Origin of the sequence: Sediminibacterium sp., from assembly GCF_030695065.1 — a bacterium.
GTDB lineage: Bacteria > Bacteroidota > Bacteroidia > Chitinophagales > Chitinophagaceae > Sediminibacterium.
Map to the genome: position 1 here is coordinate 346,027 of NZ_JAUYTR010000016.1, position 57,671 is coordinate 403,697.

Annotated in this window: 48 protein-coding genes and 1 tRNA gene (2 of these 49 only partly in view); 22 read left to right on the forward strand and 27 right to left on the reverse strand. The window is 37.2% G+C overall.

Annotation, left to right across the window (positions count from 1 at the left end):
* The 5 genes in view from Q8S25_RS08420 to Q8S25_RS08440 are tightly spaced (at most 38 nt apart) and all read left to right on the forward strand, a layout consistent with a single transcriptional unit that may run on beyond the window.
* A protein-coding gene (locus Q8S25_RS08420) for a hypothetical protein (RefSeq protein ID WP_305536712.1) crosses the window boundary here: on the forward strand, positions 1–403 show its 3' portion. It extends 77 nt beyond the left edge of the window; 403 of the gene's 480 nt are visible here — the last part of the coding sequence; the start codon falls outside the window, past its left edge; the stop codon is at positions 401–403.
* 38 nt (positions 404–441) lie between these two features.
* The gene (locus Q8S25_RS08425) at positions 442–2,559 is read left to right on the forward strand and encodes an endonuclease MutS2 (protein ID WP_305536714.1); all 2,118 of its coding nucleotides are present in this window, start codon (positions 442–444) and stop codon (positions 2,557–2,559) included.
* A 34-nt stretch (positions 2,560–2,593) separates the two neighbouring features.
* Positions 2,594–4,522 carry a gliding motility-associated C-terminal domain-containing protein gene (locus Q8S25_RS08430; protein ID WP_305536716.1) on the forward strand — a complete coding sequence of 643 codons (1,929 nt, stop codon included), beginning with the start codon at positions 2,594–2,596 and terminating at the stop codon, positions 4,520–4,522.
* A gap of 3 nt (positions 4,523–4,525) precedes the next feature.
* Positions 4,526–4,978, forward strand: a complete 453-nt coding sequence (locus tag Q8S25_RS08435; RefSeq protein WP_305536718.1) for a YhcH/YjgK/YiaL family protein — start codon at positions 4,526–4,528, stop codon at positions 4,976–4,978.
* A 24-nt stretch (positions 4,979–5,002) separates the two neighbouring features.
* Positions 5,003–6,523: a sulfatase gene (locus Q8S25_RS08440; RefSeq protein WP_305536720.1), complete on the forward strand. Its 1,521-nt coding sequence runs from the start codon at positions 5,003–5,005 to the stop codon at positions 6,521–6,523.
* A gap of 204 nt (positions 6,524–6,727) precedes the next feature.
* Here Q8S25_RS08440 and Q8S25_RS08445 read toward each other — a convergent pair.
* Positions 6,728–6,815, reverse strand: a tRNA-Ser gene (locus Q8S25_RS08445).
* 82 nt (positions 6,816–6,897) lie between these two features.
* On the opposite strand from Q8S25_RS08445, the gene Q8S25_RS08450 reads away from it, so the two are divergent.
* Together Q8S25_RS08450 and Q8S25_RS08455 are read left to right on the forward strand one after the other, a co-directional pair.
* On the forward strand, positions 6,898–8,724 hold the full coding sequence (locus tag Q8S25_RS08450) for an ABC transporter ATP-binding protein (RefSeq protein ID WP_305536723.1): 1,827 nt from the start codon (positions 6,898–6,900) through the stop codon (positions 8,722–8,724).
* A 125-nt stretch (positions 8,725–8,849) separates the two neighbouring features.
* The gene (locus tag Q8S25_RS08455) at positions 8,850–9,332 is read left to right on the forward strand and encodes a DUF3276 family protein (RefSeq protein ID WP_305536725.1); all 483 of its coding nucleotides are present in this window, start codon (positions 8,850–8,852) and stop codon (positions 9,330–9,332) included.
* 69 nt (positions 9,333–9,401) lie between these two features.
* On the opposite strand, the gene Q8S25_RS08460 is transcribed toward Q8S25_RS08455, so the two are convergent.
* Both Q8S25_RS08460 and Q8S25_RS08465 read right to left on the reverse strand, forming a co-directional pair.
* Positions 9,402–11,837: a sodium-translocating pyrophosphatase gene (locus tag Q8S25_RS08460; RefSeq protein WP_305536727.1), complete on the reverse strand. Its 2,436-nt coding sequence runs from the start codon at positions 11,835–11,837 to the stop codon at positions 9,402–9,404.
* A 96-nt stretch (positions 11,838–11,933) separates the two neighbouring features.
* Positions 11,934–13,136, reverse strand: a complete 1,203-nt coding sequence (locus Q8S25_RS08465; RefSeq protein WP_305536729.1) for a serine hydrolase — start codon at positions 13,134–13,136, stop codon at positions 11,934–11,936.
* Positions 13,137–13,258: 122 nt separating this feature from the next.
* Here Q8S25_RS08465 and serA point away from each other — a divergent pair, with 122 nt between their 5' ends.
* Entirely contained in the window at positions 13,259–14,497 is a 1,239-nt protein-coding gene (serA, locus tag Q8S25_RS08470) for a phosphoglycerate dehydrogenase (RefSeq protein ID WP_305536731.1), read from the forward strand.
* A gap of 30 nt (positions 14,498–14,527) precedes the next feature.
* On the opposite strand, the gene Q8S25_RS08475 is transcribed toward serA, so the two are convergent.
* From Q8S25_RS08475 to gyrA, 6 genes are all read right to left on the reverse strand, one after another.
* Entirely contained in the window at positions 14,528–15,244 is a 717-nt protein-coding gene (locus Q8S25_RS08475) for a copper homeostasis protein CutC (protein WP_305536732.1), read from the reverse strand.
* Positions 15,245–15,247: 3 nt separating this feature from the next.
* The gene (locus Q8S25_RS08480) at positions 15,248–16,261 is read right to left on the reverse strand and encodes an isoaspartyl peptidase/L-asparaginase family protein (protein WP_305536733.1); all 1,014 of its coding nucleotides are present in this window, start codon (positions 16,259–16,261) and stop codon (positions 15,248–15,250) included.
* 207 nt (positions 16,262–16,468) lie between these two features.
* Positions 16,469–16,996: a hypothetical protein gene (locus Q8S25_RS08485; RefSeq protein WP_305536735.1), complete on the reverse strand. Its 528-nt coding sequence runs from the start codon at positions 16,994–16,996 to the stop codon at positions 16,469–16,471.
* A 390-nt stretch (positions 16,997–17,386) separates the two neighbouring features.
* The gene (locus Q8S25_RS08490; protein WP_305536737.1) at positions 17,387–18,541 is read right to left on the reverse strand and encodes a PQQ-dependent sugar dehydrogenase; all 1,155 of its coding nucleotides are present in this window, start codon (positions 18,539–18,541) and stop codon (positions 17,387–17,389) included.
* Positions 18,542–18,544: 3 nt separating this feature from the next.
* The gene (locus tag Q8S25_RS08495) at positions 18,545–19,912 is read right to left on the reverse strand and encodes a hypothetical protein (protein ID WP_305536739.1); all 1,368 of its coding nucleotides are present in this window, start codon (positions 19,910–19,912) and stop codon (positions 18,545–18,547) included.
* A gap of 22 nt (positions 19,913–19,934) precedes the next feature.
* Positions 19,935–22,622 carry a DNA gyrase subunit A gene (gene gyrA / locus Q8S25_RS08500; protein WP_305536741.1) on the reverse strand — a complete coding sequence of 896 codons (2,688 nt, stop codon included), beginning with the start codon at positions 22,620–22,622 and terminating at the stop codon, positions 19,935–19,937.
* A gap of 211 nt (positions 22,623–22,833) precedes the next feature.
* Here gyrA and Q8S25_RS08505 point away from each other — a divergent pair, with 211 nt between their 5' ends.
* Both Q8S25_RS08505 and Q8S25_RS08510 read left to right on the forward strand, forming a co-directional pair.
* Positions 22,834–24,129 carry a saccharopine dehydrogenase C-terminal domain-containing protein gene (locus Q8S25_RS08505; protein ID WP_305536743.1) on the forward strand — a complete coding sequence of 432 codons (1,296 nt, stop codon included), beginning with the start codon at positions 22,834–22,836 and terminating at the stop codon, positions 24,127–24,129.
* Positions 24,126–24,536, forward strand: a complete 411-nt coding sequence (locus tag Q8S25_RS08510) for an EVE domain-containing protein (protein WP_305536745.1) — start codon at positions 24,126–24,128, stop codon at positions 24,534–24,536. The genes Q8S25_RS08505 and Q8S25_RS08510 overlap by 4 nt, the downstream gene beginning before the upstream one ends.
* A 6-nt stretch (positions 24,537–24,542) precedes the next feature.
* Here Q8S25_RS08510 and Q8S25_RS08515 read toward each other — a convergent pair whose 3' ends face one another.
* Positions 24,543–25,802, reverse strand: coding sequence for a nucleoside recognition domain-containing protein (locus Q8S25_RS08515; RefSeq protein WP_305536747.1), 1,260 nt, complete (start codon positions 25,800–25,802; stop codon positions 24,543–24,545).
* Between the two features lie 59 nt (positions 25,803–25,861).
* On the opposite strand from Q8S25_RS08515, the gene ychF reads away from it, so the two are divergent.
* The 3 genes from ychF to Q8S25_RS08530 are packed head-to-tail and all read left to right on the forward strand — an operon-like array spanning position 25,862 to position 28,925.
* Positions 25,862–26,965, forward strand: a complete 1,104-nt coding sequence (gene ychF, locus Q8S25_RS08520) for a redox-regulated ATPase YchF (RefSeq protein ID WP_305536749.1) — start codon at positions 25,862–25,864, stop codon at positions 26,963–26,965.
* Between the two features lie 2 nt (positions 26,966–26,967).
* Positions 26,968–28,101 (forward strand): FAD-binding oxidoreductase, encoded by a 1,134-nt coding sequence (locus tag Q8S25_RS08525; protein WP_305536751.1) that lies wholly within the window; start codon positions 26,968–26,970, stop codon positions 28,099–28,101.
* Positions 28,102–28,121: 20 nt separating this feature from the next.
* Entirely contained in the window at positions 28,122–28,925 is an 804-nt protein-coding gene (locus Q8S25_RS08530) for a glutaminyl-peptide cyclotransferase (protein WP_305536753.1), read from the forward strand.
* Here the strand turns inward: Q8S25_RS08530 and Q8S25_RS08535 are convergent.
* The 4 genes from Q8S25_RS08535 to Q8S25_RS08550 are packed head-to-tail and all read right to left on the reverse strand — an operon-like array spanning position 28,922 to position 35,279.
* Positions 28,922–29,821, reverse strand: coding sequence for a class I SAM-dependent methyltransferase (locus Q8S25_RS08535; protein ID WP_305536755.1), 900 nt, complete (start codon positions 29,819–29,821; stop codon positions 28,922–28,924). The two genes, Q8S25_RS08530 and Q8S25_RS08535, sit on opposite strands and share 4 nt — an antisense overlap.
* Before the next feature lie 15 nt (positions 29,822–29,836).
* Positions 29,837–30,424 carry a hypothetical protein gene (locus Q8S25_RS08540; protein WP_305536757.1) on the reverse strand — a complete coding sequence of 196 codons (588 nt, stop codon included), beginning with the start codon at positions 30,422–30,424 and terminating at the stop codon, positions 29,837–29,839.
* Between the two features lie 11 nt (positions 30,425–30,435).
* The gene (locus Q8S25_RS08545) at positions 30,436–32,229 is read right to left on the reverse strand and encodes a hypothetical protein (RefSeq protein WP_305536759.1); all 1,794 of its coding nucleotides are present in this window, start codon (positions 32,227–32,229) and stop codon (positions 30,436–30,438) included.
* A 17-nt stretch (positions 32,230–32,246) separates the two neighbouring features.
* The gene (locus Q8S25_RS08550) at positions 32,247–35,279 is read right to left on the reverse strand and encodes a tetratricopeptide repeat protein (protein WP_305536761.1); all 3,033 of its coding nucleotides are present in this window, start codon (positions 35,277–35,279) and stop codon (positions 32,247–32,249) included.
* Positions 35,280–35,432: 153 nt separating this feature from the next.
* Here Q8S25_RS08550 and Q8S25_RS08555 point away from each other — a divergent pair, with 153 nt between their 5' ends.
* The 4 genes from Q8S25_RS08555 to Q8S25_RS08570 all read left to right on the forward strand — a co-directional run bounded on the left by Q8S25_RS08555 (position 35,433) and on the right by Q8S25_RS08570 (position 39,694).
* The gene (locus tag Q8S25_RS08555; RefSeq protein WP_305536763.1) at positions 35,433–35,849 is read left to right on the forward strand and encodes a thioesterase family protein; all 417 of its coding nucleotides are present in this window, start codon (positions 35,433–35,435) and stop codon (positions 35,847–35,849) included.
* Between the two features lie 10 nt (positions 35,850–35,859).
* Entirely contained in the window at positions 35,860–37,116 is a 1,257-nt protein-coding gene (locus tag Q8S25_RS08560) for a competence/damage-inducible protein A (RefSeq protein ID WP_305536765.1), read from the forward strand.
* A 95-nt stretch (positions 37,117–37,211) separates the two neighbouring features.
* Positions 37,212–38,972 (forward strand): dihydrolipoamide acetyltransferase family protein, encoded by a 1,761-nt coding sequence (locus Q8S25_RS08565; RefSeq protein WP_305536767.1) that lies wholly within the window; start codon positions 37,212–37,214, stop codon positions 38,970–38,972.
* Positions 38,954–39,694, forward strand: a complete 741-nt coding sequence (locus tag Q8S25_RS08570) for a DUF2490 domain-containing protein (protein ID WP_305536769.1) — start codon at positions 38,954–38,956, stop codon at positions 39,692–39,694. The genes Q8S25_RS08565 and Q8S25_RS08570 overlap by 19 nt, the downstream gene beginning before the upstream one ends.
* On the opposite strand, the gene Q8S25_RS08575 is transcribed toward Q8S25_RS08570, so the two are convergent.
* Both Q8S25_RS08575 and Q8S25_RS08580 read right to left on the reverse strand, forming a co-directional pair.
* Positions 39,695–40,237: an RsmD family RNA methyltransferase gene (locus tag Q8S25_RS08575; protein WP_305536771.1), complete on the reverse strand. Its 543-nt coding sequence runs from the start codon at positions 40,235–40,237 to the stop codon at positions 39,695–39,697. It lies immediately after the preceding gene.
* Positions 40,234–41,076, reverse strand: coding sequence for a DUF3822 family protein (locus Q8S25_RS08580; RefSeq protein ID WP_305536773.1), 843 nt, complete (start codon positions 41,074–41,076; stop codon positions 40,234–40,236). The genes Q8S25_RS08575 and Q8S25_RS08580 overlap by 4 nt, the downstream gene beginning before the upstream one ends.
* 92 nt (positions 41,077–41,168) lie before the next feature.
* On the opposite strand from Q8S25_RS08580, the gene Q8S25_RS08585 reads away from it, so the two are divergent.
* Positions 41,169–42,524 (forward strand): MATE family efflux transporter, encoded by a 1,356-nt coding sequence (locus Q8S25_RS08585; protein ID WP_305536775.1) that lies wholly within the window; start codon positions 41,169–41,171, stop codon positions 42,522–42,524.
* Here the strand turns inward: Q8S25_RS08585 and Q8S25_RS08590 are convergent.
* The 6 genes from Q8S25_RS08590 to Q8S25_RS08615 all read right to left on the reverse strand — a co-directional run bounded on the left by Q8S25_RS08590 (position 42,521) and on the right by Q8S25_RS08615 (position 46,713).
* Positions 42,521–42,778: an acyl-CoA-binding protein gene (locus tag Q8S25_RS08590; protein WP_305536777.1), complete on the reverse strand. Its 258-nt coding sequence runs from the start codon at positions 42,776–42,778 to the stop codon at positions 42,521–42,523. The genes Q8S25_RS08585 and Q8S25_RS08590 overlap by 4 nt on opposite strands.
* A gap of 9 nt (positions 42,779–42,787) precedes the next feature.
* The gene (locus Q8S25_RS08595) at positions 42,788–43,549 is read right to left on the reverse strand and encodes a lipopolysaccharide assembly protein LapB (protein WP_305536779.1); all 762 of its coding nucleotides are present in this window, start codon (positions 43,547–43,549) and stop codon (positions 42,788–42,790) included.
* A complete protein-coding gene (gene folB / locus Q8S25_RS08600) occupies positions 43,539–43,913 on the reverse strand; it encodes a dihydroneopterin aldolase (RefSeq protein ID WP_305536781.1) in 375 nt (124 codons plus the stop codon). The genes Q8S25_RS08595 and folB overlap by 11 nt, the downstream gene beginning before the upstream one ends.
* 3 nt (positions 43,914–43,916) lie before the next feature.
* Positions 43,917–44,861, reverse strand: a complete 945-nt coding sequence (gene trxB / locus Q8S25_RS08605) for a thioredoxin-disulfide reductase (RefSeq protein WP_305536783.1) — start codon at positions 44,859–44,861, stop codon at positions 43,917–43,919.
* A 9-nt stretch (positions 44,862–44,870) separates the two neighbouring features.
* Complete coding sequence (locus Q8S25_RS08610; RefSeq protein WP_305536785.1) at positions 44,871–45,746, reverse strand: DUF4249 domain-containing protein; 876 nt, start codon at positions 45,744–45,746, stop codon at positions 44,871–44,873.
* A 109-nt stretch (positions 45,747–45,855) separates the two neighbouring features.
* A complete protein-coding gene (locus Q8S25_RS08615; RefSeq protein WP_026751778.1) occupies positions 45,856–46,713 on the reverse strand; it encodes an RNA polymerase sigma factor RpoD/SigA in 858 nt (285 codons plus the stop codon).
* A gap of 188 nt (positions 46,714–46,901) precedes the next feature.
* Between Q8S25_RS08615 and Q8S25_RS08620 the strand changes: the two genes are divergently transcribed.
* From Q8S25_RS08620 to Q8S25_RS08630, 3 genes are read left to right on the forward strand one after another with little or no spacing between them, the layout of a single operon-like run.
* Complete coding sequence (locus Q8S25_RS08620; RefSeq protein WP_305536788.1) at positions 46,902–47,918, forward strand: low specificity L-threonine aldolase; 1,017 nt, start codon at positions 46,902–46,904, stop codon at positions 47,916–47,918.
* A 43-nt stretch (positions 47,919–47,961) separates the two neighbouring features.
* Positions 47,962–49,629, forward strand: coding sequence for a glucose-6-phosphate isomerase (gene pgi, locus Q8S25_RS08625; RefSeq protein ID WP_305536790.1), 1,668 nt, complete (start codon positions 47,962–47,964; stop codon positions 49,627–49,629).
* A gap of 1 nt (position 49,630) precedes the next feature.
* Positions 49,631–50,119: a GNAT family N-acetyltransferase gene (locus Q8S25_RS08630; RefSeq protein ID WP_305536792.1), complete on the forward strand. Its 489-nt coding sequence runs from the start codon at positions 49,631–49,633 to the stop codon at positions 50,117–50,119.
* Between the two features lies 1 nt (position 50,120).
* On the opposite strand, the gene Q8S25_RS08635 is transcribed toward Q8S25_RS08630, so the two are convergent.
* The 3 genes from Q8S25_RS08635 to Q8S25_RS08645 all read right to left on the reverse strand — a co-directional run bounded on the left by Q8S25_RS08635 (position 50,121) and on the right by Q8S25_RS08645 (position 56,265).
* Positions 50,121–51,146 carry a type IX secretion system membrane protein PorP/SprF gene (locus Q8S25_RS08635; protein ID WP_305536794.1) on the reverse strand — a complete coding sequence of 342 codons (1,026 nt, stop codon included), beginning with the start codon at positions 51,144–51,146 and terminating at the stop codon, positions 50,121–50,123.
* A 1-nt stretch (position 51,147) separates the two neighbouring features.
* On the reverse strand, positions 51,148–55,560 hold the full coding sequence (locus tag Q8S25_RS08640) for a PKD domain-containing protein (RefSeq protein WP_305536796.1): 4,413 nt from the start codon (positions 55,558–55,560) through the stop codon (positions 51,148–51,150).
* 78 nt (positions 55,561–55,638) lie between these two features.
* The gene (locus Q8S25_RS08645; protein WP_305536798.1) at positions 55,639–56,265 is read right to left on the reverse strand and encodes a WbqC family protein; all 627 of its coding nucleotides are present in this window, start codon (positions 56,263–56,265) and stop codon (positions 55,639–55,641) included.
* Positions 56,266–56,528: 263 nt separating this feature from the next.
* Here Q8S25_RS08645 and Q8S25_RS08650 point away from each other — a divergent pair, with 263 nt between their 5' ends.
* Positions 56,529–56,978 (forward strand): LEA type 2 family protein, encoded by a 450-nt coding sequence (locus tag Q8S25_RS08650; protein WP_305536800.1) that lies wholly within the window; start codon positions 56,529–56,531, stop codon positions 56,976–56,978.
* 3 nt (positions 56,979–56,981) lie between these two features.
* Here Q8S25_RS08650 and Q8S25_RS08655 read toward each other — a convergent pair whose 3' ends face one another.
* Together Q8S25_RS08655 and pyrE are read right to left on the reverse strand one after the other, a co-directional pair.
* Positions 56,982–57,383, reverse strand: a complete 402-nt coding sequence (locus tag Q8S25_RS08655; RefSeq protein WP_305536802.1) for a copper chaperone — start codon at positions 57,381–57,383, stop codon at positions 56,982–56,984.
* 12 nt (positions 57,384–57,395) lie between these two features.
* Positions 57,396–57,671: the final stretch of an orotate phosphoribosyltransferase gene (pyrE, locus tag Q8S25_RS08660; protein WP_305536804.1), read on the reverse strand. Its footprint extends 354 nt past the window's final position; only the last 276 of its 630 coding nucleotides appear in the window; its start codon lies beyond the right edge, outside the window — the gene reads right to left on this strand; it ends in the stop codon at positions 57,396–57,398.

The following is a 57,671-nucleotide window of genomic DNA, read 5'->3' on the forward strand; positions in this document are numbered from 1 at the left end:
ACTCAGCATTGACCCATATTTTGGGGTTTCGGTACCGTTTATTTTAAGCACAAATATTTTGATCTTCCATATTCCTATCTTCTTGATTCCTTATTTAATGCATCGTTTCATGCGAGATCAAGACAAAGGGCACGTATTAGTAAACTTTTTACACGTAGCACTCTCTATCTTTTTATTGGTAGCACTTATGTTTACATATCAGGTAATACAACCTGGATCTCCAGATACAGGCACACCTATTTTTGATATGCCCGAAAATAAATTATGGATGGAAGCAACAATGGCTACCTATGTAATATTGGGGGCACAAGTATTATTACAAATTGCATTTATCTTTTATTCACTTACAGTGCTATTTCCTTCTAAACAAAAGCAACCCCTACCGAGTTATTCATTTAATTAGCTGGTTCAATGTAACTTTGCCAGCAGAAACTGGCTTTTATGATGCGTTTGTACCCCGAATCGGCTTTAACACAATTGGAATTTGACAAGGTAAAAGAATTGTTAAGCGCTTTGTGCAATACAGACTTTTCTAAAAACAAATCCAATCAACTTCGCATTCATACCCGAAAAGATTTTATTGATAGAGAATTAAGACAAGCATTTGAATACAAATTAATTCTGCAACAACAGCAATATTTTCCTGCAGATTTTACAGCTAATATATCCAAAGACATTAAACTCTTGTCTATCCCCGGTGCTTTACTAGTAGGGGAGCAGTGGATGATGATAAAAAAACTAACGGAAAGCATGGGCACTGTTTTTCGTTGGTTCGATAATGAACGCCGCATGGCATTTCCAGCACTAACGCAGGTTTTAAGCGACAGTTATTACGAGAAGTTGATTGTAGAAATGATTAATGAAGTTTTAGATGATGCTGGTGTTGTGTTAGATAATGCTTCCCCTGAATTGCAGAAAATTCGAATGAACTTGTATAAAAAAAGAAATGAGCTACGCAGGGTATTCGAAAAAATGGTACAGAAAATGGCCAAAGCAGGCTATACTGCAGATATTGATGAAAGCTTTAGTAACGGGAGAAGAGTAGTAGCGGTTTTTTCGGAATATAAAAGACAGGTTAAGGGTATTTTACATGGAGAAAGTGACAGCCGTAAAACAGCATTTATTGAACCTGAGGAAACCATTGAGCTCAATAACGATGTATTTGCCTTAGAGAATGAAGAAATTAAAGAAGTGCAAAAAATACTACGTGCGCTTACTGCAAAACTTTCCGTTTATGCTCCATTACTTCAACAATACATTCAAATTATTGGAGAATATGATTTTATAAGGGCCAAAGCCAAACTGGCCATTAATATGAATGCCAATTTGCCCAATGTATTAGATAAGGCAGTGGTGCAATTAATTGACGCTTATCATCCATTGTTGTATTTATACAATAAAGACTCTGGCAAAAAAACCATCCCCGTTTCTATACACTTAGACGACAAGAATAGAATACTGGTTATAAGTGGCCCTAACGCTGGGGGAAAAACAGTGACCATGAAAACCATTGGCCTTAATCAAATGATGTTGCAAAGCGGTTTATTGGTTCCTGTACATCCTGATTCGCAAATGGGTATTTTTAAACAATTATATATTCATATTGGCGATACCCAAAGTTTGCAATTTGAGTTGAGTACCTATTCTAGTCATTTGATGCATATGAAGCATTTTATGGAGAATGCGAATGGGAAAACATTATTTTTTATAGATGAATTAGGATCTGGATCAGACCCTAATTTGGGAGGAGCTTTCGCTGAAGTAATTATGGAAGAATTGGGGCGTAAGCACTCATTCGGGGTAGTTACTACGCATTATTTGAATTTAAAAGTAATGGCCAATCATACCCAAGGTATTTTAAATGGTGCCATGCAGTTTGATGAAGTGAACCTTCAGCCGATGTATAAACTAATCATAGGTAAGCCTGGTAGTTCTTACACATTTGCCATTGCAGAAAGAATTGGCTTACCTAAAAATTTAATTAATCGAGCCAGAAAATTAGTAGAGGAAGACCATTTTAAATTAGACCGCTTACTCAATAGAACCGAACAAGACTTACAGCATTTAGAGAAAGAGAAGAAAGACTTAAATCGTTTGATGAAAGAGAATGAACGCTTGAAAAAAGAAATGGAGCAAGTGATGAATAAAGAGCGCCATACTCAACAAGTTGAATTACTCAAAAATCAAAATAAGATTACCGAAGAACGATTGCATTACTTAAAAGATATGGAGCGTAAGTTGAAACAAATTGTATTAGATTGGAAAAAATCGGAGAACAAAAATGAAGTCATCAAAAACCTTCAAAACCTCTTATTTAAACAAAAAGAAACGATTGTAGTTAACAAACTGGCTAAAAAAGTAGACAAAAAATACAAGGAATTAAATACGCTTGTAGAGATAGGCACTTTGGTAAAATTAAAAAAGAATTACCAAGTTGGAGAAGTAAAAGAAATCCGAGGAAAGCGGGCCATTGTTCAAATTGGTGCATTGCCCATTAATGTTGAGCTGGTAGATTTAATTCCAGTAGAGAAAATACCTGAACCAGCACCCAATAGTTAAAATGAATCTGTATTTTACAGACTGAATTTTTGCTGTGAAATATTGTTTTTTTATTTTTTCCTTATTCATCAATCTTAGTGCGAATGCACAACTCTGTACAGGTAGTTTAGGAGAGCCTGTAGTCAATATCAGTTTCGGCAATAAAAATTCGGCTGCTGGGCCTTTAAGACCAGGTGTAACCAATTTAGGTTATGCAGCCACAGGGTGCCCAAACGACGGCAACTATACCATCTCCAATGCTGCTTTAGGTTGTTTTTCAAGTACTTGGCACGATATTAATAGAGATCATACTGGAGATGAAGATGGTCGATTTATGTTGATTAATGCCACCAATGCACCCAGTGTGTTTTTTGTTGATACCATTACGGGGCTTTGTGGCAATACCAGTTATGAGTTTGGCGCATGGGTTGCCAATGTGTTGAAACCATCGAGTTGTAATGGAAGTGGAACCAAACCCAACTTAACATTTACTATTGAAACCCTCTCGGGAACAGTGTTAGAATCGTACAACACAGGCAATATAAATGAAGACGCTATATTAACATTTAAACAATATGGATTCTTATTTAAGCCAGATATTAATACCACCACCATTGTTTTAAGAATTGCCAATAATGCTGGAACAGGTTGTGGAAACGACCTTGCATTGGATGACATTACTTTCAGGCCATGTGGACCTGTAATGAGCGCCAGTATTGATGGGGTAGCTGGTTTTACTAAAAATGTTTGCTTTAACAATCAAACCAATTTGAATTTAAATATGTCTGTTGGATCAGGTTATTTAAACCCAGTTTATCAATGGCAGTTGAGTACTAATTTGGGGAATACTTGGAACGATATTTTAGGTGCAACTAGTACTAATTATATAAGGAACGGAACTTCTGTGGGCACTTTTCAATATCGATTAGTTGCCGGAGAATCTGCGTTTGCAAGTGTTGCATCATGTAAAACTGCTTCACTCCCTGTTACCATTAAAATAAATAATGAAGCGCCCAAGTTGGGCAACCAAACCATCAACCAATGTATTGGAGGAAGTATCAATTTTAATGGTGCTTCTGGATCAGGATCAAGCTTAACCTATCAATGGACTGGGCCAAACGGTTTTAGTGCGGCTATTCGTGATCCAACCTTACCCAATATTCGTTTGGGAGACACAGGTAGATATATTGTTCAAGTTTCTACCAACGAAGGATGTTCTGCAAATGATACAATTACCATAACAGCTTATAATGCAATCAATGGCTCTTATACTGGCAATAACCTAATTTGTTTAGGAGATAGTACATTACTATCAGCTGTTGGTGGTAGCCAATTTGAATGGTATAATAATACCCGTGCAATTGTTGGATCAAATAGTTTCTACTTAGCTAAACCAACTGATACCACCTCTTATCAATTATTGTTTAGAGATGCAATGGGATGTTCAGATTCAATTAATATACCCGTGAAGGTGATTAAACCACCTGTGGTTGATGCTGGCCCAAATAGAAGCATTATGCAAGGAAATAGTACCGCTTTGTTGGGAAGTATTTCTGGACAAAACAATGGATTTGTTTGGTCGCCCCTAACCAATATATTGCAGCAAAATACATTAACTCCTTTGGTAAGTCCATTTAATACCACTACTTATACTTTAACCGCATATGGCCTTAACGGTTGTACAATAACATCAGATACGGCTCTAGTACGTGTATTCGTCAGCATTGCTCCTCCTAATTCATTTTCTCCTAATGGAGATGGTATTCATGATATTTGGTTGGTACCAGGATTAGAAACCTATCCCTTTTCAGAATTGAGTATTTTTAACAGAGCAGGACAAATCATGTTCCAAGCAAAACCATATGCAGAGGGTTGGGATGGAAAATACAAAGGCAAAGATGTTCCATCAGGCGTATATTATTATATCATCAATCGCGGCAACGGAGAAGCATTGTTGTCGGGCAGTATTTATTTAATTAAATAAACTATGATTCTAGATTCAATTGATTGTTTACAAAACTATTCTAAGCTGCATCCACGATTTGCAAAAGCTATGGAATACATTACTGCAGCTAAATACAGCGAGTTAACCCCTGGTGAAATTAAATTGGATGGAGAAGATATTCGTGCCATTGTAATTCACGATCAATTAGTGAATGAAAAAGATTCTACCGATTATTTTGAATGTCATAATACTTACATAGATATTCAAATAGTGTATGAAGGAGTGGAGCGGGTAGGATGGAAGTCTCGAACCAATTGTATGTTTCCGCGTGGTGAATACAATGCCGAAAAAGACGTACTTTTTTATGAAGACAAACCTGAATTATTTTTTGAATTAAAGCCAGCTCATTTCACTATCTATTTTCCCAATGATGTGCATGCACCAATGATTGGAGAAGGGGTAATTAAGAAAATGGTGGTGAAAGTAAAGTTGTAGCTTTAGAATCAATAATACTTAAGCATGAAGCACTCCATTTTGCTAGCACTATTGACCATTTTTATGGTATCAATAAATGCCCAACGTCCTAATATTGTTTTGATTGTTTCCGATGACCATTCTTATCAAACCATCAGCGCTTATGGCAGCAAGTACATGGAAACACCAAATATTGATCGAATTGCTAAAGAAGGAATTCGATTTGATAAAGCTTATGTTACCAACAGTATTTGCGGCCCTAGTAGAGCAGTTATTTTAACTGGTAAATACAGCCACAAAAACGGATTTAAAGACAACGCTAATTCTAGTTTTGATGGATCACAAAATACTTTCATTAAAGAATTAACCAAAACGGGTTATCAAACCGCATGGATAGGTAAATGGCATTTACAAACCAATCCTCAGGGGTTTTCTTATTGGCAAGTGCTGCCGGGTCAGGGTAGTTATTACAATCCCGATTTTTTGATGATGAATGGGGAAAGAAAAAGGGTAGAAGGGTATGTGTCTGATGTAGTAGAAGATGCGGCTGAAAAATGGTTGAGCGAGAGAGATACCAGCCAACCTTTTTGTTTAGTAATTGGTCATAAAAATACCCATCGTACTTGGATGCCCGATACCAAAGATTTGCGTTTGTTTAATCAATCTTCATTCCCTCTACCTGCTAACTTTTACGACAGGTATGAAACCCGTGCAGCTGCTGCAGTACAAGACATGACAATTGATAAAACCATGCGAATGGGGTATGATTTGAAAATGTTTGATAGTAAAGAAGAAGAAGACAAAGAATTTTCAATTAAAAGAATGACTTCGGCTCAAAGACAAGCGTACATGTCTTTCTATGATTCTATTTATGCTGATTTTAAATCAAAAAAATTAAGTGGTAAAGCCTTGGTTGAATGGAAATACCAGCGCTATATGCAAGACTATTTGGCAACAGCGGCTTCTTTGGATAGAAATATTGGCCGCACTTTAGATTATTTAGACAAACATCAATTGACTAAAAATACCATTGTAATTTATGTGAGCGATCAAGGCTTTTATATGGGAGAACATGGTTGGTTCGATAAAAGATTTATGTATGAAGAATCTTTTAGAACCCCTATGGTAATGCGTTATCCTGGTGTAGTAAAATCTGGAACTGTAAATAACCAAATGGTTATGAATCTAGACCTTGGCCCTACATTACTAGACGCTGCAGGTATTAAAGCACCTAGCGACATGCAGGGTAAATCATTTTTGCCTCTAGTAAAAGATGCTGCCAAAAAGGGAAGAAATGCCATGTATTATCACTATTATGAAAATGGGGAACATTCGGTATCGCCTCATTTTGGTATAAGTACTGGTCGGTATAAATTAATTCGGTTTTATACCCGTGTAAATGGTTGGGAACTGTTTGATTTGGAGAAAGACCCGAGTGAAATGCTTAACATTTATGGTAAAAAAGGCAATGAGAAAATTACTTCTGAATTAAAAAAACAATTGGCCCAGTTGATTGAGCAGTATGAAGATGTAGAAGCCAGGAAAATAATGGAAGCTGGGGATTAGCTTCGCTCCACTTTCAGTGGGATTAGCTTCGCTCCCCATTTCATGGGATTAGCTTCGCTGATCCTAAATGGGGGAGGCACAAAACAAACAGATGTCCGTTCGCTTTCAGCTCACTTTCATTTTTATTTAGTCCGCTTCGCAAAGCAAGCTTTGCTCGCTCCCTAAAACAAAAATGCCAGCCAATGGCTGGACATCTGTTTGTTTTGGCGGAGAGCTAGGGATTCGAACCCCAGGACCTGTTACAGTCAACAGTTTTCAAGACTGCCGCAATCGACCACTCTGCCAGCTCTCCGCGGCAAAAGTAAGGGCTGTATTTTTTTTATCCAAAACTTATTTTAATACAAGGTTATATTTGCAAAATAATTTTGATTGGATTGAAAGAACTGGCCTCGTTAAATCAATATTTCTGGAAGTACCGAAAGCGTTTCTTTATTGGAATGTTCTTTGTAATTGCCTCCAACTATTTTGCAGTTTTAGCCCCGCAAATCACAGGATATGTGATTAGTCTTGTGCAACAAAGATTGCCCGGAGCTAAGCCAGGAACACCTTATAATGCTCATGACGGTATTGTTAACAGCTTTATCCGATTAATTAATGGAAATGAATTCAGCTTTGGATGGCTAATAGCCATTTGTAGTTTGAGCATACTTTTTATAGCCATCGTAAGAGGAATTCTAATGTTTTTTATGCGGCAGACCATTATTGTAATGAGCCGTCATATAGAATTTGACCAAAAAAATCAAGTTTTCAATCAATATCAACGCCTGAACACCAGTTTTTACAAACAAAATAGTACAGGTGATTTAATGAATCGTATTTCTGAAGACGTGAGTAGGGTAAGAATGTATACTGGCCCTGCAGTAATGTATTTGATTAACCTAGTTACTTTAATTGGGTTTTGTATTGTGAACATGCTCAGCAAAGACGTGAACCTGACCTTGCTCGTATTGGCTCCGCTCCCCCTATTGGCCATTACTATATACAAAGTCAATAGCATTATCAATAAAAAAAGTGAATCCATACAAGAACATTTGTCCAATCTTACTACCAATGCACAAGAGTCTTATTCGGGCATTCGAGTAATCAAATCATTTGTTCAAGAAAAAGCCATGTTGGGTTTCTTTAATCATAATAGTGAGCAGTATAAATCGAATGCAATAAGCTTGGCAAAAGTGGAAGCATTGTATTTTCCGAGTATGGCGTTGATGATTGGAATCAGTACCTTAATAACCATATTTGTAGGGGGAATGCAGGCAATGGAAGACCCCACTAAAGTTGGTACCATTGTAGAGTTCGTCATTTATATTAATATGCTTACGTTTCCCGTAAGCGCCATCGGTTGGACGGCAAGTATGATTCAACGTGCTGCAGCTTCTCAAAAAAGGTTGAATGAATTCTTACAAATAGAACCAGCAATACAAGACCATCCAACCGTATTGCAAGATGAACCCGTTTCTGGTACCATTGAATTTAAAAATGTCAGTTTCACTTATCCGCATACTGGCATCAAAGCCATACAGGGATTGAATTTAACTATTCCTAGAGGAGAAAAAGTGTTGATTCTAGGTAAAACTGGAAGTGGTAAATCTACTTTAGCACAATTGTTATTGCGTTTTTATGAACCCAATCAAGGCACCATTGCCATTGGATCAAAACCCCTTTCGACATATAGCTTAAAACAGCTAAGAACCAATATTAGTTATGTACAACAAGATGTGTTTTTATTTAGCGATACGGTAGCTAATAATATCCGTTTTGGCGTAAGTGAACACACTTCCATAGAACGTGTGCATGAAGCTGCTAAAAGTGCTAGTATTCATGAAGAAATCATGGGTTTTGAAAATGGATATGAAACTTTAATAGGAGAGCGGGGGGTTACTTTAAGTGGAGGGCAAAAACAAAGAATTTCTATAGCACGTGCGTTGATTAAAGCTCCTGAAATTGTTTTATTTGATGATTGCTTAAGTGCAGTAGATGCCAAAACAGAAAAACATATAATTGGCCATTTATACGAATATTTAAAAGCTAAAACAGCGCTAATTGTGACCCATAGAATATTTGCGGGTTTTAAATTTGATCAGATTATTGTTTTAGAAGATGGAATAATTATAGAACAAGGAACCCATGAGGAACTCATGGATCTAAATGGCTATTACGCCGAATTGTATAAACTACAACTTCAAACCAATAGGGATACCTAATTTTAGCGTTACAACGTTAAAAAAGATCATATCAATTTGTTTATTTATTTAATGGAAATTTTTGGTAATTCGGAAACATCTCCTATTTTTAACCATTAACAAACTGTTAACCAAATCAATAAACTGTGGCGTACGAGAACAATGACAAAAAAATGGAGAGTGTGTACAGCACCCGCATCCGTGCAGGAAAGAGAAGAACTTACTTTTTTGATGTAAGAGCAACACGTGGCAATGATTACTTTTTAACCATTACTGAGAGCCGTAAACGCTTCGATAACAATGGTTACGACCGTCACAAGATTTTTCTGTACAAAGAAGATTTTAACAAATTCATTAAAGCATTAGGAGAAGCGGTAGATTTTGTGAAAACAGATTTAATGCCCGACTTTGATTTTGATGCATTTAATCATGAGTATCCAGAAGGTGAAGGAGATGGTGAAAACTATGCACCTGAAAATAATAATGAAGCAAGTTTAGTTACTGAAGCTGTAGCATCTCCAGAAGTAGCTGTTGCTGAGCCTACTTATTCAGCTGCAGCGCCCACTTCAACCGTAAATGAAGCACCTGCTGTAAACGATACTGCTACTGAAGAAGTAGATAAATGGTAGTTTTTTCGATTGTTTGCTATAAAAAAACCCCCGAAATTTCGGGGGTTTTTGCTTTCGATACCTTTGCGATTATTTTTTAATTTCAGTCGCTTTTATTTCTATGCCTTTATCGCTCATACTCACGTAGAACTTTTCGTATTTCTTGTAAACATCATCGGTAACAGCAGTGCCATTAATTAATAGTTTACCCGCTTCAATTTTAATAGAAACATTTTCAGCAGACTCAATAACGCCATCTGTTTTCAAAGCTTCAATTAAACCAGTTAAACCATCTTCATTAGGCTGAACACTCATGCTCATTGCTGCAGTATCTTGACCTGTAACCCTGATTTCGATTTTCTTTTCTATTTTGTTTTCAGCTGCCCCAGTTGGATGCAAATGAGCCAAAGTAGGCGCAATTACCAATGAAACAATAGACATCAATTTTATTAAGATATTCATAGAAGGTCCAGAAGTATCTTTAAATGGATCACCCACTGTATCTCCAGTTACAGAAGCCTTATGTGGTTCTGATTTCTTGTAATACATTTCACCATTAATTTCAACGCCTTTCTCAAATGATTTCTTGGCATTATCCCAAGCACCACCAGCATTATTCTGGAAGATTCCCATTAGTACACCACTTACAGTTGCACCAGCTAAGAATCCACCCAATGCTTCTGGTCCTAATAAGAAACCAATTAAAATAGGAGAGATTATTGTGATGGCACCGGGCAACATCATCTTCTTTAAAGAAGCTTCAGTTGAAATTGCCACACACTTATCATACTCAGGCTTACCAGTACCTTCCATGATGCCAGGTATGGTTCTAAACTGACGACGTACTTCTTCTACCATGGCCATAGCCGCTTCACCTACCGCTCTAATAGCGAGTGAAGAGAAGATAAACGGTATCATTCCACCAATAAATAAAGCTGCTAATACATCCGCCTTATAAATATCAATATGCTGGTTGTTAGGCATTGCAACACCCACAAAAGCAGCAAATAAAGCCAATGCGGTTAAAGCTGCAGAAGCAATTGCAAATCCTTTACCACTTGCAGCTGTAGTATTACCTACCGCATCTAAAATATCGGTCTTCTCACGAACTTCACCAGGTAATTCACTCATTTCAGCAATACCACCTGCGTTATCTGCAATTGGTCCAAATGCGTCAATGGCTAATTGCATACCAGTTGTTGCCATCATACCCGCAGCTGCTATAGCCACACCGTATAATCCTGCACAAAGGAATGAACCATAAATACCACCTGCCAATACAAGAATTGGTAAGAAAGTACTTTCCATACCTATAGCTAAACCACCAATGATATTGGTAGCATGACCTGTAGCAGACTGGCGAATAATGCTCATTACCGGACGCTTACCCATTGCGGTGTAGTATTCCGTAATAATGCTCATTAAAGTACCAACCACTAAACCAACTACTATAGCACCGTAAACACCATTTCTAGTGAATTCAGCTCCTCTTAAAGTCATTGATTCAGGTAATACATTTCCTACTAAGAAATAACATACAATAGCAGTTAAAACCATCGAACCATAGTTACCCATGTTCAAGGCTTTTTGTACAACTGCGGTATTTAATCCAGCGTTTTCACCTATGCGAACAAATAAAGTTCCAATAATAGATAAGATGATTCCAATACCCGCAATCAACATTGGTAATAAAATAGGAGATAACCCACCAAATGCGTCAACTAATCTTGATCCATCTGCTGCAGTTACTTCATTACCCAATACCATTGTAGCTAATACGGTTGCAACATAAGAACCAAATAAATCGGCTCCCATACCTGCAACGTCACCTACGTTGTCACCCACGTTATCCGCAATGGTAGCGGGGTTACGAGGATCATCTTCAGGAATTCCTGCTTCTACTTTACCTACTAAATCGGCACCTACGTCTGCAGCTTTGGTATAAATACCACCACCAACACGTGCAAACAAAGCAATACTTTCAGCACCTAAAGAAAAGCCAGTTAATACTTCAATTGTGCGAAGCATACCTTCCACATCTCCATCTGGAGAGAAGTACTGCTTTAACACTAAAAACAAACCACCTAATCCTAAAACGGCTAGTCCTGAAACACCTAAACCCATTACAGCACCACCAGTAAAAGAAACATTTAAGGCTTTGCTTAAACTAGTTCTTGCAGCTTCTGCAGTTCGAACGTTGGCTTTAGTAGCCACTTTCATTCCAATGTAACCTGCAGTTGCGCTAAATACGGCTCCAATAAAGAAGGAGATGGCTATGCTCCAATGGCTGTCTTCATTAGACTGAGCCATAAATCCTAAAAGGATTGCAACAATTACCACAAAATAAGCCAGGATTTTCCACTCAGCTTTCAAAAAAGCCATTGCACCTTCCGCAATATAAGTGCTGATTTCTTTCATTCTAGCATTACCTGCGTCCTGCTTGGATACCCAGTTAAACTTGATTAATGTGTACAGAAGTCCGATGACTCCCATTGCCGGTACGGCATAAAACAATAGATTGTTCATAAGCAATTGTGTGTCAAATGTTAAATTGTTTAAGGTTGGCAAAAATAAGGGTTCTAGCCCTTTGGTGCTTCAATAAACGTTGTATAGGGATAATTATTATTCTGCATCCATCTCTGGCAGCTCAATATCTGTGAAAACGGTGCTCAGCTTACCCGCCTGCCAAATATTGCTGTTAAATTTATTTCCGAGAATAATGATGGTTGCGGTATCACTTAAAAGCCTTCTAAATACGGCATTGTTACCATGCCACCAGCCATTGTGGTAAACTACTGTAGGATTGGGCGGGTCTACATATAAATGCCAGCCTAAACCATAATTCTTTTTACCCCTGGTTTCATTGCTTAAAGGCTCATATGCCAATTGTTGAGACTGCATACTTACAAATTTGCCTTGATACAAAGCTTTGTCCCATTGAAGTAAATCTCTAACGGTGCTGTATACATTTTTATCCCCATAAATACAATCCAGTTTTTCTAATGGATATGCTTTTTTACTAGGGGTATAAGAGGGTATATAATTGGCTGTGTCCTTCAAACTAAACACATAAGTGTCTTTCATCCCAAGGGGAGTAAAAACGCTGTCTTTCATGTATTGCGGATAAGTTTGACCCGTAATTTTTTCGATCACCAAGGCCAATAATGCAAAATTGGTATTGTTATAACTGTATCTTCTATTGGGCTGAGACTCAATTGCAGGGCGGGTTCCAGCCAAAAATTTCAAAACGTCATAATTGCTACTTAAGCCTGTTACGCTTATAGGGTCTTTCACATACACTGTTTGTTTAACCCATTTACCCCTTTTGTTTTTTCTTCTGGTTACATAAGACCTAGTACCCGCCATTAATTGGTCGTATTTAGGTAAACCAGAACGATGAGACATTAATAATTCTAACGTTATCCCTTTGTAAGGAAAAGCGGGTAAGTATTGCTCTACAGGGTCTGTTATTGAAAGGCGGCCTTGCTCCATCAACCTTAAAATAGTCATGGCAGTAAAGGTTTTACTAATAGAAGCTACATGAAAAGTAGAAGAGGGGGTAATGGGATCTTTTGTAGAAAAATTAATCATTCCTTGATAGTCTTCAAAAACAACTTCCCCGTTTTTGGCTATTAAAATAGCCCCATTAAAGCCAGTTTTCAACAACTGCTTTTCATAAATAGGCTTAATTGCATTTATATATATATCTTTTTCACTCGATTTTAAACCAGCATACACCAATGGCTTCCCTTCGTTAATAGTATCAGTAGGGGCGGGGGAACCACTACAAGCCATCATTAAAAAAGGGATTACAGAAAGTATCATCAATCTCAACATTTAATATAGAGGGTTAGAATTATTACAAAGATAGCCATGGTGGCTTCTTATACTACCAACGTGGAAAACTATGCACATGGTATAAGAATAGATAACATTATTTTGCATTTATGAGCAAGCAAGCAAGCACCAGCTATCCTAAAGAACGAATTAATATTCTGTTTTTAGAGAATATTAGTGAAAAAGCCGTTCAACAGTTTAAGCAAAACGGTTATACGAATATTCGAAAATTAAGTGGCGCATTAAGTGAAGAAGAATTAATTAAAGAAATTAAAGATGTTCACCTAATAGGCATCCGATCAAAAACACTAATCACCAAAAAAGTATTAGACGCTGCAACCAAATTGCAAGCCATTGGCTGTTTTTGTATTGGAGTGAACCAGGTAGATCTAAAAGCGGCAACACAAAAAGGAGTGGCAGTTTTTAACGCCCCTTATAGCAATACTAGAAGTGTAGCAGAACTCGTAATAGGTGCAAGTGTTATGTTGATTAGAAGAATCCCCGACAAAAATATAGCAGCACATCAGGGCATTTGGATGAAAGAAGCCAAAGGAAGTTATGAATTAAGGGGTAAAACACTTGGTTTAATTGGTTATGGAAATATTGGTTCTCAAGTAAGTGTATTAGCGGAAGCATTGGGTATGAAAGTATTGTTTTACGATACCGAAACCAAACTACCCTTGGGTAATGCAACTGCTGCAAAAAACATGAAGGAAGTATTGAACAATGCTGATATTGTTTCATTACATGTTCCAGAAACACCGCAAACCAAGTTATTGATTAATAAAAATGCCATCAAACAAATGAAGCCAGGTGCCATTTTAATTAACTACGCAAGGGGAGAAGTAGTAGACTTAAAAGCGTTGGCTACGGCATTAGAAGAAAAACAACTTAGTGGCGCTGCCATAGATGTATTTCCATGGGAACCAGAAAAAAATGGAGATCATTTTGAAAGCCCTATGCAGGGATTAAAAAATGTATTATTAACCCCGCATATTGGGGGTTCTACCGAAGAAGCACAACAAAATATTGGGGAAGATGTAAGCATCAAATTATTTCAATATTTAGAGCGAGGGATTACCAATGGCTCACATACAGTGCCTGCAATTGGATTACCACCAATAGAAGGAACCCACCGAATTTTACACGTACACCACAACGTTCCAGGTGTATTAAGTGCCATCAATACTGCATTGTCAAAAAACAAAATAAATATTGTGGGGCAGTACCTCAAAACCAATGAAGACATTGGTTACGTAGTACTTGATATTGAAAAGAAATTATCTAAAACAGCCATTGAATTATTGAAGGCTGTAAAGTCTACTATTAAAGTTAGGATGCTCTATTAAAACATTTTTATCTCAATTGTATAAAGTTCATCATTTGTTTATGATGGACTTTATTTTTTTTATTTCATCTACATCTACAAAATCAATATCAAAATCTTCTGGCATTAGGGGATTACGAAATGCAGTAGCACTCGGTATTCTTATTCTTGCAGAAGTATGCACTTCATTCACACCTGCAGTGTCAATAATATGTTGCACATTACTGCTGTTTAATCCACTGCCTGGTATAATAATGATTCGATCATTGGCTTGTTCAACCAAGGTTTTCACCAAGTCTAGACCATCGGTTACTTTTAAGTGCTGACCACTAGTTAATACTCGCGTACATCCGCATTGGACAAGGGTTTCAAGGGCATTCAAAGGATTTTTACAACGATCAAATGCTCTATGAAATGTTACGTCTAATGGATAAGCAGCTTCTACTAATCTTGCCGTATTTTCTTGATCAATGCTTCCATCTTGATTTAATAGACCAAATACCACACCATCAAACTGCAATTCTTTACAAAGCAAAATATCTTTTAAAATAATGTCTATTTCGTCTTTGGTATGAAAGTAATCTCCGCCGCGCGGCCGTATCATTGGGAATACAGGAATTCCAATTTTTTCTCTTACCGTTTTTAAATAACCATAAGACGGGGTAGTTCCACCATTGGCATAATTTTCACACAATTCAATTCTATCGGCACCAGCATTTTCTGCGGCAATGGCTGTTGCAGTATTAAACACACATATTTCTAAAAGCATGGCTTAAATCAAAAATTTACTGTCTACTAAAATATTTTTATCGTCTGCATAACAAACGGCATAATTAAATCCTTTTTGTAATGCATATCCGCCATACACACCTTGCTTATTAATGGCAATCATGCATGCTTGAATTTCTTTAGCCTTGCTGCCTTTAATTTTGAGCAATCGTTCAATGGCTTTTTTACAAGCCATTTCAGGGGATAATCCTTGGCGAATAAATTCCATCACAGTGTGCGCACCACCCATGCGAATAATATCTTCGCCTTGACCCGTAGCAACAACTGCACCCACTTCATTGTCTACAAATAAACCTGCTCCAATGATGGGCGAATCACCCACACGACCTCGCATTTTAAAACCCATACCGCTGGTAGTACAGCTACCACTTAAATTACCATTTGCATCTAAAGCAATCATTCCGATGGTGTCGTGGTTCCAAGAACCGTCAGATAATCGGGCAGGAGCTGCTGCAATTTGATTTTCCTTGTTTTCTCTATTGATACTGGGCTTGTATTCGCTTTTTTGTAACCATTTTTTGTATTCACGTTCTGCACCTTCAGACAAACCTTCTTTTTCTAAGGTAAACCCTTGAGAAAGCGCAAATTGCTGCGCACCTTGACCCACCAACATTACATGTGGGGTGTTTTCCATCACTTTACGTGCAACAGAAATGGGATGTTTAATTCTTTCTAAACAGGCTACACTGCCACAATTGGCAAATTCATCCATGATAGATGCATCCAGCGTTACATAACCGTCTCTGTCTGGATTGGCACCTAAACCCACACAACAGTTCTGTTCATTTTCTGTGACCATTACGCCTTGCTCAACAGCATCCAATGCGCGACCATTCTTTTTTAAAATATCCCAAGCAGCTTTATTGGCCCTAATACCAGCGTCCCAAGTAGACAAAACGATTGGCTTTTTTCCAGCATATTTTGGGGCGAAACCAGCCAAAGAAAAACTACCAACACCAAGGCTTCCAACTTGTAAAAATTTTCTTCTAGAGAACATGAATTATGCATTTAAGTTTAGCGTTTTTAAATGTAGGCATTGTTTTATTCTTATCCCAAGAATTGACAACCAAATTATCCATCTGTAAGCCAACCCGTAATCTAATCAATTGACAATCAGCTAATTTACTGAACATAATACTTCTTATAATTAATATTATGTTAAATAGCGCACAACAGAATGGGAAGAAAAAAGGCAACGCTTCGTTTATTTCTTTGATGAAGAATCTGTATGAGGATTTTTGGGGCTATGAATTTTGGAGTAACCCATTTGTGATGGCTGTGCCGTTGGTTTTAATATGCTTTTTGCTTGTTTTACTTCGTCTTTCTTTATAGAGCAATATTGGTACGCTATCGGCAATATTATTGAAATAATAACTAAAATATTAGTCACCCAATACATTTTATTTTGCTTCTTTTTTGCATCCTCTCTTGATTTAATAATCTTAGAAAAACCACCGTTATTCAAGAAATCTTTAGCAGGTTCTCCGCTGCTAAACAATTGAATACTTCTTGTCCCGCCAATTAAATCAGGAATAGCTTCTCTCTTTTGTTCAACCATTGCTAAGAACAATAGTTTTCTTAGGTACTCAAAGTCTGACTCGTTGTATTTTTCATTTTCTTTACAAAACTTTTCTAGTATTATGGAGCCAGTGTACGGATTCCCCTTTGTTTTAACCAATTCGGTCAAAAGAGCATCTAAGTCAAATGCGGTTTTTTTGGTTAATTCAAGCATTTTTTTATTTTCCTACAATATACTAAAACTGCTCGTTTCCCTCGCCTCCCCTTATTTTTTTCTTCCCATTCTTCCCGCAACGGGGCGGCGTACCGCTTCGCTAAACTTACGCCTTCCCCTACACAACGCTACCTAAGTAACATAATATTGAGTTATAATTGTTTTCAATAATTTCCTAGTGAGTTCACTTCGTTCACGTTTGGGCGTCGGTATGTTGCGAATTTAAAGCCTCTAATGCGTTTCACTTATTACGATTAAATTCGCAACATACCGACGCCAAGGAAATTGAAAACACTTATAACTAACTTTTATGTTAAATAGCGCACAACAGAATGGGAAGAAAAAGGCTACTCAATTGAATAGCCTTATATAAATAATTTATAAATGAATTTACTCAGGAACCAATCGTACTATCCTACCCGGCCCTTCAATTGAAACATAAATAGAACCATCGGGTGCTTGGCGTACATGACGAATGCGGCCTACTTTATCAAGCAGTTTGTGTTCTTTGATCACTTTATTGTCCTTAATTTCAAGGCGTGCTAAATATTGCAGTGCTAAGCCACCGACTAATAAATTGCCGGTCCAGCTTTTGAATTTTTTGTCTGTGATAAACGCCATTCCGCAAGCTCCTATGGATGGTATCCATTTGTGAACGGGGTCTGTAACGCCCGCCATGGTTGGACTTGCAGATACAGGTTTGTCGTCGTAGTTAACACCGTATGAAACTAAGGGCCATCCGTAGTTGTTTCCTGCTTTAATAATGTTTACTTCATCTCCACCTTTGGGTCCATGTTCGGCTTCCCAAATTTCTTTGGTGAATGGATTATATACCAGTCCTTGTGGATTACGGTGTCCGTAACTGTAAACGGTGGTTGGCGCTGTATTGCCCGGTAATATTGGGTTCCCTGCAGGTATGCCACCATCTTGGGTGATGCGATGCACTTTACCCCAAGTACTATTTACGTCTTGTGCATTTTTATTAGGTGAATTGGCTCCTCCATAACTGGTAGCGCCTCCTTCACCAATACTTACTAAAAGATTCCCAGCTTCATCAAAATCTATTCTACTTCCATAATGGCCGGTCATGGTATTGGCCGAATTGGAAGTCAATAATATTTTAGGCTCGGTAATTTGATCGTTCACCAATTTAAATCGCATCAAATGATAACTTCCACCACCGCCAGGATAATTTCCTGCATAGCTAATAAACACCCATCCATTGTTATTGAATTGAGGTGATACACGAACGTCTAATAAACCTCCCTGACCGCTGGTATTAATAGTAGGAAGACCAGTTATTTCGGTGATTTTATCGCCACTTTTACGATGCAACTTCCCTTTCTTTTCAGTGAATAGTAAATCACCATTGGGTAAAAAATCCATACCCCAGATTACTTCGTATCCAGTAATTAACTGTTCCGTTTTAACGGTGGGCTCCGTAGTCATTTGCGAAGTATCTTCTACTGTTCCCTCTTTTTTACTAGTAGAACAAGCCAAGATACTTGCAAATGCTAAAGAAATTATTAGGGTACGATTAATCATATACTATTTGAAAGTTGAGTGCAATGCATCGAACTCTTTGTATTTGGCTTCGTATGCATCAAATAATTTTGCATCCTTGCCTCTTACACGGCCCATTTTATAATAATAAATATTGGCAATAAAATCTACTGACTTATTTACAACACTACGCTCTGTATTAGTGCGTGGAGTCTTATCTTTTAGAATAGTAAAAGATTTGGTTAGCCATTCAACAGCTATATCTACATTATCCATAGAAATTTTTTCTATGGCAGCATTTTCATTTTTAATAGCATCTACTTTCGCTTTGTGCTCTGCATCAGCAGCTACTTTTTTCTTTGGATCTTTTATTACTGGTTTGTTGGCATTAATCTCTTGCAATTTTTTAATATTAGCAGCATACTTATCATCTTCTAAATTGAAGAAGTTATAATAAGTAACACCTACGTTAAAAGCAGCAATGGCATTGTTGTTGTTTTTGCCATAAGCTTTTTTGAATGCATCTATTGCCTTGCGATTGTACTTGTCGATGGTTGCACTATCTACCCCATCATCATTTCTTACTGAAACAAATACGTCGCCAAACTGTAAATATTTTGTTTCAGTTAAAGTACCAGCAGCATCCATTTCATCATACAATGCTGTTTTACCTGCTAAATCATAGTTCTGGTCTATGTATTCAATTTCAAAATCTTCCCAGTTTTCTTTTGGATACACTTCTTTACCCAATGCCATGTATTTTTCAAAGCCTTCTTTATTCTTTTTCTTAGTGTTGTAATCAACTAAGTATTTATAAATATCGGCAAAGCCCTCTCCTGTTACTCTACTATCGGCTAGGCGAGTATAGTATTTAACCGCATCATCAGGCTTTTGTGCATTCTGAAAAGAATACGCACAATATAAAATGGAAGTAGTATCAAATGGTTGCTGAGAACTTGCCCATTTGTTCTGGAAAATATAATCACTATAAATAACTGCTTTCTCAAATTCCTTAGAAGCGGCATCGTATTTCTTCTCTTTAAAACTATTGATACCTACACCAAATGAAGTGGCATACATATCAAAATATCCATCTGCTCCTTTCTCTTTCACTTTAGCCAATGCTGGTTCCATTTCGGCATATTTTTGAAACGCAGCATGTGCATCTTCTACTGCAGTTGGATACTTGGCTCTTGTTGCTTCATTTTGAAATAAAGCAGCATAAATTCTAGACTTCCAATAATACCCTTCAGCCTTTCCTTGATTTTTTGGATCGGCCATGGCTTTATCAATTTCAGTTTTAGCCTCTTCAAACTTTTTTAAATAAACATTGGTTTCAACTTTCTTGAAATCCTGTGCAGTTGCAATTGAAAAAATTGCAAAGCTTAACAACAAGGAGAAAAAATACTTCATATGGTTGTTTTTAGTCGTGTACTTAAATAATTGGTTCTTCGTTATTAGTCGTATTTAAATCGGCATCATTGGTTGATTCACCTGCCTCTGTGGTTCCATCAGTTTGCTCTTCATCTAACACGTTAGCTTCGCCTTCACCCTCTTCAGCTATTACTTCTTCTACTACTTGCTCTTCAATTTGAGAAATGGCTGCAATTTCATCGCCTTCATCTAAGCGAATCAATTTAACACCTTGTGTGGCTCGTCCTGCTTCTCTAATATCTACAATACCTGTTCTAATGGTAATGCCCGATTTACAAGTAATAATTAAGTCTTCCACCTCTTTTACATAAAGTATGCCAACCAAACTTCCTGTTTTCTCAGTTACGTTAATGGTTTTAACACCTTTACCTCCTCTATTGGTAATGCGATAATCTTCAATGGCTGTTCTTTTACCGTATCCTTTTTCACTTACCACCAATATGGTTCTTTCAGTATCGTCCTTATTTACACAAATCATGCCAACCACTTCATCGGTAGCATCATCTACTTCAATACCTGCAACCCCAATAGCACCTCTTCCAGTTGATCGAACTTTTGTTTCAGGGAATCGAATAGCACGTCCGCTTTTCACCGCCAACATAATTTCGCTAGAACCATTGGTTAATCTAGCTTCTAATAATTCATCTCCTTCCACAATGGTAATTGCATTCACCCCATTGGCCCTAGGTCTACTGAAATCTTCTAAAGAAGTTTTCTTAATAATACCTTGCTTAGTACAAAGCACGATATAGTGATTTTGAACAAAATCAGTGTCTGCAATATTTTTAACATTAATAATTGCTTTCACTTTATCGTCACCAGGTAATTGAATCAAATTCTGTATGGCTCTTCCTTTGCTTTGCTTCTCTCCTTCTGGTATTTCATACACCCGCATCCAATAACACCTACCCTTTTCTGTAAAGAATAAAATGGTATCATGGGTAGAGGCAACAAATAAATGTTCTACAAAATCCTCTTCTCGGGTTTTTGATCCTACTGCACCTCTACCGCCTCTTTTTTGTTGACGGTATTCAGTTGCAGAAGTACGCTTAATGTATCCTAAATGTGAAATAGTAATTACTACATCTTCGTCTTCAATTAAGTCTTCAATACGCATTTCATCGGCCAAGTATTGAATTTCACTCTTACGTGCATCACCAAATTTATCTTTTACTTCTAGTAACTCTTTTCTAATTAAAGCAAAGCGTAAATCTTCATTGGCCAATAGCGCTTTCAAGTCTCTAATGGTTGCAATTAAACCATTGAACTCTTCAATAATTTTATCGCGTTCCATTCCAGTTAATCGCTGTAAACGCAATTCTAGTATGGCTTTCGCTTGAATTTCAGACAACCCTTCTGCTTGTTTGTACAACTCATCTGTAAGATCAGAGAACATAGCAGAATTCAAGTACCATTTTTCTTGGCTACTCTTGGTCATCAATGCTTCCTTCGCTTCATCAGGAGTTCTACTTGCACGTATCAAACGAATCACTTCATCTAAATGGTCCAATGCTTTTAAATAACCTTCTAATACATGCGCACGCTCCTCCGCTTTTCTTAGTTCAAATTTGGCTCTTCTAATCACCACTTCCATTCTAAATTCAATGAAAGCTTTAATTAGATCGTGCAAGTTCATAATGCCCGGACGTCCTTTGCTTAACGCCACATTATTGATACCATAACTGGTTTGTAATTCTGTATGCTTGTACAATTGATTAATGACCACTTGTGCAACCGCATCTTTCTTTAATTCAACCACAATACGAGTACCATCTTTATTACTTTGGTTACCCACATCGGATATTCCATCAACAATTTTATTGATGGCCAATTGTCCAATTCGATCCGTTAAAGTATCACGACTTACCTGATAAGGTACTTCGGTAATAACAATCATTTCTCTGCCATTGGGTTTGGTTTCCACATTGCATCTCCCTCTTACCACAACCCTACCCCTACCGGTCATTAATGCTTGCCTAACGCCTTCCATACCATAAATCACCCCACCGGTTGGAAAATCAGGCGCTTTCACATAATTCATTAACTCTTCAATAGTAATATCTCTATTGTCTACATAAGCCACACAGCCATCAATTACTTCGCTCAAGTTATGCGGCATCATATTGGTGGCCATACCTACGGCAATTCCAGAAGAACCATTTACCAATAACTGAGGAATTCTTGCAGGTAAAACAGTGGGCTCTTCTAATGAATCGTCAAAATTCAATTGAAAGTCTACTGTTTCCTTTTCAATATCATCTAACATGGCTTCAGCAATCTTTTGCAATCTTGCTTCGGTATAACGCATAGCAGCCGGTGGATCTCCATCTTGGTTACCAAAGTTACCTTGACGATCTACCAATGTATAACGCATGGTCCACTCTTGGGCCATCCTCACCAATGTATCATAAATAGCACTATCACCGTGGGGGTGATACTTACCCATTACTTCCCCCACAATACGGGCAGATTTCTTAAAAGGCTTATTGCTGTTATTCCCCAACTCATTCATTGCGTATAAAACCCTACGGTGTACAGGCTTAAACCCGTCCCTCACATCTGGTAATGCACGACCCACAATAACCGACATTGAATAGTCAATGTAAGCGGTCTTCATTTGCTCTTCAATATTGACCTGTATAATTCGGTCGTTATCGTTGGTTTGTTCTGGTATTAAGTTCTCTTCCATGTATCTTGCTGGTTCTACTTTTAATTCATTTTCAGGGGGAAAAATAGCCTCCTGAATGAAGGTTTGCGAAGATAGCTTTTTTAGGGGTTAAAAAGGCCAAAAAACACTGTTTTTTTACCGGTTTTATCCACAGTTTACACCCTATCTAAACGCTTGATTTTCATTGGTAGACGCCAATTGTTCTATCTTTATTTTTTTTAAGTAATTCTTTATGCAAATTTTAGTTTTTGGTGCGGGCAAATCTGCTACTGTTTTAATAAAGTATTTAGGGAGTATTACTGCCCAAAAAAATTGGATTTGCACAGTTGCAGACCAAGACTTAAATACGGTAAACAATAAAATAAAAGGGCATTCCAATTTGCGTGCTGCTGCCCTTTCAATTGAAGATGAAGCAGCCAGGCAGGGGTTGATTAAAGCCGCCGATATCGTTATTTCGCTATTGCCACCAGGCTTGCATTTTTTAGTGGCAAAGGATTGTGTATTATTGAAAAAAAATTTACTGACTGCTTCTTATTTAGACAGTCAAATTAAAAGTTTAGAGAAAGACATTAATGAAGCAGGATTATTGTTCATAGGAGAAATGGGTTTAGACCCAGGTATTGACCATATGAGTGCTATGCAAATCATTCATAACATCCATTCAAATGGAGGGCAAATAAGCTCCTTTAAATCGCATTGCGGGGGATTAATTGCGCCCGAGTCAGACAACAATCCATGGCATTATAAAATCAGTTGGAACCCTCGAAATATTGTTACTGCTGGAAAAGCAGGTGCTATTTACCAACATGAAGGAGAAGTAGTAACTAAGCCTTATGAACAAATATTTGACAACTGTGCGCAACTAAACATACCGCAAGTAGGCAATTTGGCCTATTATCCCAATAGAGATTCCCTTTCTTATATTCCTTTATACAAATTAGAAACAGCACAAACTTTTATTAGAACCACTTTGCGTTATGCTGCTTTTTGTTTGGGATGGGAGAAAATGGTACAAGCACAATTAACCAATGACGATGAAATGGTAGACACCAATGGGTTAAGCTATGCCCAATTTTTTCATACTCATTTGAATAAATACCAAGTGGAATTGAACACCCCTGAATTAATGGAGCAATTCAATTTTTTAGGACTGAATGATTCCACCCCTATCAACAAAGGAACACTAACGACAGCGCAAATTCTGCAAGAAATACTCGAAGCAAAATGGAAATTACAAATAGGCGATAAAGACCTTATTGTGATGTTACACGAATTTGAATATTCAATGAACAATAAAAATTATGCACTCCAAAGTACTTTGGTAGTGAAGGGCGACGATGAGTTGCATACAGCAATGGCAAAAACCGTTGGTTTACCTTTGGGGATTGCAGCTGTCTTAATTTTAGAGAACAAAATTGCCATTAAAGGGTTACATATACCAATAATTAAAGAAATCTACGAACCAGTTTTAGCAGAATTAACAAAAGAAGGTATTGCCTTTGAAGAAACAAAAATGGAATTACAATGAATTATTGGTTAATTAAATCGGAGCCTTTTAAATACAGTTGGGATCAGTTTGTAAGCGACAAAGAAACATTTTGGGATGGAGTAAGAAATTACCAGGCGCGCAATAATTTAAGGGCTATGAAAAAAGGCGACTTGGCTTTTTGGTACCATAGCAACGAAGGAATGGAAATTGTGGGCATTGCCAAAGTAACCAAAGAGTCTTATCAAGATCCTACCACGGATGATACCGCTTGGTTGGTGGTCAATTTTAAACCAGTAAAAAAATTAAAAAAGCCCGTGAGCTTAGCTACGGTTAAAGCAGACATTCGATTAGAAAAAATGGCATTGGTAAAAGCCCAAAGATTGTCTGTACAACCGGTGACTCCAGAAGAATGGGTAATCATTTTGGAATTGGCTGAAACCAAATAACCCCCTTTATTTGAAGAAAATATATGCAATTCCAATTGCAGCAATCACGCCAATTAAGTCGGCCAGCATGCCGGCCCAAATTGCGTAACGAACTTTCTTAATTCCAACACTTCCAAAGTAGAGGGCAATAATGTAAAAAGTAGTGTCTGCACTTCCTTGAAAAGTACTGGCCAACTGCCCTATAAAACTATCTGGTCCATGTGTTTTAAAAATATCTAGCATCAATCCCCTTGCCCCACCCCCACTAAAAGGACGCATGATGGCAACAGGTAATGCAGGAACAAATTCACCACTTGCGCCAACTGCAGTAAAGCACCAAGTAATGCCGCTAATGATGGCTTCTAAAGCACCACTTTCTCTAAAAACTCGTATGCCCACTAACATCCCCACTAAATACGGAATCACTTTTAAAATCACTTCCCAACCTTGTTTAGCACCTTCAATAAACGCATCAAATACATTTACTTTTTTTATATGACCGCCAATAATAAATGTGCAAATAATCAGGAACAAAATAATATTGCCTAATACATTACTGAATGTTTCTTTAGTTAATAAAGTAGGAACAGGAATATCTTTTTGTGAAGGCAATTGCTGAATAAACCAAGCAAATAAAAAGATGGCCGTAACAATGGTTCCCAACCAAGCAATCAATATTCGATCAAATTTTAATCGTTGATAAATGCCCGTAATTAAAATACTCGCCACCGTTGCTACCGATGTAGCCAACATTAATGGAACAAATACACTGGTGGGGTTAACGCTTCCGGCACCTGCGCGATAAGCTATAATTGACAAAGGAATTAAAGTAAGTCCACTGGTATGCAAAACCAAGAACATGATTTGTGCATTACTGGCTGTTTCTTTTTGCGGATTCAAAGTTTGCAAACTCTCCATTGCTTTTAACCCAAAGGGAGTAGCTGCATTATCTAAACCCAACATATTGGCACTAAAATTCATGACCATTTGTCCCATGGCTGGGTGTTTATCGGGTACACCCGGAAACAATCTTTTCATAAATGGATTGAGGAGTCTGGCCAAAAAATTAATGGCACCTGCTTTTTCGCCAATATTCATCAACCCCATAAAAAACACCATTACACCCGTTAATGGCAAGGCAATATCCATTACGCTAGACTTGCTGGCATCAAAAATGCCTTCTACCATTTTCTTGAAAATCTCGTAGTCTTGAAAGATGATCAGCTTTATTAATGCAATCACCAACCCAATAACAAAAAAGAGTATCCAAACATAATTCAGTGCCATAAGTCTAAGATAATGCTAATGATGGTTATTCCTTACCTTTGCGCCTCAAAATTAATATAATGGCTTTACAAGCAGGTATAGTAGGTCTTCCAAATGTAGGTAAATCAACGCTTTTTAATGCGGTAAGTAATAGTGCAAAAGCACAGGCAAGTAATTATCGTTTCTGTACCATTGAACCCAATGTAGGTTTAGTGGATGTGCCAGATGAGCGCTTAAGTAAATTAGCTGAATTGGTTTTGCCCAATAAAGTGATTCCTACCCAAATGGAAATTGTAGACATTGCTGGCTTGGTTAAAGGTGCGAGCAAGGGGGAAGGATTGGGTAACAAATTCTTAGGAAATATTAGAGAAGTAGATGCCATAATTCATGTGATTCGTTGTTTTGAAGACGAAAATGTATTGCGCGAAGAAGGGGCCATCAATCCTGTTTCCGATAAAGAAATTATTGAAACCGAATTACAATTAAAAGATCTAGAAAGCGTAGAGAGGAAATTACAGCGCGTAGAGAAAATGGCTCGTGTAGGTTCTGACACCAAAGCCAAAGCTGAATTTGAAATTTTACAGCGTTGCCAAAATCATTTAATGGCAGGTAAGAGTATTCACTCTTTGGGATTAAGCAAAGAAGACAAAGCTGCAGTAGCCGATTTATTCTTATTAACCGATAAGCCTGTTTTATACGTTGCCAATGTAGACGAAGCATCCATGCATACAGGTAATGCTTTTTCTGAGCAATTAAAAAAAGCAGTTGAAGCAGAAGGCGCACAAGTAATTGTAATGTGTAATAATATAGAAGCACAAATTGCAGAAATGGACAATGCAGACGACAAGCAAATGTTCATGGAAGAATATAAAATGACCGAGCCTGCATTAAATAGATTGATTCAGTCTGCCTATAAATTATTGAACTTAGATACTTACTTCACAGCAGGTGTGCAAGAAGTGCGTGCTTGGACAATCCATAAAGGTTGGAAAGCCCCACAAGCGGCGAGTGTAATCCACACCGATTTTGAAAAAGGATTTATTAAAGCGGAAGTAATAGCCTACGAAGACTTTGTAAAGTATGGTAGTGAAGCGGCTTGTAGAGACAATGGTAGACTGCGCATTGAAGGAAAAGAATACCTTGTGAAAGATGGAGACATCATGCACTTCCGATTCAACGTTTAAATATGTTATCGTTCTGGGAAAAAGACAGTTTTTATGCCGATACAGATATTGTGATCATCGGTGCCGGCCTAATGGGTCTTTGGTCTGCCTATGAATTAAAAAAAGCAGCTCCTTCCCTATCCATAACCATACTAGAAAAAAATGCAACCCCTTTAGGTGCTTCTACCCGCAATGCAGGTTTTGCTTGCTTCGGAAGTTTAACCGAATTAATTAGTGATGAAACTACCATGGGTACTGCTGCCATGCTATCCATTGTAGAAAGCCGTTTTAAAGGCATCCAAAAAATACGTGCGAATTTTTCGGATGAAGCCATTCAATACGATGCTTGTGGAGGATTTGAAGCCATTCAAAATAATCATTTCACTGCGGCCAACTTAGATGGGCATATTCAGTATCTAAATGGGTTATTAGCACCCATAACAGGCAGCCATCAAACCTTTTGCAATGCTACCAAACAGCTGAATCGGTATGGGGTGAAAGCATTTGATCATTTGGTATACAATTCATTTGAAGCAGGCATTCACAGCGGTAAATTAGTAAATGAATTGACCAATAAAGTATTGGCATTGGACGTACGAATTATTAATGGTATAGAAGTGAAGGGTTGGATTAAAACTGGCGAATCCATTGAGATAGCTACCCAGTTTGGACAAACCATCAAAGCCAAGCAGTTAATTGCTTGTATGAATGGATTTACTCAAACCCTTTTACCACAATTGAATATTGTTCCTGCAAGAGGTCAAATACTCTTGACCAAACCCATTGATGGGTTAATTTTAAAAGGTACTTTCCATTTTGATGAAGGGTTTTATTACTGGAGAAATATTGGCAATCGAATACTAATTGGTGGGGCGCGTAATTTGGATATTGCAGGTGAACAAACTACCAATTTAGCAGGGTCAGATAAAATCAGGAACCACTTAGCTCAATTTTTGGCTACCTATATTGATACGAATCACCCCATTGAAATAGAACAATACTGGAGCGGCATTATGGGCTTTACTCCCAATAAAGAACCCCTTTGCACTTGGGCAGAACCCAACGTATTAGCTGTAATTGCTTGCAATGGAATGGGCGTAGCACTTACCCCTATTGTGGCTGAAAAAGTTGCGGCAATGGTACTAGCGAATGATTAACTTTAGGCTCAATTTCAACCATGAAAAAGCTATTTTATTTTTTGGTCTTGTCTTATATTATGAGCAGCTGTCAAACTAATGCAGAAGCAGATAATACCCAACAAGAAAAACTGCAGGCAATTCAAGAGCCTGTGAATATTCCATTCCAAGTATTGAATATTTTTCCGCACGATACTTCTTCCTATACGCAAGGTTTGATTTGGTATGAAGGAAAATTGTGGGAGGGCACTGGATTGCTTACAGAAAGTAAACTATTATTAACCGATCTTAAAACAGGAAAAGCAATCAAGTCGGTTAAACTACCCGACAATGAATTTGGAGAAGGGATTACCATTTTAAATAACAAAATTTATCAACTAACCTGGGAAGATCATAAAGTGTATGTATACGATCTCAAAACGTTGAAGCAAGAAAAAGTTTTCGATTGGCCTTATGAAGGTTGGGGTATTACTACAGATGGAAAGGCTTTACTAGTATCAACCGGTGGGAGCAACTTATATTGGGTAGACCCATCTACTTTTAAAATCACCAAAACATTGGGAGTATCAGACAACAATGGATATGTTGACAGTATTAATGAACTAGAATGGATCAATGGTTTTATTTATGCCAACAAATATTTAACCGACTATATTTTAAAAATAGATCCAAGCTCTGGTTTAGTTGTGGGTAAATTAAACCTAACTGGCTTATTACAACAAAGTAACCAACCCATTGTAGCTAATACCGATGTATTAAATGGAATTGCCTTTAACCCAACAACTGGCAACTTGCTAATAACAGGAAAACGTTGGCCAGCCTTATTTGAATTGAAACTGAATTAATTTTTTTGCAGAATATAAATTATAGAACTGCATTTATTCGGATTCCTAATTGCTGCTAAATTTGATTTTAATCCTTGCCAAAAAGCAGCAAGATAACGTGTTGCCCCATATTGATACTGTTCACTCAACATAGAAACATAAAACGAATCAAACCACATTGGTTGATTTGCTACAATCGTAAAACCATGCATGCCTGCCAACTGAGTCATTGAAGCGGGAGAAAAATGATACAAGTGCCTCGGCACATCATACGCTGCCCAAATAGATTGATAATGTGCAGCATCAGAAGATGTATAGTTTGGCACTGCAATCACTAGCTTACCCCCTTTTGGTAAAATATGATTGAATTGTTTCCAATAGCCTTGCAAATCGTGCACATGTTCTAATACATGCCACATGGTAATAACATCAAAACTATGCGGAGTAAATGAATACAATTCATTGGGTAATAACAAGTCTATCCCATATTGCTTCTTCGCTTCAGCTCTTGCACTTGAATCGGGCTCCAAAGCAGTTGTATGCCAGCCTTGGGCTTTCATGGTAGCAGCAAAAGCGCCTACTCCTGCCCCAATATCTAATAATCGTCCATTGGAAAGACCAGTGTATTTCTTAATCAGCTTTGCTTTTGCACCTAATGTATAATTTCTTACTAAGTGATAGAGTTGATTAATTAAACCTTTCTTGGTATTAGAATGAGAAATATAATTATTAGATTGATAATAAGGACCAATTTGATCAATGTTTGGAATGTCTTGGGTAAACCTTACACTGCACTGATTACAATGCCAAATATCAAAATCTTCTTTGCTAACTGTATGGTCTTTTGCAGTGATTGCATATTCAACTTTATCGGAATTACAAGCAGGGCATTGGTAATGATGAATAGGTGTAAACATAAATTAGCAAAAACTTTATACATAATAGAACAGCAATGCACCTATACCAATCATTAATAGTATAACAGCATACACCCACCAGTTATCACTGGTTTTAATTTGACTATCTTGTCCTAACAATTCTCTAATATCTTCCTCTTCTTGCTCAGTAAGGTTTCTTTCTTCGTCGTGGTTAATTTTAACCGCTTCCTTTTTAGCAAATTCAATGGTTTCACCCACTTTTACCTGAGGCAATAATTCCAATAAATTTTTTTCTGGAGTAAACAATATATACCCATTTTCTTCTTTTCGCATTGCACCTATACCTGGTATTACAGCACCTTGTGGAGTAGTTAAAGAAGTTTTGATTTTATATACATAGTCGTGAAACTGCTTAATGGCAGTCATTTGATCTACCCCCAATTCTTCAGAAATAAAATCAAACAAAAATTTATCAGAAGGGGGTGTTTGCTCTTGCTTAAAACGAATGGCTGGAGCAGGTGCAAAAAGAAATCCATTGGCATTATCTAATTTGGCGGTATTTGGTTCAATCACAAAATTACCCACGTCTGGAATACTCAATCGGTGATTGAGCACAAGGTATTTATGAAGGTATTGATACATGCAATTAGCGTTTATTGGAACGAATATACAACTCCTCCCATAACATTAAAACCAAAAACAGGGTATTGGTTCCAACGCTGGTAAGTATTGTTGAAAAGATTATTCATTTGAAGCCACAGATTCAACTTGGGCATAATGCCAAATTCAAAGCCCAAATTCATATCCATCGCGGGTGAAAGCCTTCTTGCAGTGAAAGAAAATGAATCTCTATATAAAGAACCAGAACGATAAAAAAGATCCGCTTTTACCTGCAAGTCTCCTATCGGTTTCCAAATTAAGCCTGCAGTTGTTTCTAATGGAATTAACCCAAATGCATCCGTTGCGGCATCTAGTTTACTGAAATTACTATAACTGGCACTGGCTAATAAAGAAAGTTTTTCTTGAAAAGTATAATTGATTTCTCCACTTAGTTTTAAGGCATTCATATTGGTATAAACAATATCGAAAGCTTTGCCATCTCCCAATTGGTTAAAGAAAATTGGCTGGTCTTTCATTTGCATCAAAGCTACTTGTGCATTGAATGAGAAATGGTTGTTCGTACTCCCATTCAAGCCAATATATTGCTCAATTGATCGGGTATTTCTAAGTTGATTGGGTAAAGCAATCCATGGATTATACTGTGCAAGTGAACGGAAACTATTTTTATAAAACGAACCTTTAAATCCTGCTTCAACAGAAAAATTGGAATTGGGCAATCTAGAATTAAGCGTAAAATTGGGTAAAAGGTTAAATACTCCGTTGTTCCAAGTTGGTTTTATACCAAGATTCAATTTTACGTTGGGTGTTTTAAGTAATATGCTAGGGTCTATGCTGTACAAATTATTGTTGATGGCACTACTAATTGTACTTGGTGAACTGTATTTAGCCATATCTGCATTAGCAGTAATATTGATGCCTAGCATTTTTCCAAAAAACTTTTCAATAGGGGCTTTAATGATGATATTATTTTCACCCGCATTATTGGTATTGGTAAAACGATTGAATTGAATTATTGGATGAAAATCAATTCCCGACTGAGTGCGTTGTTTATTCTTCACTCCAACTTCTAAAGACAGCCCATTGTATACCAATTGCAATTCGTCTTTGGGATAAACCAGTGTATTAGGCATGAATCCATATCGGTATCTAGTAGTACTGTTAAATTGCGCATGAGAAGTCCATTCCAAATTATTAGTTGTATTTATAACAGACAATACATCTAAATCAAATTTACTGTACTGTTGTGCATACAATTTTCCTTTAGACCTTACAAAACTAGTTTGAATTTGGGTAATCATTTTTTTTCCGTCGCCAAAAGAAAAACGTCCTTCCCCAAAAAAAGAGCTTAGGTTACCGGCTCCCGCTTTAACACGATGTGTATTCTTCCAAACGGCCGGCGAATCTGTTGGAAGCGCCAAGGGTTTGAGTGGAATGGGCTGATAAGAGAAAAATAAATTAGAAGACGGTACTTTATAAGTTAATGGCAATCTAGAAGAATCTGCAACAGCAGTTGCTGCTGTGAAATTTATTTTTGCAGCATTTTGCAAAGATGGCTTAAAAGCAGAAGTGATGATGACTGTTCTAGTAGATCCAGTATCTGAATTGGTTTTATCTGAAACAGAATAAGCTACCGACAAACTTTCCCCTTTTGCTTTTACACTAGCTGTTGCAGTTTGTTTGGTTTTTAATTTTTTAATACTCGCTTTCTTTTTAACAACCTTTGATTGTTTGGCTTTTTTCTTTTTACTCTTTCGTTGTTGCGCAAAAGTATCCAAACTAAACCCTATCAATAACAATAATATAAAAAGTGCAATTTTCGTTTTCATGTTTCTTGTTATTTATATTATTGTACTTTATTATTTTTTTCCTTCTCGGCTATTACTAAAGCCAGCTTAGCTGCAGCTTCTTTTTTAAGCTCTTCTAATTCAGCATTATCTGCCACACTTTTAAAAGTAGCTTCCGCATTAAAATAATCTTTCTGGTTTAAGTAAATATCTCCAACTAATAAGTAACTCTTAGTTACCCAAAAGGTATAAGATCCGTACTTTTTAATTACTTCAAAACATGCTTTTTCAGCTTCATCTAATTTGCCTAATTGCAATAATAGTTCCCCAACTCTATATTGTGATTCCGCTGTAATTTCAGATTTACCCAATGGTAAAAGCGATTGGAACCCCTGAAGTGCTTGCGGATATTTTTTATCCATTTGATCATTCTTTGCAATTACGAATCCTGCCATTACTCTGTCATCGGTGGCTATGCTTTTTTGCAACAACAATTCTGCGGCATTAGGAGCAGCTTGCGCAAATTGTTGGGTTTTGTACTGACAACGCAATAATCCCCGCATTGCTTCCAACTTGTTTTCCTGCTGTAGGGCAATTGTTTTTAATAGCGCATAATAAGTAGAAGCATTGTTGTAGTCTTGGAGGTCAAAATAATAAATTCTACCAGCCTGCAATGTACTTCGCTCCGCATATTTGTTAGGAGACAATGCAGCAACTGCTTTATAATATTTAAGCGCTTCACTATTTTTTTTCTGTAATAGATTTATTTCTGCTAAAAAATAATTGGCTTCAACTGCATATTTTCCTTGAGGGAAATTGGCGAGATAAGTGCTAAATCCAGCTTCTGCTCCTTGATTATCTTTTAATTCAAACCGAATAGACGCAGACTTATACGTAATTGAATCAGCTTCATTTCCAGCTATGGTTTTCCCATTCGTTTCCATAAATTGGATATAGGCCAATGGCTGTTGCTGTTCTATAAATATATTTCTAATGTATTCAACAGCAGCATCCGATTCAGTACTATTTGGATACTTAGACACCAACTGTTTAAATTGGCTCAATGACTCATCATTTTTATTCAAATTAAAATAAGCAATCCCCAATTTTTGGTAAGCTACTGGATAAAGTGCAGCAGCGTCTTTTTGATTAAGCAACGCTTCTAAAGGATCAATTACTTTTTCGAAAGCTTCATCGGCCAAATAGGTATTAGCTATTTCAAGCCTTGATTGCGCCAACATTATAGAAGTTGGATACAATTGAGGTATCGATTGCAATAAAGTCAACTTCTGCGCTTGATTATTAGTTGCACCAGCAATAATGGCTTTTTGATAAGTGGCATAATCAGCAGATATCCAATTCAATTGAACAATTTGATCATACAAATTCAATGCTTGCTTATACTCTTTCAACATAAACCAGCAATCGGCAGCCCTAATAACAGCATCTTTCTCCACATTATTTAAGGCCGAATGAGGATTTTTATTCACCAATTCGTATTGCTCCTTAGCTTGTTTATACATTTCTTTTTTTAGATACGCATAAGCCAAATTATAGCGGGCATTGCTGGGATTAACCTCTCCATTTCTAATGGGTGCTTTTAAATACTGAGTTAAAAACTGAATGGCGTCATCCATTTTGCCCGATCGGTAACTCAATTCTCCTTTCCAGAAATAAACCAGTGGCAACTGTGGTGTATTATTGGGCGTCATTAAAATTTTATCTAATAAAATTTCAGCAGCATCTAACTGCTGGTCGTTAATTAATTCAACTGTTCTACCATACAAGAGTCTTGGCAAAAGTGCAGTAGCGTTGGCCGACTTATTGGGCAACGACTCAAATAGAGACAAAGCATCTTTAAAACTATTGGTATTGGCAAGGGTACTTATCAATAACTCTTTGGATTCGTTTACATACCCTGATTGCGGATACTGGGCTACAAATTGTTGAAAGCTTTTAACAGCAATATCAAAATAACCCAATTCATAAGACAGTTTAGCATAATGAAAACTAGATACTTCTTTTTGAACCCGGTTACTGTTATTGGCTGCACAAAATTGAAATGCATTTCTTGCATTCTGCAAATCATTCACCTTTAAATAGGCATCGGCTAGTAAATACATGCTGTTTTGCTCCAAAGAATCTAAAGCCCCGCCTATTTGCTTAAAACCTTGAATGGCTTTATTCCAATTCTTTGCTTCATAATAACAATAAGAAAGCTCATATAAGTCTTCCCTTCTTACTTTTTCACTAGACGCAATATAAGTTTCTAAATAAGGTAAGGCACGTGCAAATTCTCTTTTTTCGAACAATAAGTGACCTACCAATTGCTTTAATTGTAAATCGTAATATTGCCCATTTCTTTTGATGGCGCTTTCCCCATAGGTTAAAGCCTTTTCTCTATTGCCGCTAAAATAGTAAAGCTCCGTCAAGTAAAATGGCACCACGTGTTGGTAATCTGGATGTGTTTCGGCAATCAAAAAACATTCAATAGCTGTTTCATAAGACTTTTCACTAAATGCTAAAAAGCCATAATAATAATTGGCATCAATATAATTGGGATCTGCAGGCATTTGTCTAATGGTATTAAACAAAGGCTTCGCATTTTCAAAGTCTTGATTTATAAAATAGGCATACCCTTGATGAAATTTCATAGTAGCAATCTGTCTGTTATTTAAATTGACAATATTGCTTTTTGCATAATAAGTTAATGCCTTATTGTATTCTTTTTGCTGGTAATAATATTCACCTAAATAAAATGAAACCATTTGAACATGTGCTAAATGATTGTCTAATTCAACAAAAGTTTTAGCTAAATCTGCAGCACCAATTTCATCTAATTGTAATCCGCAAATAATATAATAGTATTGAGCATCTGCCATTAATTGTACAGGCATATTGCTTTTCTTAATTCCATTATTATAAAGTCTTTTAAAAACCGGGAAGGCCAAACTAAATTGATCTTGTTGATACAATTGCTTCGCTGATTTAAAAGCTGCATCGGCATCAGACCATTCCATTGTTTCCTGAGAATGAACCGATGTGAAAAAACCAAAAAAGGTAAGTATAATAAACGCGACTATTTTATACATGGGCAGGAATATATAGTGCAAAGATTTTTTTATTTGTTGGTATTAAGTGGCAAAGCATTGTTAAAGATATGCAGAGGCGCTGTTATGCTTGGTTAAACATGCCTTTTGTGGAAAAACAGGATAAGGTTGTAAGTTTGTCAACAAATTGTAAGGATGTACGAACATTTAACAACAGTGAGGGTTAGGTATGCAGAGACCGATCAGATGAATATTGTTTATTACGGCAATTATGCCCAATACTTTGAAGTTGGAAGAGCGGAATGTATAAGGGCCTTGGGTTTTACCTATAAACAAATGGAAGAAATGGGGGTTCGTATGCCCGTTGTGGCAATGGAAGCTAAATTTTTAAGGCCAGCGCATTATGATGATTTAATTACCATCAAAACCATTTTAAAATCACTTCCAACGCAACACGAAATTTGTTTTGAACATGAAGTATACAACGAGAGAAAAAAATTACTAACAACGGGGAAGGTGACCCTTTATTTTATCAATACACTTACCAATAAACGCATGGGAATGCCGGCAGATTTTTTAGCAACTTTGGCCCCCTATTTTACCATTCAATAAGCCCATTTTCATGAATAAAATATACGCATCAATTATAACCATCGGAGACGAATTACTGATTGGTCAAGTAATTGATACCAATAGCAGTTGGATAGCCCAAGAACTAAACAAAGCTGGCATACAAGTTAAAAACAGAGTGGCTGTTGGTGATAACAGAGAAGATATTTGGCAAGCACTTGACGAGGCAATTTCAAAATCATCATTGGTTCTAATCACGGGTGGATTAGGGCCCACTGCAGATGATATCACCAAGCCATTATTATGCGATTATTTTGGCGGGAAAATGGTAATGGATCAGGCTACCCTAGACCATGTGACTCATATATTCCAGCATATTTTAAAAAGGCCAATGATAGAGCGAAATACATTACAAGCTCAAGTACCAGATGTATGCACCGTATTGAAAAACGAAAAAGGAACTGCGCCAGGAATGTTGTTTAGCAAAAACAATGTAAAAGTAATTGCCATGCCAGGTGTTCCACACGAAATGAAATGGATAATGCAACACCATGTTATGCCATTGGCTGCCCAATGGTTCAATAGTGGATTTATTGAACACCGTACTTTATTAACAGCTGGTATTGGAGAAGCCTTTTTAGCTGAACAAATCAACCACTTTGAAGCTGCTTTACCCAATCATATTAAATTGGCCTACTTGCCCAATTATGGAATGGTTAGACTTCGATTAAGCGCTTGGGGAAGCAATCAAGATGATTTAAATAAAGAATTAGATAACCAGTTTAATCAACTGAAAAATAATGTTTTAGAATATTTGGTAACCGACAAAGATGAGCCCATGGAAATGGTAGTGGGTAATTTACTAAAACAGAAAAATCAAACGGTAGCTACTGCAGAAAGTTGTACCGGAGGTTATATTGCTCACTTGCTTAGCAAGCATGCTGGGTCATCCACTTTCTTTACTGGATCTATCATTTCTTACGCCAATATAATAAAGGAACAATTATTAGATGTACCCCATGAGACCTTAATTACAGTGGGTGCAGTAAGCAAGGAAGCAGTTAGGCAAATGGCGGTTTCAGTTAGAGAAAAAATGAGTACCGATTATGCCATTGCAGTAAGTGGCATCATGGGACCTGGAGGGGCTACAGAAGAAAAAGCAGTAGGCCTTGTTTGGATTGCTGTAGCATCGAAAAAAAACGTAATTATTAAGCACTTTCAGTTTAGATTTGATAGAGAACGAAATATCAACCTAACATCCATCAATGCATTGAATATGTTGAGGGCTATGATTGTGGATAATAGTTGATTATTTAATCGGAATCAACAACTATCTTTGTTGATTAGTAGTGGATTGCGTATATTAACTATACCTTATTAACCCGCTTTAAACAGTAGTACAATATGGCAATAGCTGAATTGGTGATGCCCAAATTGGGTGAAAGTATTATGGAAGCTACCATTCTTAAATGGCATAAGAAAGTTGGCGACCATGTTAAGTTAGACGAAACCGTATTGGATATTGCTACTGATAAAGTAGACAGTGAAGTTCCATCTACAGTAGAGGGAACCATAACTGAAATCCTTTACAATGTAAACGATGTTGTACCTATTGGTACCGTAATTGTAAGAGTTGAAACAGCTACTAATGCAAGTGCACCTGCACCTGCTCCAGTTGTAGCGGCTCCTATTGTTGAAACACCTGTTGCACCTGCTCCTACACCTATAGTTGAAGCACCAGTTGTTGTTGCAGCGCCACCGCCACCAGCACCAGCTCCCACTCCAGTAATTCCTCCACCAGTGGTTGAAGTGCCTTATACGCCAAGTGCTCCAATGGTTGAATTAATGGCTAAGCCTGCATCGAATCGATTCTATTCTCCATTGGTGTTGAATATTGCCAATAGTGAAGGAATCAGCTTAAGTGAATTAGAAAGAATACCTGGAACTGGCAATGATGGCCGTGTTTCTAAAAAAGATATTTTACAATATGTTGCAGATAAAAAAGCAGGAAGGGTTCCTACCTATCAGCCTGCTCCAGTGTATGCTGCAGCGCCACAATACGCTGCTCCTGTTGCGCCACAACAAGTGCAACAACCTATACCACAACCTGCCTTGCCTACAGAGCCAGTTGCTCCAATTGAACCAACTGTAGTTGCACCAGAAGCTACTCCAGTAGCACCACCTCCCGTAGTAGCGCAAGAACCTGCTCCTGTGTCTGTTCAACCACAGCCAATTGCTCCAGTTTACCAAGAACCAATTGTACCTGTTGTTCCAGAACCACAAGCAACCTATCATACAGCACCAGAGCCAATAATAAAATCTGGCACTAGGTTTCCTGAACAAAACGTGGTTGCTAATACTGCACCTATGCCACCATCGCCACAAGCGATATTTGCACAGCCTTCAGGCAAGTATTCAGACCCATCCATGGTAACTGTTACAGGTGCCACTGAAATAATTGAAATGGATCGTATGCGAAAGCTAATTGCTAAGCATATGGTTGATAGTAAACACACAAGTCCGCATGTAACCAGCTTTGCTGAAGCAGATGTGACCAATATGGTAATGTGGAGAACAAAAGTAAAAAATGAATTTGAACAGCGTGAAGGCACTAAGCTTACATTCACTCCAATGTTTGTGGAATGTATTGCCAATGTAATTAAGCGTTTCCCTTATATAAATTGCTCTTTAGAAGGTGATAAAATCATTCTGAAAAAGGACATCAATATTGGCATGGCTACTGCATTACCATCTGGAAACTTAATTGTTCCTGTAATTAAAGGAGCCGACCAAATGAATATAGTTGGCTTAAGCAAAGCTGTAAATGGTTTAGCTGATGCTGCTAGAAATTCCAAACTAAAACCAGAAGATACTACTGGTGGTACATTCACATTAACAAATGTGGGTACATTCGGTAGTTTAATGGGAACCCCAATTATTAGTCAACCACAGGTAGCTATCATGGCAGTGGGTGCTATCAAAAAACGTCCAATGGTTATGGAAGGTCCTGATGGAGACACCATTGCAATAAGACATATGATGTACTTGTCATTAAGTTATGACCATCGAATTGTAGATGGAAGTATTGGAGCCAGCTTTTTAACGGAAGTGGCCAAAGAATTTGAAAAATGGGATATAAATAAACAATGGTTTCACTACCTATAAACCTTAAAAAAGCCCTGATAATTATCGGGGTTTTTTATTGCGGCTTACTTCATTTAAAGGCTCAAACACCTGGACTAGGAACTTGGAATGTATTAACTGGGCGTTTCAATTACAATAGTAAATGGATTGCATTTATTGAATTGCAATTACGCTCTCAACAAACTTTTGATCATTTTAATTACCATGAAGTAAAGGGTGGAATAGGTTATGCTATTAGTCCTAGTTTATCGGCTTTAGTTGGAACGGGTAGATATATAACTTACCAAGTGGATGATAATTTCAAAACCCCATTTATAGTTAGTGAAAACAGAATTTGGCAGCAATTAATTTGGAACCAATCTTTACAACAATTTAGAATTGAACATAGGCTAAGGGCAGAACAACGATACACTTCTAATGGATATAGAAATAGATTCAGGTACAGAATTAGCGCAATAGTACCATTAAATAACAATACAATCACCAATAAGACCTTCTTTGTAAATACTTCCAATGAATTTCACTTGAACAACGAGGGGGTATTTTTTGAACAGAATCGCTATTATTTAGGTGGTGGATACAATTTTAATAGTCAGTTAAGTATTCAAATGGGTTGGATTTATCGTTCCGACTTTTTTACACAAAACAGGGCACAATACAAGAACTTTTTACAAACCAGTTTGCAATTCACATTTAATAAAAGCAAAAATCCTACAATAAAAAATATAGGGACAGTAGATTAATTATTCAGCTGGCTCAAAAAATGAAAACAGGGTTGTACCGTAGTTTCTTACAAAAGAAAACCCTTCCATTTTTTCATAAGCGTTCCTAGGAGTATGTTCTAAAACAAAAAAACCACCTGGGGCAATTAGTTTTTTGGATACAATTATCTTTGGTATTTCATCAATGGTACCCAAGGCATAAGGAGGACCTGCAAAAATAAAATCATACTGCTTAGTACAACTTTGTAAAAAAGCAAATACATCCATTTTTAGCAATTGAACATTTTCCATCCCTAACATGGTGGCATTCTTGCCTATAAATGCATGCATAATGGGGTCTTTCTCTACAATAGTCAGGTGCTCTGCACCTCTAGACGCGAGTTCATAACTAATGCATCCAGTTCCTCCAAATAAATCAAGGGTTTCTATACCATCAAAGCTCATCCTGTTTTGCAAGATATTGAACAATCCCTCTTTTGCTATATCGGTTGTAGGTCGGGTATATGGCATATTGGCTGGGGGACTAATCCTTCTTCCACCCCATTTTCCTGATATTATTCTCATAGTGCCAATTTAAAAAATGGCGCAAAATAATGATGCGCATATTCTTTATTAACTTCAAACATTATTCCATTGGCTTCCATGGAATCAATTTCTATATTCTCGTATACTTTTTTTAATTGCAAGTATAATTCGGTATTTAAATCGATCATGCCACTTAGCTCAACAATAGCAAACTCCGTATTTATTCCAAACTGTTGTGCTCCTCGGATGATATAATAAACTGCATCTTCCGCAATTTTAAAAGAGAATGTTTGAATCATTTGAATTTTTGCATCTTTAAAAATGGCCATGATAAAATGTCCATGATAAAATTGCAATTTCACCAATTGCTCCTCATTCTTCCGCCTATTCATTACATCGTTTAACAAAGAAGTATAAACATGTGATGTTTGAAAAATAATAAACTGTCTAGTCAATAATTCTGCCAACGACTTCTTTATTCGATAAGTATTAATGAAACTTCTAGTGGCAATCAGTTTCTCATACTTTACTTCCATCCTACTACTTTCACCATAAATTAGGTTCAAGTAATCTTCTGCAGATGTTGCAGTTAAAAATTTCTCGGGAACTAAAATTGATTCTGGCGTACAGAAAAAACAAGTAACCTGTTTAAAGGTTTTATTAAACAGTTTAGAAATGGTTTTGATTTCATAAAAAATATCGTTCCAATCTTCTGTTTGATCTTTATCTAGACTAAAATACTCAAAAGCTACAATGGTTCCATTGTCTACTGATTTAGACATGCAACGCATTTCCTGCTCATCCAATTCTATGATGAGCTGAAAAGCAGATCCACTGATGGGATCCTCATTGTAAAATCCTGCTTTTTTCCTTGCCATTCATCTTAATTACGTTGCAATAATATATAAAAAAGCATTAACGGAGAGCGAAGATATTATGAGCACTCATTTTACTAACTTCGCTGCCCAATATGAGCAATCTTTCGCCTCTCAATCTTCAAGTAAATACAGGGAATAAAGCCATCCTTCGTATTGCTTTGCCCATATCGGCATCTATTGTTGTTCCACAAATCAACTTTATTACCAACAATATTTTCTTAGGAGGATTGGGGCAGAAAGAATTAGGGATTGCAGGCATTACCGGCGTTTATTACTTAATGTTTGCAGTGATTGGGAATGGATTGAACAATGGATTACAGGCTTTAATATCTAGAAGGGCTGGTGAAAATAGAATAGATGAAATTGGAATCCTCTTTTGGCATGGGGTAAGAATAGCTATGTTCTTTGCAGTCTTTGGCATCTTAACTACTTGGTTTGTTGCACCAATGGTATTGCAATGGTCTTTGCACGATCAGGAAGGTATTGACATGGCAGTGCAGTTTTTGCATATTCGAATTTGGGGTTTGCCCCTACTCTATATTTATCAAATGCGCAATGCGTTATTGGTAGGAATTAATCAAAGTAAATTATTGGTACTAGGTACAGCTACAGAAGCCATCATCAATATCGTTTTTGACTATGGCTTAATATATGGCAAATTGGGCATGCCTAATTTAGGATTTAATGGGGCCGCTTATGCTTCCATTATTGCAGAAGGTGCTGGCTTATTGGCCGTTTTTTTGGTCATTCGATTTAATGGGATGAGTAAAAAAATTAATTTATTTAACAAAGTTGCTTATCAATTCTCTTATATCAGGCTCATATTAAATCAATCATATCCGCTTATACTGCAACATGTCATCAGTATCATGAGCTGGGAATACTTTTATATTTTGATTGAACACCATGGTGCTAGAGACCTTGCGGTTTCTAATACCATGCGAAACCTTTTTGGATTCTTTGGTTGTTTTACTTGGGCATTTGCCGCCACCACCAATACCATGGTGAGCAACGTAATTGGTCAGGGAAGAAAAGAAGAAGTGATTCCTTTAATTTATAGGATTCTTAAATGGAGTATGGGCTTCGCTTGTATAGTATTTATATTCTTGAATGTATTTCCAAGGGCATTCCTTGGCATATATGGACAAGGCGAAGACTTTATACAAGCTGGAATTCCTGTGCTAAGAGTAGTATCTGTAGCAATGATTATGATGTCTGCTGCAACAGTTTGGGTTAATGCAGTTACGGGAACAGGAAATTCTAAAATGAATTTGTTTACAGAAGTAGCAACAATTATTTTTTACTTGGTTTACGTATACATCGTTTTAGAAAAAATGAACTTGCCCATCACATGGGGATGGGCAAGCGAATGGTTGTATTGGTCCATTATGTTTATTCCTTCATTCTGGTATATCACCAGCAATCGTTGGAAAAAAATTAAGATCTAACCTTTTAATTGTTGCACTAAATCAATGTATTGCTGCATTGCATCATCCTTGGTAATACCCTGCAATTTTGCCCATGCTTCGTGCTTAAACTTTGCAACAAAGTCAAACATATTGGCTGGACCTTCTTCTTTGTTATCGCCCTCGGTAGCTTGCTTGTACAATGAATAAAGTTTTAACAAAGTTTCGTTATCTGGCTTTTCAGACAATGTTTTGCTGTTGGCAACTGCTTCTAAAAATAAATCTTGTAAGCTCATATGGTGGTTTTATTGTAATGATGCTAATAGTTTGGCGCCCTCTGCTTTTAAAGCAATATCATTAAAAGAACGATTGGGCATTTTAACCAACTTCTCTAATACCTCAATAGCTTTTGAGGGCTGTCTATTTTCTTTATACGCTTTAGCTAAATCTAATTGATTGGTAACAAAATAGGGCTCTAAGGTTCTAGATTTTTCCATATATAATATGGCTTTTTCTATATCTCCATTTGGCAAGCCTCCATAAAATAATTTTACCGCAGCTTTTTTAAGCCCAGACAATGTAACCATTTCATAATGCCATTTGCCCAATGTATAATTGGCTCTTGCATGATTGGCATTAATGCTTAATGCTTTGTCGGCGAATTCTTTTACGTCTTTCACAAACGCTACTATCTTTTTATTTTCTATATCTAAGTCGGTCATTTTACCAGAAACAGTTGCCATTGCATAATTGGCGTCGGCATTATTAGGATCTGCTTTTAGTGCACGCTGCGCATAAGACATAGCCGATTCAAAATACAAACGTTTATTATTTTCATCCTTTTCTCTACCGCCTATGGCTATTTCCAATTCTGTTGCTTTAACCAAATATTTGATATTGCTGGGTTCTAGCATCAATATTTGTTTGTATTTGGCGAGTGCCTCTGGTTCTTTTAACTGACGTTCTATATTCTCAGCCTCTTTAGCTAATATAGCAATGTCTTGAGAAAAGGCAGCCCCAATCCAACTACAAAAAATCACAATAATAAAAGCAAATCTAATTTTCATAATCGGCTCTATTCACTTTTAAAGAAACCCCTAAACTGCCCACAAACTGAGCAATGGGTGGTTTTAACTTATTAATAGAAATAACTACATATTCAGCTAGAGAAAACTGTGCCAAAATTTCGTTTGCAATTTCAGAAGCAATGGTTTCTAATAAAGGAGTTGCAATTTGCATGCGCTTTTTTACCAATTCATACACTAAAGCATAATTAATGGTGTCTGCTATATGTAAAATAGGAAACTGAATGGGTGTAAAACCCACTTCAATATTTATGATAAACTCATTACCCAATACCTGCTCTTCCTTGTATAATCCATGGTAAGCAAAAAAATGTAAATCATTTAAATGAATGCTCGCTTTGCTCATGTTTTAGTGACCTATAGAAGTTAAATATCGTTCGGCATCTAAAGCAGCCATGCAGCCACTGCCTGCTGCTGTAACAGCTTGACGATAGTTTTTATCTTGCACATCACCAGCAGCAAAAACCCCTGCCACATTGGTTTTGGTGGTACCTGGCACTGTTAAGATATAGCCTGTTTCGTCCATATCTACATAATCTTTAAAAATGGCACTATTGGGCTGATGACCAATTGCCACAAAGAATGCACTTACTGGAATTTCTAGTGTATCCCCCGTTTTATTGTTCTTGATTCTAACGGCTTCTACTTTTTTGTCTCCTAAAATTTCATCTGTTTCTGAATTCCAATACACTTTAATATTAGGAGAATTCAACACACGGTCTTGCATCACTTTACTTGCACGCATTTGATCTCTACGAACAATCATATGCACTTGCGTACAAAGCTTGCTTAAGTAAATAGCTTCTTCTGCTGCTGTATCACCTGCACCAATAATTGCAACTTCTTTCCCTTTAAAGAAAAAACCATCACAAACTGCACAGGCACTCACTCCATATCCATTCAATCGCTCTTCACTAGGAATGCCCAACCACTTAGCAGAAGCACCTGTACTAATAATAACAGTATCTGCATGAATCTCTTTTTCTTCATCAATCCAAACCTTATGCGGCGTACTGCTGAAATCTACTTTTGTAGCCAATCCATAACGAATATCGGCACCCATTCTGCTGGCTTGTTTTTCAAAATGTACCATCATTTCAGGTCCTTGAATACCTTCTGGGTAACCAGGATAATTCTCTACTTCTGTGGTAATAGTAAGCTGCCCACCAGGTTGTATCCCTTGGTATAAAACGGGTTTCATATTTGCTCTTGCTGCATAAATTGCTGCAGTATAACCAGCAGGCCCTGACCCTATAATCAAAACCGATACTTTCTCTATTGTTCCTTGTTCCATAATGTTGAATTAATCTTTACAAATGTAAGTTTTGTATTGAGAACCATATCCACAAAAAGCACCCAATGCTCCGTTGCTGATATTGCCTTTAACTACCCCTGGCGAAGAGAATGGGTTCCCAATTGATTGGAAGGCAAATTCCCATGTTCGCCAAAATGTATAGGAAGCTTTATCTATATTGGCTAACTTAACGGTTACCGTATCTCCTATTTTAAAAAAGCCATAGTTCTCTCTTTCAAATGGTTGGTTTTTATCTACGCCCTTATCTATGTCTATATTGTATGTTTTACCATCTATGATGGCATCGTCAAATGCGCTATTAAAGCCCGGGAAAAATGGTTGGTTATTCACTTTGGTAAAGTATCGAATATAATTGCCCAATCCTGGTGGATCAATAATGCGAGCCATCAAAACCCTAAAGCTATCGGTATTGGGCCTGTTGGCCACTCGCTTAGACCAAAGGCTGTCAATGGTTTTAGTAATTAATGGTATAGTAGTAGTTGATTGATATTGTTGTCCTTGGTGTTCAATGCTTAGCTGGTAAGTTTTACCTGTTTCACCCAACATGGGATCATTTAGCGGTGTTGTATAGAAAACATAGCGACCACCCTGTGGAAATCGCAATTCGTTTACTTGTAGCGTAACCGTTTTAGTTCCATTGTTAATTTGCACTTTTGCATCCTTAATAAAAGAGGCAAAAAGCGTTGCAGTATCAATAGTAGAAAAATAGTTGAGAGAGGTAGACAGTACTACAATGGGCGCTTGTCCATTTTCAATTTCAGCATCCACCACCATTTTGGCTTGGTTTTGTGCGGGCTCAATTTGAATATCTTTTTCACAAGCCATCAAAAATAATATCCCTAATATAATAGTTACTCTGCGCATTTTATTATAACAACGTTTCGGAAAAAAAGATTAAAAAAAACGCCCCGATTTTTTCGGAGCGCTTTCAATAAAATGGCCTCTCGAATATCCCTATTCGGAGGCTGAAATATTAACCCAAATATGCTTTAAGTGCATTGCTATAACGTGCTTTCTGTAAACGCTTTATAGCTCGCTCTTTAATTTGTCTAATTCTTTCTTTGGTAAGGTCGTACTTCATCCCTATTTGTTCAATAGTAACTCCGTTCTCGCCATCTAGTCCAAAATAAGCATTCACAATTTCGGCTTCTCTTGGGCTTAGCGATTTTAATACGCGACGAATTTCTTCTCTTAATGAATCTTTCATTACATCTTCATCGGTGTCGTCAGAGCCTTCCAATAAGTCACCCATTGCCACATCTTCTGCTTCATGTACAGGAGCGTCCAATGAAGTATGTCTGGTATTACTTTGGAAAATATTGTTGATTTCTGTTTCGCTCATTTCTAAAATCTCTGCCAACTCTTCAGTAGAAGGTTCGCGTTCATGCTCTTGCTCAAATGCCATGTACGCTTTATTGGCCTTATTGTAAGTACCAATTTTATTTTGTGGCAAACGCACCAAACGACCTTGTTCTGCTAATGCTTGTAAAATAGATTGACGAATCCACCATACTGCATATGAAATGAATTTGAAACCCTTGGTTTCATCAAAACGTTGAGCAGCTTTAATTAAACCTAAATTTCCTTCGTTAATAAGGTCACTCAATGATAAACCTTGGTGTTGGTATTGTTTTGCTACAGAGACTACGAAACGTAAGTTGGCTTGCACCAATTTATCCAACGCTCTTTGATCACCCATTTTAATCTTCTGCGCCAAAGTAGTTTCCTCTTCGGGGTTGATCATTGGAATTTTGGAAATCTCTTGTAAATACTTCTCTACTGCTTGCGAATCTCTGTTGGTAATCTGGGTTGCGATCTTGAGTTGCCTCATGTTGTACTGTTGCTTTTTTAGATAACGAGTAGAATACCCAATTTGTTATAAAACCACATAAAAAGGTATAATTCTCCAAAACTTACGGAAACTACAAAGATACGATTTTACAATGAAATTCAGTCTTTTAAGTGTAAAAAACTTGGTAATTCAATGAAAATCAAGCTTATTTGTGCAAATTGCTGATTATGATAGATTTTAGATCGGATACAGTTACTAAACCAACAGCCCCAATGCTGGCAGCCATGCATGCTGCGCCAGTGGGTGATGATGTTTTTGGAGAAGACCCTAGTATAAATGAGTTAGAGCAATACAGTGCAGAGTTATTTGGGATGGAATCTGCCCTTTTCTGTCCAAGCGGAACCATGACCAATCAAATTGCCATACGCTGTCATACCCAACCTGGTGACGAAGTAATTTGCGATGCCCTCTCCCATGTATACTTATACGAAGGGGGTGGAATTGCCTCTAATTCAGGGGCGTCTGTTCAATTATTACAAGGCAATTTTGGCCGTTTAACTGCCAACCAAGTAGCTGCGGCTATTAACAATAAAGACGATGTGCACAGGCCTTTAAGCCGGTTGGTGAGTTTAGAAAACACTGCCAATAGAGGAGGCGGAACTTGCTATGATTTCAATGATATTCAATTAATTAAGGCAGTTTGTTTAAATAATAATTTAAGTTTACATTTAGACGGTGCACGCTTATTTAATGCAATAGTAGCCAAGAAAGAAAGTCCAGAACAATATGGAAAAGTATTTGATTCCATTTCGGTTTGTTTAAGCAAAGGTTTGGGCGCACCTGTAGGGAGTGTGCTATTGGGAACCAACAATTTTATTAGAAAAGCTAGAAGAACCAGAAAGGTTTTTGGGGGTGGAATGAGGCAGGCTGGTTATTTAGCAGCTGGCGCATTGTACGCACTCAAACACCAAGTAACCAGACTAGAACAAGACCATACACATGCGGCACTGATTGTAGAGGCTTTAAAGAAAAAAGACTTTGTAGGTATGATTCCACCAGTGGAGACCAATATTATCCTATTTGAAGTGAAAGGACGATTCACTGCAAAAGAATTGGTTGGAATATTAGCAAGCAAAGGCATATTAACCATAGCAATGAGCCCTACACAGGTTAGAATTGTTACGCATTTAGACATTACCGAAGAAATGGTGAAGCAAACCATTAGGGAGATTGAATCCCTTTAGGTAACTTTGTGCCCCAAAAATTGAACTGCTGATATACCAATATATGCTACCGAGAATTAATCCTACAACAACACAAGCCTGGTTTTTATTAAAGAAACATTACGAAGACGAAATGAGCAGAAGGCATATGAGAGACCTTTTTGCAGCAGATCCAGAAAGATTTCAAAAATTTTCGCTTTGTTTAGACAATTTGGTTTTTGATTACTCTAAAAATATTATCAACCCAAGAACCATGCAACTCTTGTTGCAACTGGCAGAAGAATGCAAATTAACAGATGCTATTCACGATCAATTTGCAGGTATCAAAATTAATGAAACCGAGAACCGTTCTGTGTTGCATACTGCGCTTAGGAATTTTTCGGACACCCCTATTTTGGTAGATGGAAAAGACATTATGCCCAAAATAAAAAAAGTGCAGGCTCAAATGGCTGCATTTTGCAAAACCATTCATAGTGGAGATTGGAAAGGCTATACAGGAAAACCAATCAAGTATATTGTCAATATAGGCATTGGAGGCAGTGATTTGGGGCCAGTTATGGTTACGGAAGCGCTAAAACCGTATTGGGTAGAAGGTATTCAAACTTATTTTGTTAGTAATGTAGATGGCACACATATAGCAGAAACCTTAAAAAAAGTAAATGCAGAAGAAACCTTGTTTTTAGTTGCATCTAAAACTTTCACAACACAGGAAACCATGACCAATGCATATAGTGCAAGAAACTGGTTTCTAGAATTTGCCAAAGACGAAGCACATATTGCTAAACATTTTGCCGCATTAAGTACCAATGAAAAAGCAGTTACCGCATTTGGTATAGACAAAGCCAATATGTTTGAATTTTGGGATTGGGTTGGTGGCAGGTATTCTTTATGGAGTGCTATTGGTTTGTCTATTGCACTTACCATTGGATACGACCATTTCGACAATTTACTCAAAGGGGCATACAAAGCAGATGAGCATTTTAGAACAGAAAAACACAATAATAATATTCCAGTAATTATGGCTTTATTGGGCATTTGGTACACCAATTTCTTTGGAGCACAAAGTGAAGCCATTTTGCCTTATGATCAATACATGCATCGATTTGCAGCCTATTTTCAACAAGGAAATATGGAAAGCAATGGTAAGAGTATCGATAGAAATGGGAACCCTGTTAACTATGCTACTGGACCAGTTATTTGGGGAGAACCAGGCACCAATGGACAACATGCATTTTATCAATTGATTCACCAAGGCACTCCATTGATTCCTTGTGATTTTATTGCCCCTGCCCTTTCACAAAATCCAATTGGCGACCACCATGTAAAATTGATGTCTAACTTTTTTGCACAAACAGAAGCATTAATGAATGGCAAGAGTGAGAATGAAGTGAAAGTGGAATTAATGAAAGCCAATAAAAAAGAAGACGAGATAAAAAAGCTGAGTCCTTTTAAAGTATTTGCAGGCAATAAACCAACCAATTCCATTTTAGTTAAGCAAATTGATCCAACTACGCTTGGGTTATTGATTGCATTATACGAGCATAAAATATTTGTACAGGGCGTACTTTGGAATATTTTTAGTTACGACCAATGGGGAGTAGAATTGGGCAAAGAATTAGCCAATAAAATTTTACCAGAATTAACCAGTGAAACCCCTGTAAATGAACATGATGCTTCTACAAATGGGTTAATCAATAGCTTTAAAGAATTTAGAAAAGCAGCGCAAGCATAATATGGAGAATATTATTATTAGGCCTATTGAACCAGCTGACAATAAAGCCATTGCTACTATTATCAGAACAGCATTAACTGAATTTGGAGCAAATAAGCCAGGTACGGTATTTTACGACGACACCACCGATCATTTATATGAACTCTTTAAAGCAGAACCCCAAAGTGGTTATTTCATTGCATTACAAGAAGGCGTAATTGTAGGTGGCGCAGGCTACTTTCCTACTGAAGGATTGCCGACAGGTACTTGTGAATTGGTAAAAATGTATTTAAATGCAGCAGCTCGTGGCATGGGTTTAGGTAGAAAAATGATTGACTTTGTATTAGCTGCTGCAAAGCAAAAAGGCTATACTCAAGTATATTTAGAAACCATGCCAGAATTAAAGAAAGCAGTAAAAGTGTACGAACAGTTTGGCTTTACCTATCTAAATGGACCAATGGGAAATTCAGGACACAATGGTTGTGATATCTGGATGATTCGGCCGCTTTAAATTACCACAATTTGGTGGGGCACCAGTCTCCATATCTATTACCCAATAAAAACCCAATCAAGATTTCATGGGTTCCTCTGCTGATGGTATTAATGCGAGAAGTTTGAATATCGTAGGAATAGCCAATGTTCAGCGTATTACTTAAATTCAATCCAACCATTGCTGCAAAACCATCTTGGTAACGGTATGAAGTTCCAGCCCATAAAAAATCTTGGTATTGTAATTTGGCATTAATATCAAAACCCAAGGGTAAAGGACTAATGTATCGAATAAGCATTGAGGGAAGTAAATTAAAATCGTCCGATAAACTCAATCGGTATCCAGCGCTTAAGAATAAATGAGGAACTAATTTCCCTTTGGTTAAGGTTACCGTATTGTCTGAAAAAGCCACATTCTGCGGAATAATTTGCTGTGCAGCCAACCCAATAAAATAATTTTTTGAGTACAACCAAAGACCTGCACTAATATCTGGTTTTAATCGATTAATGACTCCACTAGAAGCCACTGCAGGATCTACCGTAGTATTGCCAAAATTGAGTTTAGAAGCATCTAAACTAAGATTGGTAAAGCCTGCAGAAATACCGGCCGATAAGTTAGTTGTGGGTGATAATCCCAAATGATAAGAATAGGTACCATATGCAGCAAATCTATTTAAAGGACCTGTTTTATCATTCAGCATGGTAAAGCCCACACCATGATGAGGTTCGGCGGCGGTATAATCTCTCCAGTAAGCTTCTCCCCTTGGATTCAGCCCCTTTGCCCTAAACCCTGTTGCGGTGGAACTTTGATAGGGGTCTTTTTTTAGCCGACCATGTGCAGTAATATAAGTAGTTACAGGAGCATCTTGCAATCCCACCCATTGAACCCGATGACTGGCTTTTACATCCCAATAATTCTCAATACCTGCAACGGCAGGATTGATGATATAATTGTTCATGATGTACTGCGTATAATAAGGCCGTTGTTGTGCCTGGGCCACTACAACCATACCAATCAACATCAATAAAAAGTATCCCTTGCTCCTCATCTTATTTAATTATTGTAACAGAACCAGTAATGATTTTTCTGCCGTTCTTTGGATTAATAATGTAATAATACGTACCAATGGGCAATGATTTCCCATTTCTTGTACCGTCCCAATCAACTGCATACTCAATACTGCTAAACACCAACATGCCATATCGATCGTATACATCAACAGTTGCACCTGGATAACTTTCTAAATACTGAATTCTCCAACGATCATGAATTCCATCTCCATTTGGTGAAAAAGCATTGGGAATAATTGGTGCCAACAATAGTTTTACAAAAATGGTATCAGTAACCATGCAACCCCCAATTCCAGTAAGGTTGAGCCTATAAGTAATATCTCCTAATGGAGTTGTTTTAGGAATGGAATCAATATCGCTATTTAAATACAATGGAGGAGTCCATTGATAATTTAAATTGGTACCATACACAAATTCAGGCTTCAATGCTTTGGTGCCACCTTCTAATACCACAACATTAGGACCCAATTCTAAAACAGGATAAGGATGTACAACAATGGTTTGGCTAACGGTATCACTAACACAACCCTGTGAATTATAGAAATAATAACTAATGGTATAATTACCTGAATCGGTAAATACTTTACTAGGGTTTTGCAAAGTGGAAGTATTACCACCACCCAGGTTCCACTCCCATCTTACAGGAGCGCTGGTAATGCCATTTCCTAAATCGGTAAATTGAATTGGATCACCTTGACATACTTCAGTTGGGGTTGCTGAAAAAGAAGCTCTTGGCCAAGGGTAAATGGTATTCAATACTTGGGTTAAAGAATCTATACAACCATCCTTAGTCGTAATTTTTAATTTAATATTGTTAGGACCAACAGCAGTAAACTTATGTGTTGGTTGTTTTAATGTAGAAGAACTAGGATCATTGGGGTCTCCAAAATTCCATACATAACTAAATAAAGCTTCAGACCCATCGGCAATAGTACTCTGATTAATAAATGTACCCCTTCCGTCAGGCAAACAAATTTCAGGCAAACTGAATGCGGGTTTAGGCAAATGATTGATGCGAATAATTTGTTGATTGCTGGTACTAACACAACCACTATCAGTTACTACTTGCAATGCGGTTGAATAATTTTGCGCAGTATCAAATACATGGGTAAATGCTGTTGCATTGGTTCTGGTTTCTGTTTTACCATCCCCAAAATTCCAATTCCATTGAGCAATATTGCTGAAGTTAGCAACAGAACTATCAGTAAATACAATATTATTTTTTTCGCAAGCGGGATCGGCAATGCCCCATTTTGCTACTGGCGAAGGCCAAACGGTAATGGGCTGAAAGGCAGAGTCTTTGCATCCTGCACTGTTTTGAACAAAATATTTAAGGGTATCATTTCCAACTCCAGTGGTGATTGGATTTAATAAACCTGCAGCACTAATCCCCTTACCTGAGTAAGTAGGTGATGCAGTTAATGCAGAAATAAAACTTCCTTGCGTAATTAAACGAGGCGCTGCATCGTAACAAATATCTCTAATATCACTAAAGCTTACTGCAGGCGAGTAAGTGACTGTAACAATTTTGGTAAGTGTTCTTGAACAAGATTCAGCTTGCCCAGAATAGGCTTTAATTCTTACTGAATAATCTTTGGTTGCTGGGGTTAATGCAGTGGTTGGGATACCATAACGAATGCTGTATTCTTTATTAACCAAGGGGGCTTGATCGGTGACTGTTGTGGTAGGTGCTCCTAATAAATCCCATACTACTTCTAACTTAGTTACATCTCCAAAATCAACCGTAGATTGATTTATGATTTTTAGAGAGTCATTGGTACAAATAGGTATACCATTCAATAAATTGGCCACTTCAAATTTTGGAACTGGCGTACTTCCATTTACCGTAAATGATTTATTATCAGCGGTAATACAGCCATTATTTGAAGTAACTTGTAAAGAGACCGTATAGTTGCCAAAAGTTTTATAACTCGCAGCCGTTGATTTTGAATTGGTATTTGCAGTTAAAGGCACAGGACGTTTAGTAGGATCTACTGTTGATACGCCATCATCAAATTTCCACAAATAACTAAAGCCCGCTTCCGTACCATCTGCAATACTAGAAGTGTCTGTAAATGTTGCAGTGGCATCATTCAAACAAACTTCGGGTAATATAAATCCAACCACAGGTAATGGATTTGCTTTGAATCCACCAGCAATTCTAAATGTGTCACTGGTACAACCTGTATTTGAAACCGTATTTAAATACACATCTTTGGTTCCCCAAGTAGTATAAGTATTGGTTTGAGCCGTATTGGTATTAATTGTTACAACACCTGCGCCATTATCTAAGTTCCATTTCCATTGAGCAATAGTATTATTAGCAGTACCAGGTACTATGGTAGATGCATCTGTAAAATTAATAGCACTGTTTATACAAGTAATAGCAGGAACCGTAAAGGAAGCAACCGGCTTATTAGATAAATTAATGGGAACGGTTTTAGAAGCAACACAGCCAAAATCTGTAATGGCAGTGAGTTTGGCGTTATAGTCCCCAGCGGCTGCAAAGGTTTTAGCAGGATTTTGAGTAGTGGAAACGGATCCGTCTCCAAATTCCCAATTCCAGGCAACAATGGCCCTACCCGACCCCGTAGATAAATCGGCAAATTGAATTGGTGCGGTAACACAACCTGAATCAATGGTACTTACCGAAAAATTGGCAATAGGAGCATTATTCACTACAATATTATCGGTTATCTCTTGTTCATTGGTATTGCTACAACCATCAGACTGAGGCAATAATGAAGTAGTAGTGAACTTGATGGGATATGTGCCAGCTGCAGTGAAAGTATAGGTTTGAGGAATCTTATAAACGTAATAGGTTTTACCGTTTGAATTGTAAGTTGAATCAAAACTAGTTGGATTGAATGTACTGATTGGTGGGCCAGTTAAATTAGAAGCCCCTAAAAAGTCAAGCACAATTTTGGTAGGTTGATAACTCAATGCCAACTTCAAACTAAATGAAGTATTAGAGCAAGTAGCCGAATAATTAACGGTGGCTAAATTGGGAAATTGATTTTGAATAGTAACTGGAGGATTTAGGTCTACAATATTGGTTCCTGCATTGTATCCATAGCTTTCTACATTCCCCATACCGTAGGCTATTGCAATAAAACCACTATCCGCTTGAATATTATGGCTGGGATTGGTTTGGGTGCTAACGGTAACATCTTCTCTTAAATAGGAATAAGCTGAATTGAGTATGGGGACCCAAGGAGAAGTAGGCGTTGCCCCATCTATTTTTAAACTTCCAGTATTAGCAGTTTTCATTAACACATTCAAATAATGGCTAGTAATATTCGTATTGGGTGGAGTTAAATCTCTACGAGCTGAAACCACAGATACATTATTAATGGTTTGTTCTAGCGGGTTGATGGTAACCATTTCTGGATCTCCAATATTACTTCCGTCACAACTTTGCGATGTCATATATTGAACTACCAATATTGGTTTATCTGCTGTTATAATATTGGGTTGAGAACTTACAAAATCATAATAGCTGTTTTGCTTTAAAGTTGCAGCATTAATTACAGTACCATTTAAATTAACTACGGTAGTAGGGTCTTTTACAATAATTCTATATACATCTGCCAACTTTCTAGCAAAAGGAGCAGTTATATAATTTCTACCCCATGCATTGGATGGAAATACTTGTTGAAATAAATTATCTCCGCCATTACCACTTGTAATAGTTGGCGAACAAAAACCAGTCCAAGACGAACCAGTAAAAACAGCAATAGGTTTACAAGTAGACCCGGTGGTAGATATGCTTCTAATAGATGATCCTGTTAGGTCCGAAATAGATTGAACCTGATACACATCCCCTTTATTTAATGCTATAGTATAAGCTTGTCCAGCAACTCTTACTGGTGCTCCTGAGCTATTGGCTTTTAAATTAAACTCTACGTTAGTATTATCTTCTGTTGCTACAACAGTTATTTGACTTCGTCCTTGATTTGTAATTTGAGTGAAATTCAAAGAAACATATTCCTTCCCCAAAACATTTGTTGGAAAAACCAAGGTAGATCCAGATCTAGCTGCGTTTAAAATATGAGCATAAACCACCACTGGTTTTAATGAGGTTACATGAATACCTTTTGCTGCATTAATGCCATCTGCTTGTGCATTGTACACTAAATAAAAAGTAGGCGGAATTTGTATAGTTGTGGCCTGATTGGCTGTTACCGTAAATGGAATAGTCTTTCCGTCTAAATCAATTTGCCCACTGGTATTTTCTGTTGAAGAAATATACAGGGCCATTCTAGAATTGGTATTATCAATATGGGCTGGATAGGCTAACCAGAAATCTTTCCCCCTATTAGAAAAATCCTGTGCAATCAATAAGGACATTGGAACAAAAAACAACAATAGCAGCAAACTACATTTCTTCATCAGTTCGGGGGGCTTTCTCAAATCATCAATTGGTTAACAATAATACTTCATAAACCGCAAATTCACACCAAAGACACGTTAAAATCGGCTATTGCTGTCTATTAATAGACCAGCGGAAGCGGGGCCGTTGCAAAATAACAAGTCTAATATGCTCATATTGGGCTGAAATCCTATCCGATCATCAAAGACCTGCCCATAAACTACTTGGTCTTTTTCGGAAATGACTTGATTGGGCAAAAGCTGGTTTCTTCCATCCTTTGTATCGGAAGCTGGCTCTTTTTGGTAACTATTGGTAAAAGAAAGGTCAAAATTGGCTTTCATCATTTTGAGCACCCATTGAATGAGCTTTTTGTCTAACTCCATCAAAAAATCTTCTTGGTTACCTAAAATAGCAAAAAGGGCGTCTCGGTAAAATTCATAAAAAGGAGCACGCATGTAACAGGCGTCCAAAGCCCGGGTATGTTGCAACACCCAATTTTCTTTGTAGGCAATTTTGATGTCCTTAAAAAGGGCTCGTTGGTCTCTGCCATTTTGCAGGGGAACCGATAATGGAATTAATCCATTGGCGCCAGGGATGATGGTACGGTTGCGAAAACTCCCTTTTTGGTAGCGCTCATATTCTTCAAATTCAATATATTTAAAGTTAAACAACATTTTATAGTAATTAACCGTTCCAAAATATTGATAATCAATTAATAATTTCATATTATTTAATCTTGTTGAACCTACTACTCAGAATAAGCAATTGATTCATAATATTGATGATATAGCTTCTATTTTTTAAATCAATAAACGTTTTAAAATGCTTTATTTCAATTATTTATATACTTAATTTGATACTAAATAATTGAGTATATCAAATTTGGTTCTTTTTTGCTCTTAATACTAAATACATTAGCATACAAGATACGAAAAATAATCCCTCCATAGAGCGATTATTTCAACTACTTTTGATAAAACATATCACCGTGAGAACCCTCCTATTCTTGGCCTTTATTTCGCTAATTATCACTTCCTGCCAAGCTCCAAAAGAATTGGAATACAGAGATGTTAGGAAACTAGAATTGAAACAATTGGGCTTTAACCAATCTGCCATCAATTTTGAATTGGTCTATTTTAACCCCAATAAATTTGGACTTGACCTTAAAAAAGTAGAAAGTGATGTTTATTTAGATAATATTTACTTGGGGAAATTCCAACTAGACACACTTATGCGCATTCCCAAAAACAGCGAATTTATTTTGCCATCTTCCATTAATGTAGATATGCAAAACCTGATGAAAAATGCGGTCCAATTAATGTTTAAAAAGGAAATTCTAATAAAGGCAAAGGGGAACGTAAAAATAGGTAAAGGGGGAATTTTTAAAACCCTACCCTTTACCTACGAAGCAAGACAAGAAATTAATTTGTTTAAATAACCCTTATTGAACGGGGGGTATATGGCATGGTTTGGGTGGTTTAGGCCCTCCTCCATCTTCTGCTCTTTTGCAAATTGGAGGAAGTTTAGCATAGGCTTCTGGTTCTGCTTTATCATCGTCTGCATCAAAACCTGCATTGTTCAAAGCCGCTTTTATAGCAGAGGCATCGGCCCTGTCTGGCCAAAATTGAACTTTAATTTCCCCTTGTAACAAATTGATTTTCCATTGAATAAGTCCAGATTCCATGGTAGATTTATTGGCTTGCACCAGGTATTTCTCCAATTTATCTTTGCATTCCCAACACTTTAAATTGGCCGACTTAATGGTTACCCACTGTTGCTTGGGTTGCTGTGCAAAAGCACTAGAAGCAACCGTTAAACTCAATATCAATAATAATTTGCGCATCTTTTATTTGATTTATTTTCCCCAATTAGCCGGGTCCTTGCTCCAATTCAGTAGGGTTTCCTTGGTATCGGCCGTTACCAATCCCTTTTCAATAGCCAATTCTATCATGGTTGGATAGTTGGTTAAACTGCTGGTTTTTACCCCTGCATTGGCACAAGCAGTGGTTGCAGCTTCAAATCCATAGTTGAATATAGAGATCATTCCAACAATTTCAGCACCTGCTGCTTTCAATACATCTACTACTTGTAAACTGCTTTTACCGGTAGAAATAAGATCCTCTATCACCAA

What these genes read in the sequence shown, in the direction of transcription:
- Q8S25_RS08425 (WP_305536714.1), top strand. Translation starts at nt 442, where the DNA reads ATGATGCGTTTGTACCCCGAATCGGCTTTAACACAATTGGAATTTGAC.
- Q8S25_RS08435 (WP_305536718.1), top strand. Translation starts at nt 4,526, where the DNA reads ATGATTCTAGATTCAATTGATTGTTTACAAAACTATTCTAAGCTGCAT.
- Q8S25_RS08440 (WP_305536720.1), top strand. Translation starts at nt 5,003, where the DNA reads ATGAAGCACTCCATTTTGCTAGCACTATTGACCATTTTTATGGTATCA.
- Q8S25_RS08460 (WP_305536727.1), bottom strand. Translation starts at nt 11,837, where the DNA reads ATGAACAATCTATTGTTTTATGCCGTACCGGCAATGGGAGTCATCGGA.
- Q8S25_RS08465 (WP_305536729.1), bottom strand. Translation starts at nt 13,136, where the DNA reads ATGATACTTTCTGTAATCCCTTTTTTAATGATGGCTTGTAGTGGTTCC.
- serA (WP_305536731.1), top strand. Translation starts at nt 13,259, where the DNA reads ATGAGCAAGCAAGCAAGCACCAGCTATCCTAAAGAACGAATTAATATT.
- Q8S25_RS08475 (WP_305536732.1), bottom strand. Translation starts at nt 15,244, where the DNA reads ATGCTTTTAGAAATATGTGTGTTTAATACTGCAACAGCCATTGCCGCA.
- Q8S25_RS08480 (WP_305536733.1), bottom strand. Translation starts at nt 16,261, where the DNA reads ATGTTCTCTAGAAGAAAATTTTTACAAGTTGGAAGCCTTGGTGTTGGT.
- Q8S25_RS08485 (WP_305536735.1), bottom strand. Translation starts at nt 16,996, where the DNA reads ATGCTTGAATTAACCAAAAAAACCGCATTTGACTTAGATGCTCTTTTG.
- Q8S25_RS08490 (WP_305536737.1), bottom strand. Translation starts at nt 18,541, where the DNA reads ATGATTAATCGTACCCTAATAATTTCTTTAGCATTTGCAAGTATCTTG.
- Q8S25_RS08495 (WP_305536739.1), bottom strand. Translation starts at nt 19,912, where the DNA reads ATGAAGTATTTTTTCTCCTTGTTGTTAAGCTTTGCAATTTTTTCAATT.
- gyrA (WP_305536741.1), bottom strand. Translation starts at nt 22,622, where the DNA reads ATGGAAGAGAACTTAATACCAGAACAAACCAACGATAACGACCGAATT.
- Q8S25_RS08505 (WP_305536743.1), top strand. Translation starts at nt 22,834, where the DNA reads ATGCAAATTTTAGTTTTTGGTGCGGGCAAATCTGCTACTGTTTTAATA.
- Q8S25_RS08510 (WP_305536745.1), top strand. Translation starts at nt 24,126, where the DNA reads ATGAATTATTGGTTAATTAAATCGGAGCCTTTTAAATACAGTTGGGAT.
- Q8S25_RS08515 (WP_305536747.1), bottom strand. Translation starts at nt 25,802, where the DNA reads ATGGCACTGAATTATGTTTGGATACTCTTTTTTGTTATTGGGTTGGTG.
- ychF (WP_305536749.1), top strand. Translation starts at nt 25,862, where the DNA reads ATGGCTTTACAAGCAGGTATAGTAGGTCTTCCAAATGTAGGTAAATCA.
- Q8S25_RS08525 (WP_305536751.1), top strand. Translation starts at nt 26,968, where the DNA reads ATGTTATCGTTCTGGGAAAAAGACAGTTTTTATGCCGATACAGATATT.
- Q8S25_RS08530 (WP_305536753.1), top strand. Translation starts at nt 28,122, where the DNA reads ATGAAAAAGCTATTTTATTTTTTGGTCTTGTCTTATATTATGAGCAGC.
- Q8S25_RS08535 (WP_305536755.1), bottom strand. Translation starts at nt 29,821, where the DNA reads ATGTTTACACCTATTCATCATTACCAATGCCCTGCTTGTAATTCCGAT.
- Q8S25_RS08540 (WP_305536757.1), bottom strand. Translation starts at nt 30,424, where the DNA reads ATGTATCAATACCTTCATAAATACCTTGTGCTCAATCACCGATTGAGT.
- Q8S25_RS08545 (WP_305536759.1), bottom strand. Translation starts at nt 32,229, where the DNA reads ATGAAAACGAAAATTGCACTTTTTATATTATTGTTATTGATAGGGTTT.
- Q8S25_RS08550 (WP_305536761.1), bottom strand. Translation starts at nt 35,279, where the DNA reads ATGTATAAAATAGTCGCGTTTATTATACTTACCTTTTTTGGTTTTTTC.
- Q8S25_RS08555 (WP_305536763.1), top strand. Translation starts at nt 35,433, where the DNA reads ATGTACGAACATTTAACAACAGTGAGGGTTAGGTATGCAGAGACCGAT.
- Q8S25_RS08560 (WP_305536765.1), top strand. Translation starts at nt 35,860, where the DNA reads ATGAATAAAATATACGCATCAATTATAACCATCGGAGACGAATTACTG.
- Q8S25_RS08565 (WP_305536767.1), top strand. Translation starts at nt 37,212, where the DNA reads ATGGCAATAGCTGAATTGGTGATGCCCAAATTGGGTGAAAGTATTATG.
- Q8S25_RS08570 (WP_305536769.1), top strand. Translation starts at nt 38,954, where the DNA reads ATGGTTTCACTACCTATAAACCTTAAAAAAGCCCTGATAATTATCGGG.
- Q8S25_RS08575 (WP_305536771.1), bottom strand. Translation starts at nt 40,237, where the DNA reads ATGAGAATAATATCAGGAAAATGGGGTGGAAGAAGGATTAGTCCCCCA.
- Q8S25_RS08580 (WP_305536773.1), bottom strand. Translation starts at nt 41,076, where the DNA reads ATGGCAAGGAAAAAAGCAGGATTTTACAATGAGGATCCCATCAGTGGA.
- Q8S25_RS08585 (WP_305536775.1), top strand. Translation starts at nt 41,169, where the DNA reads ATGAGCAATCTTTCGCCTCTCAATCTTCAAGTAAATACAGGGAATAAA.
- Q8S25_RS08590 (WP_305536777.1), bottom strand. Translation starts at nt 42,778, where the DNA reads ATGAGCTTACAAGATTTATTTTTAGAAGCAGTTGCCAACAGCAAAACA.
- Q8S25_RS08595 (WP_305536779.1), bottom strand. Translation starts at nt 43,549, where the DNA reads ATGAAAATTAGATTTGCTTTTATTATTGTGATTTTTTGTAGTTGGATT.
- folB (WP_305536781.1), bottom strand. Translation starts at nt 43,913, where the DNA reads ATGAGCAAAGCGAGCATTCATTTAAATGATTTACATTTTTTTGCTTAC.
- trxB (WP_305536783.1), bottom strand. Translation starts at nt 44,861, where the DNA reads ATGGAACAAGGAACAATAGAGAAAGTATCGGTTTTGATTATAGGGTCA.
- Q8S25_RS08610 (WP_305536785.1), bottom strand. Translation starts at nt 45,746, where the DNA reads ATGCGCAGAGTAACTATTATATTAGGGATATTATTTTTGATGGCTTGT.
- Q8S25_RS08615 (WP_026751778.1), bottom strand. Translation starts at nt 46,713, where the DNA reads ATGAGGCAACTCAAGATCGCAACCCAGATTACCAACAGAGATTCGCAA.
- Q8S25_RS08620 (WP_305536788.1), top strand. Translation starts at nt 46,902, where the DNA reads ATGATAGATTTTAGATCGGATACAGTTACTAAACCAACAGCCCCAATG.
- pgi (WP_305536790.1), top strand. Translation starts at nt 47,962, where the DNA reads ATGCTACCGAGAATTAATCCTACAACAACACAAGCCTGGTTTTTATTA.
- Q8S25_RS08630 (WP_305536792.1), top strand. Translation starts at nt 49,631, where the DNA reads ATGGAGAATATTATTATTAGGCCTATTGAACCAGCTGACAATAAAGCC.
- Q8S25_RS08635 (WP_305536794.1), bottom strand. Translation starts at nt 51,146, where the DNA reads ATGAGGAGCAAGGGATACTTTTTATTGATGTTGATTGGTATGGTTGTA.
- Q8S25_RS08640 (WP_305536796.1), bottom strand. Translation starts at nt 55,560, where the DNA reads ATGAAGAAATGTAGTTTGCTGCTATTGTTGTTTTTTGTTCCAATGTCC.
- Q8S25_RS08645 (WP_305536798.1), bottom strand. Translation starts at nt 56,265, where the DNA reads ATGAAATTATTAATTGATTATCAATATTTTGGAACGGTTAATTACTAT.
- Q8S25_RS08655 (WP_305536802.1), bottom strand. Translation starts at nt 57,383, where the DNA reads ATGCGCAAATTATTATTGATATTGAGTTTAACGGTTGCTTCTAGTGCT.